Origin of the sequence: Burkholderia sp. WSM2230, from assembly GCF_000472445.1 — a bacterium.
Classification (GTDB): domain Bacteria; phylum Pseudomonadota; class Gammaproteobacteria; order Burkholderiales; family Burkholderiaceae; genus Paraburkholderia.
Genome location: NZ_AXAJ01000001.1, coordinates 1 through 57,671 on the forward strand (window position 1 = coordinate 1; position 57,671 = coordinate 57,671).

Genomic DNA, 57,671 nt, shown 5'->3' on the forward strand with positions numbered 1-57,671 from the left:
GGTGTCGCGGCCACGGCGAGCGGGGCGAGCAGCTTTGCGGGCGGCAATGGCGCTGCCGCGCTGGCGGACAACGCGGTTGCGCTGGGTGCTCTGTCAAGTGCATCGGTGGCGGGCGGTGTCGCGATTGGTTCGGGGTCCGTATCGGATCGCGCGGTGCTCTCGGGCGTCGGCTCGATTGCCAACGGCACGCATTCGATTCCGTTCAACACGGCCGACCAGACATTGCTCGGCGCGGTGTCCTTCGGTAGCGCGGGCGGCAACACCTATCGCCAGCTGACCAATGTCGCCGATGGCACGCAGGCGCATGATGCAGTCACGATCCGCCAGTTGGCCGGCGCGCTGTCGTCGTTNGCGGTGACCGGNCAGATGTACTTCCACGCGAATTCGACGGCTGCGGATTCNCTCGCGGTCGGCGCCGAGTCGATTGCCGTGGGGCCGACGACCGTGGTCAACGGCGACAACGGCGTGGGCGTCGGCAATGGCGCGATCGTCGATTCGACGGCGCCGGGCGGCGTCGCCATCGGGCAGGCTGCGAACTCGGCCCAGGCGGATGCGATTGCGGTAGGCAGCGGCTCGGTCGCGAGCGGCGCGCAATCCATCGCGCAGGGCGCGAATGCGAGCGCGGCCAACGCCGGGTCCATNGCCATCGGTTCAGGCGCGCACAGCACTGCAATCGACGCGCTTGCGTTGGGCGCCGGCGCGAGCGCCTCGTTCTCGAACAGCGTCGCGCTCGGCGCAGGCTCGGTGACGACGGTTGGCGCGTTGAGCAACTACATCGCGTATGGCCTGAGCAGTCCGCAATCGTCGATGGGCGAAGTGAACGTCGGCAACCGGCAGATCACCGGCCTCGCCGCCGGCAAGGCCGGCAGTGACGCCGTGAACGTATCGCAACTGGACGCGGTGGCAAGCCGGTTGACGACACTCATCAGCCAGCAGACGACCAACAACGGCGGCAGCTTCTCGTCGTCGCCCGGCACACCGACGCCGCCGGCGCCTTCGGGGTCGAACTCGTCGGCAGGCGGTCAGGGCGCCGTTGCGTCGGGCACGAACAGCTCGGCGGTGGGCAACGGCTCGACTGCGTCCGGCAGCGGTTCGACCGCGGTGGGCGCGGGGGCAACCTCGACCGGCGCCGGCTCGACGGCGCTAGGTGCGGACAGTAACGACGGCGGCCGCGCGAACGTAGTGGCAGTCGGCTCGAGCGGGACCAACCGGCAGGTGATCAATGTTGCAGCTGGCACGGCACCCACGGACGCCGTCAACGTGCAGCAGCTGAACGCCGCGCTTTCTCAAGCCAACGCCTACACCGATGCGCGCATGAACGAACTGCAGAACGGTATCAACTCGACCGCGCGCAATGCGTACTCAGGCATCGCGGCGGCAACCGCGCTCACGATGATTCCGGAAGTCGACAAGGACAAGACGCTGTCGCTCGGTATCGGCACGGCGGGTTTCCGCGGCTATCAGGCGGTGGCGATCGGCGGCACGGCACGCCTGACGGAGAACGTGAAAATGAAAGCGGGCGTGGGCATGAGCCCGGGAGGCACGACGGTCGGCGTCGGCGCGGCCATGCAATGGTAAGTCGTCAAAGCGGGGCCGCGGCCGCGTGCCCCGCATTCTTCGCCACACACAGTCTATGGAGTACCTGATGAATCGACTCTTTTTCGCAAGCCTTTTTTCCACCGCCGTGCTTGTCGTGACCGGATGCACGGCAGCGAGTGGTCCAACCTTCAACGCCCATTCGGTCGACTCCAGCAACGGCGCCAGAACCTACCGGGCCGAATGCCACGGATTGTTCGAAAGCGCATCGACGTGCATGGACGTCGCGCGACGCATCTGCGGCGACAAGACGGTGCAGCCAATCGACAAAATCGACATGGTTCGCGCTGCCGACGACAAGCGGAACGACCCGCGTGTCCTGCTCTTCAAATGCGCTGAGGAGGCAAGCGGTACAGCTGGCTAGGCTCTCGCAGCCTCGCCAGTTCGTTCGACCCGCGCATCCGCCGCTCTTTGCGTCGCCGTTTCGCACAGCAAACGCCGAACGCGACGCACGCTCAACAAATCGCGCAATCGTCTCAACCTGCACCCATGAGGATCGGCCCACGAATGAAACGCCCCGGCTCACTCCGCATGCGGCGAGGCGGCGGCAGGCGACAGTTCCGCCAGCAGCGACATCAGATACTCGATGTTCACCGGCTTGACCAGATGATGGTCGAACCCCGCGGCCTGCACACGCAGATGGTCGTCGGCCTGGCCGTAGCCCGTCACCGCGATCAGCACGGGCCGGGTTTCGCCCCTCTGGCGAATCAGTTTTGCGAGTTCATAGCCGTCGGTGTCCGGCAGGCCGATGTCGAGCAGCGCGGCATCCACAGGCTCGGCCTGCGCTTTCGCAAGTGCGTCCTGTGCGCCATACGCGACATCCACGTGATAGCCCTCGCTCTCGCAAAGCAGGGCGAGCGAGTCGGCGGCGTCCTTGTTGTCGTCGACGATCAGCACGTGCAGCGAAGCGCGCTCGGCATGCGAGGTTCCGCTCGCCGACGGTTCCTCGTGCAACGGCGCGGGCATTTCTGGCGCATGGGAGAGCGGCAGCCTGATCGACACGGTGGCGCCGCGGCCAGGTCCTGGACTTGCGATGTCGATAGCGCCGCCATGCAGTTCCACCAGCTTTTTCACCAGCGACAAACCGATGCCGAGACCGCCATGCGCCCGGTCCAGCGTGCGCTCGCCTTGCGCGAACAGATCGAAGATGTGCGGCAGCAGATCGGACGAAATGCCGCTGCCGTTGTCTTCGATGGTGACGGTAGCGAAGCGCTCGTCGGCGAGCGCGGTCACGCACACGCTGCCGCCCGGGTCCGTGTACTTGCACGCGTTGTTCAGTACGTTGACGAGAATCTGCGAGAGGCGCAAAGGGTCCGCGTGCAGCCAGACGGGCGCGGGCGGCAGCGTCACGGTGAGATGCTGGCTGCGCGAGGCCGCCATTGACGATACCGTTTCCAGCGCGCTATACACGGCCGTGCCGAGCAGCACCGGCTCCCGTCGGAGCACGATGCGCCCGTGCGTGATGCGCGACACTTCGAGCAGATCGTCGACGAGTTGCGCCATATGATCGACCTGCCGGCTCAGCATGCCGACCAGTTCGCACGATTTCATGCCGGCCTCTTTCTCGCGGCGCAGCAGCGCAATCGCGTTGCGCATCGGCGCGAGCGGATTGCGCAGTTCGTGCGCGAGCATCGCGAGAAATTCGTCCTTGCGGCGATCGGTTTCGCGCAAGGCCAGTTCGAGCGTCTTGCGCTGCGTGATGTCCACCGCGCTCGCGATGACGCGCCACGGCCTGCCGTCGGCGTCGCGCTGCAAGACGGCCTGGCTTTGAAGCCAGCTTTCGTGGCCGCCCATCATGATGCGGAACTCGAGCGGCTTGCCGAATTCGCCGGTAAGGGCGACGCGTCGCATCGCGGCGTCCACTGCGGCGCGGTCGTCGGCATGCACGCGATGCAGCGCCGCGTCGTACGCCAATCCGGTCGGCCCAGCGAGCACGCTGGGCGGGGTGCCGACGCTGTCCCAGCAGACCGTCCATGAATCGAGCGACAGGTATCCGATGGTCATTTTCGCCGCGCGCATGGCCACCTGCAGACGTAGATTGCGCTCTTCGAGCGCGGCGGCTGCGGCGCGCTCGTCGGTCACATCTGTTGCCATGCAAAACCATTCGCGCAGCGTGCCGTCATCATCGCGCAAAGGCGCGGCACGCGCGGACATGGTGCGCCAACTGCCGTCGCGCCGGCGCAGCCGGAAAGTCATCGAGCCCGGCATTTCGGATTTGACGATGGCCGACCAGTTCTCGCGCGCGCGCTCCTGGTCGTCGGGATGAACGAGCTCGAGCCATCCGCGGTGCGCGCTCAGGCCTTCTTGCCGAGCGAACGACTGCCAGTTGCCGAGCTGCTTCGTGTGGCCCGCCGCGTCCGCGATCCACGTCAGTTCCGAACTCGCTTCCACGAGCGCGCGATAGCGCTGCTCGCTGCGCTCGCGTTCGGTTTGCGCGTCGTGCTGTTCGGTGATGTCATACGTGACGCCGAATACGCGTTCGATAGCCATGCCATTACCGCAATCCGTTTCGCCGCGCGTGCGCAGCCATGAACGGCGGCCGTCCTCGAGTTCGATGGGAAAGTCGAGCTCGAAAGGAACGCACTCGTGCAAGCGGCCGGTCAACTCGCGCGCGAACCACGCGCGATGGCTTTCGGGGATTCTGTCGAAGAGCCATTGCAACGGCACTTCCGCTTCTTGGCGTTCGAGCCCGTAGATTTGCGCGAGCTGCGCGCTGATGCGCGCGGTGCGGCTGCCCATGTCCCATTCCCAGGCGCCGACGCGCGCTGCGTCGAGCGCGAAGCGCAGACGCCGTTCGCCGGCTTCGTACGCTTCGCCGGCCTGCACGAAGTCGTCGATGTCCATGGCGATGCCGCACGCGCCGGAGACCTCGCGCGCGTCGTCAAAAATGGGCTGGATACGCAGCTTGTGCCAGCGGTAGCGACCGTCGAAACGTTTCAGACGCGCATTCACCTTCGCGCTTTCACCGGCTGTCAGCGCGCTGCGCCACGCGTCGAGCACGTTCCTGACGTCGCGTTCCAGAACGAACTGATCCCAGTGCAGCGTGGTGTTCGGCGCGAACGGATTGCCGAGGTACTTGCGACAAGCGGTGTTGGCATAGGTGACGATTCCGCCTGCTTCAGCGGTCCACACGAGAGCCGGAACCTGGTCGGCAATTTCGTTATTGCTCATTGCGTTGTCAATCGCACTGTTCTTACCGCTTTAAAGGACGTCTGTTCAGATAGCAAGTGAGATTGGCACTGCGCTGCCGAGGCAGAGCGAAAGCGAATCGTCAGGTGCACGCCGCCTCACGGCTATTGGGGAAACCATGGGTTCGCTCCCCCATTGCAGCGCTTCGCCACTATGCTTTGGCCAATTCCGCAGACCTTTAGGCGCAATACGTCGATATACCACTTCTTCCCGCTCATTGTGCGCCCGAAACCGGCTGCAATAATACGGGCGTGCGCACAGTTGGACCGACGCGCGAGAGCCGCATGACATCTGAGCATACGGCGCGCCTTGCGCGGGAAAGGAGACGTGATGAACAGGATTCCGCCGGCAGCATACGACCAGAACAATTCACGTCGGCGGGAGGCGCGCAATGCGCTGCTGCCGCTTGCCGCGGCGCTATTGTGCTGCGTGAGTTCATTCGACGCGCGAGCCGCGGGCGCATTGCCCGCAGGCGGGCAATTCGTCGGCGGGACCGGGTCCATCAGCAGCAACGGCACAACGCTGACGATCGATCAGGGCTCGGGACGCGGCGTTGTGAACTGGAACAGTTTTTCCATCGGCAGCGGCAACCGTGTGGTGTTTGCCAACGGCAACGGCGCGACGCTCAACCGTGTGACCGGCGGCTCACCATCTGCGATTCTCGGCACGCTCACCGCAAGCGGCAGCGTCTATCTGATCAACCCGCAAGGCATCCTTGTCGGACGGGGAGGCGTAATTTCGACGAACGGACGCTTCGTCGCGTCCACGCTCGACGTTGCGGACACCGACGCCTTCATGAACGGCGGGCCGCTGACGCTATCGGGCAATTCGAGCGCGGGCGTGGTCAATCTCGGCACGATTGCATCCGGCGGCAGCGACGTATTTCTGATCGCACGGCAGCAGGTGGGCAACGCCGGCACCATTAGTGCGCCGAACGGCACGGTTGAACTGGCGGTCGGGCAGCAGGTGCTGCTGCAGGATTCGTCGTCGGGCCGACAGGTGTTCGTGCAGCCGGCGCAGCAGGGCGGGGGCGGGACCATCATGAACCGCGGCCTGATTCAGGCGGCGCAGATCAGCCTGCAAGCCGTGGACGGCAACATCTACGCGCTCGCCGGCAACCACGAGGCGATTCGCGCGACGGGCACGGCCACGCGCGACGGACACGTGTGGCTGGTCGCGGGGCACGGCACGTTGCAAGCGGGTGGCGCAATCGAGGCAAGCGGCGGCACTGTCGACATGAGCGCGGATACGCTCGCGTTCCCCATGGGCGGCACGACGGTCCGTGCAAATCAGTGGAACATCGCGACACCCAGCTTCACCGTCGACGACAACGCGGCGCGCGCGCTGTCGGCAAGTCTCGGCACTGGAACGTCGGTCAATCTGCAGACGACCGGCGCAAACGGCAGCACCGGCGACATTGGCGTGAACTCGGGCATCGCGTGGCAAGGCAATGGGTCGCTCACACTCGCGGCGTATCGCAACCTGAGCATCGCGCAAGGCGCAACCATTGCCAACCAGGGCAGCGGCAACCTCACATTGCGCGCGGATGCCGCCAGCCTCGATAACGGCGGCAGCATCGCGAATCGCGGCGTGATCGACTGGTCGGGCAGCACAGGGCTCGTCAATGCGCTTTACGATATGAACGGCACCTATAGCGCCGGCAGCCTGCTCGGCAATCCCGCGTGGAGTGCAGCGCCCGGCAGTGGGCAGCTCACGCAGATCACCGCGTACAAGCTGGTCAACAACGTGACGGACCTGCAGAACATTTCGCAGGATCTCGCGGGCAACTACGCGCTCGGCACGGACATCGACGCGAGCGGTTATACGTTGACGCCAATCGGCAATCACACGACGCCCTTCACCGGTCAATTCGACGGCATGTGGCACAGCGTGCGCAATGCACGCATCGAGGTCGCCGACTTCAGCAAGGACTATTCGTCGGGACTCTTCGGCGTAGTGGGGCTGGCAGGCGTTCTGCGCGACGTGGGCGTGGAAGACGGCCATGTCAGCACGAGTTCTGCCGGCAGCGGCCTTCTGGCGGGTTTGAATCAGGGCGTGATTGCTAACGCGCACTCGACTGGTGTGGCGATGGAGGTCTATCAGAACGGCACGATGTTCGGCGGACTGGTAGGTCGCAATGAAGGCACCGTCGAGCGCTCGTGGAGCAGCGCCGCGGTATCGGGCTCGGATGCGAACGGCGGGCTCGTCGGCTACAACCTGGGTTCGATTGCGCAGTCGTACGCGACTGGCAGCGTCAGCCCGGTTTTCTCGACCGGGTCCGGCGGCGGGCTGGTCGGTATCAACGATGGAAGCGTGAGCCAGTCGTTCGCAACAGGCGCGGTCGAAACGCGAAGGATGCCGACGCACGGCGTGGTTGCGTTCGGCTCCGGCACGCTCGCGCCGGACGTCTACTGGAACAGGGAGACGACAGGGCAGGCCGCGAGCGGCGGCAGCCTGCCGCCGTCTAACGGGCTCACCACCGCGCAGATGAGCGACCCCGCGAGCTTCGCGGGCTATGACTTCGGGGCCAACGGCGTATGGGCGATGCCGTCTGGCGCGACCCAGCCTGTGTTGCGCTGGCAGCTTGCGCATTAGGCGGCGGGCTTCATTCGCGGATGCGCCGGCGCGCGCGGTCCGCGCGCGTTGGGTGGTGGCGCCGTGCGCGATGTTTGCTCTGCACGCTTCTGCCGGTTTCGCGCAGGCCTGGCGCGACGTCGCCCCGCAACCCGCGCCGCCGACGCCGCGCAGTGCGCCGTCGCAACCTTCGGCGTCATCGGCAGAGAATGCCGCGCAGATTGCAGTGGGCCGGCTCGAAGGCCTTGTGTTCGAAGCCGCGGGCAGCAGCGCGCCCGCCTCCGCAATGCAGCCCGGCATTACCGCCGAACGCCTCCCCATTCTGGACGCAGCATTTCTCCACACGTTCGACAGCGATCTGGGCAAGCCGCTCACATTTGGACGCCTCGCCGAAATACGCCACGCCGTGATCGAGCGTTATCGTGCCGCGGGGAAACCGCTCGTGGATGTGTACGTGCCCGAGCAGGACGTGAGTTCCGGCGTCGTGCGTATCGCGGTTGCGGAGTTTCGCCTCGGTGAAGTGCGCACGAGCGGCAACCGCTACTTCTCCGACGCCCTGTTGAAACGCGAGATGCCGCTCAAGGCAGGCGACCCGATTCTGCAAGCGGACGTCTCGCTGGGCCTTGCGGTACTCAACGCGAATCCCTATCGACGCGTAGATGCGGTCTTCGCGCCAGGCGAAGCCGCGAATTCAACCGACGTCATCCTGCAGACCGACGACCGTCTGCCGTTGCGGGCAAACGCCGGCTACGACAACGCCGGTGTGCGCGATCTCGGCCGCGACCGCTTCTTCGCGGGCATCGACTATGGCAACCTGTTTGGTCTCGATCAGCACGTCGCGTATCAATTCACGGCGAGCAATGATTTCCTGAGCGGCAATCCCGACATCGAGGGACGTGCGAACCGCGCGCGCTTTCTGGCCCACGCGCTCAGCTACATTGCGCCGCTGCCGTGGCACGACAGCATCGAATTGTTCGGCGTCTATGCGCAGAGCACGCCACGTCTGCCCGACAGTTACGGGCAAACGGGCATTTCCGCGCAGATCAGCGCTCGCTACGACTGGCGTTTGCCGACGACAGGCGATACCGCGCAGCTCGTGCAGTTCGGCTATGACTTCAAGCGCAGCAACAACGATCTGGAATTCGGCGGGTTTCAGGTGTTCAACTCGAACACACACGTGCACCAGTTTCTGCTCACCTACGATCTGAGCAAGCCGGGCGATGCGGGCGCCGCGCATGCATCCGCGACGCTCGTGGCAAGTCCAGGCGGGCTGGACGGCTCCAACAACGACACCGCTTTCGGCACTGCGCGGCACGGCGCGACTGCCCGCTATGCTTATCTGCAGATCGCCGCGCAACGCGCGTTTGCACTCGGCGGTGGCTTCACGTTAAACACGCGAGGCACCTTCCAGTGGACGCCGAATACCTTATTGCCGAGCGAGGAGATGGGCCTCGGTGGAGAGTCCAGTGTGCGGGGCTACGAGCCGTACGTCGTGCTAGGCGATCGCGGCTGGAACGTGCAGACGGAATTGCGCGCGCCCGTTTTGCCGTTCGGCGCGAGCAGCGCGGCCGCGCAGCCTTTTGTGTTCGTCGACGCCGGCCATGCGTGGAACCGGATCGATCAGCCCGCGGAGCCCGGTAACGCATCGCTCGTCAGCGTCGGCGCGGGCGTGCGTTTTCAATGGTCGCGCTTCGTGGATTTTCGCTGCACGTATGGCGTGCCGCTGCGCGCGCCGGCTCCCGGCGCATCGAAGGCGCCGATGGTGCTTCTGTTCGTTTCCATCGGCACTTAAAGCGCGCGGGATACGCTAGACATGAGCCAGCACGCTGCTTGCGAGCTTGCGCAGTTCGTCGAACTGGGTAACCAGTTCAAGGCACAGCACGAAAGCCAACATCCCCGAAGGTCCCGGGTAGCGTTCGATCCATCGCAAGAGCACAGCTGCGGAACGCGCGCGAATGGCGTCGCGTGTCATGGCGTAGGTGATGACGATTCCAATTGCGGCGCCGACCAGCAGGTCCGTCGGATAGTGAAAGCCGAGATAGGCGCGCGGAACGCAGATGAACAACACCGTATACGCCAGCGCCAGAAGACCGATTCTTCTCCACACAAGAAAAATGCCGGTGGCGATAGCCATCCACAGCATTGCGTGGTCGCTTGGAAACGAGCTCCACGAGGTCAGCAATGCGTCTTTCGACACGCTTGTCACGAAGTGCAGATTCAGTTCGGAACTGTAGACCGGGCGCACCCTGAACGGTAGCCAGTGGGTCAGCGCTCTTCCGGCGAACAGCGCGAGAAGGCCGCTAAGTACTGTGGCGATGACCATCTCGCGACGCCATGTGCTGCGCTCACCTGCTTGAAACCAGATCCACCACAACAGGGGAATCAGCAGCAGACCTTTGAAGGTGTACAGATCTGCGATTGCCTCAATTGCGCGGGTGATGAAGAAGCCAAAATGGATGTGGGAAAGATACGTCTCAATGGTTGTATCGAAGCTATTCATTCTTCTATGGGTATTTAAAGACTTGTGGTGAACCGCTGAAACCGTCTCCCTGTGTTGCTGCTGCGGTGCGCACCATATTTTTAACAAAAGGGCTACTGGTTAGTGTACCTGATGACTAATGATCGACGATTTTTCACTAGATGCCTTGCCTATACTGGGCTTTACGCGCCGGAGGCCCGTCCTGCGCGTCCGGGTCCCCGGCAAGCAACGGGAAAGGGGAAACGTCATGGCGACTTATGTGGTTCTTGCGCAATTCACTGATCAGGGCATGCGCAACATAAAAAACAGCGCGCAGCGCGCCGGCCAGGCAGCGGACATGGCGAGGAGCTTCGGCTGCGAAATGAAGCAGATCTACTGGACGATGGGGCAATACGACATTGTCACCGTCATCGAAGCGCCGGATGAACAGAGCTTCATGTCATTCGGATTTGCTCTTGGCTCAGCGGGGAATGTCAGAACGCAGACGCTCCGTGCATTTTCGAAGGACGAGTTCAGCGCGTGTCTTGGCAAGCTGCCGTAAAACGTTCAAGAGCGCTGGGTTTTGACGCGTTGGCTGGGTAGTGATAACGATGCAAGACTATCCAGCCGTTCTTTGGGCAGGCCGCCAATTGCCCCATGTCGATTGATTCAATCCTGTCATCTCCGCAAAGTTGCACCGTTGATGCGTCAGGCGTAATGCCGTATACGGAAACGCGCTGACGTCCCATCTGTCACGCCGTTTGCTGCAGCCACCTGTTCATGGATCACGGCGCGCGCCTGCGCGTGCCTACGCATGCATCGCATGAAAGGAGAGGCAAATGCTTACGCAGAAAACGAAGGATGTTGTAAAAGCTACGGCGCCCGTGCTGGCGCAGCATGGATTGCCCATTATCAAGCGCTTTTACGAACGGCTGTTTAGTGCCCACCCGGAACTGAAGAACGTGTTCAACATGGCGCACCAGGATCAGGGGCAACAACAGCAGGCGCTCGCGCGTGCTGTCTACGCGTACGCCGAGAACATTGAGAATCCCGGCAGTCTCGCGGCCGTGCTGAAGAACATCGCCAATAAACATGCGAGCCTCGACGTGCGGCCCGAGCATTACCCGATTGTCGGTGAACATCTGCTCGGCGCGATCAAGGACGTGCTCGGCGAAGCCGCCAACGACGAGATCATCTCGGCCTGGGCGCAGGCTTACGGCAATCTGGCCGACCTGCTGATGGGAATGGAAAGCGAGTTGCGCGAGAACTCGACGCAACAGCTCGGCGGCTGGACTGGCTGGCGCAAGTTCGTGGTCAAGGAAAAGCGGCCCGAGAGCAGCGTCATTACATCGTTCGTGCTGGAGCCGTCGGATGCCCAGCCGGTGATCAACTTCGAGCCTGGTCAGTACGTCAGCATTGCGGTGAATGTGCCTTCGTTGCAGTTGCAACAGATTCGCCAGTACAGTCTGTCCGACATGCCGAATGGACGCAGCTACCGCATTTCCGTCAAACGCGAGGATGGCGACGCTTCACGGCCGCCGGGCTATGTGTCGTCGCTTCTGCATGAGCATGTGAACGTTGGCGACGAAGTCAAACTCGCCGCGCCGTACGGCACTTTCTATATCGACGTCAATGCGAAAACGCCGATCGTCCTGATCAGCGGCGGAGTTGGTTTGACACCGATGGTCAGCATGCTCAAGCGGGCGATTCAGGACCCGCAGCGCCAGGTGGTGTTCGTGCATGGCGCACGAAATGGCGCGGTCCATGCGATGCGCGACAAGCTCCGGCAAACCGCGGCCAGTTACGCGAACTTCAAGGCGGTGGTCTACTACGAAAGCCCACTGCCGGGCGATATAGCGGGGCAGGACTACGACCGCGCCGGCTTTATCAATCTCGCTGAACTGCGCGAGCTGATTCTGCTACCGGAGGCGGATTACTACATCTGCGGCCCTATTCCGTTCATGCGCTTGCAGCATGACTCCTTGCGCGCGATGGATATTCCAGAGACGAGAATTCATTACGAGGTGTTCGGTCCTGATCTGTTCGAGGAGTGAGGGCCGCGGTTCGTCGGCTGTTTTTTGTCGAGCGCGCGTATCTCGACCGATCAGGCGACGAGCTGCTTGTGAAAGAAGGTCGTGCCGCAAAACCTGCCGTCCGGCATCAGCGCATAGTTCGGCACTTCTCCGACACGTTGCCAGCCGGCACGCTCGTAAAGCCGCTCGGCATCTCCGCCGGTGACGGTGTCGAGTACGAGTACGGATTTGCCGGCGCGTCGGGCTTCTTCGTCGACAGCCGCCAGGAGCCGTGCGGCAATGCCTCGGCGCCTCGCTTCACGGTGCACGAGCATCTTGGCGACATCCGCGCGATGCGGCTGATTCTCGGGCTGCGCCGTGACCAGTTGCACGGTGCCGACGAGCTTGCCGTCAGGATATTCGGCAACCAGCAATATGCGCTCGTCGCGGGCCACGCCATCGGCGACGTGTCGCCAGAATTGCAGCGCGGTTTGCTTCGAGATCGGCAACATGAAGCTGACCGACGCGCCGCCTTCCACGCAGTCGATCAGCAGATCGGCGAGAGAATCGACATAGCTCAATGCTTCGTCCGCATGGATGCGCCGAACGGTTAGCGTGTCTGTCATGTTTGACTCCGTGAGTCGAAAGGCAAGCTCAACAGTGCTGCGAGGCGACCAGCGCGCCGGCGTGACGTGTGATGCGAAACCATCAATCGCTCGTCGTCTTGCGTTGTTTGCCGGGCGCTTTCGCGGACGCAAAATACGTTTGCAACGCGGGTGCCGAACGGTCGCTCAATGAACAGATACGCGCAAGCCAGTCTGCTTCCGCAGGCCATTCGCCGTCCACGACGCGCGGATAGATCTGGCGCACGAACTGATGCAGCGCTTTTGCGCCGATATTGCCGCTTACGCCGAGCAGCATGTGCAAGGCCTCACGTGTCGAATCGAAGTCGCGTGCCGCGACGCTCGTCGCGAGGTTTGCCACCGTCGTGCGAATCTGTTCGATGCCATTCAGGAAAGTCTGGTCGAGCAAGTCGAGCGCGACCAGTTCCTGCAGATGTTTGTCATCGAGCAATGGACCTTCGTTTCGCGGCTCAAGCTTGCCGGCAGGCAACCCCTCTTCATGCGACGACGCTGCCTCTGCCGGCGCATCATGGAGTCGCTGGCGCGCGAACTGCCGTGCCAGCGCCGCATACAGCGCGCCGACTTGCGCGGGCTTGGTCATCACCTCGTTCATGCCGGCGGCGAGACACTTTTCTACGGCCTCCATGTCGGATTGGCTGGTCAACGCAATGATCGGCAAGCTCGCGTAAGCGTCGGTACGCGCGCGGATCAGCTCGGTGGTCTCCACGCCGCCCATACCCGGCATGTTCATATCCATCACGATGGCGTCGATGGCCGCGCCTTCCTGCAGGCGGGCCAGCACCGCGGGGCCGTGCTCGGCTTCGACGACCGTCGCGCCGAAGCGCTCCAGGTATCCCTTCGCGACGAGTCGGCTGTACGTGTCGTCGTCAGCCAGCAGAATCGTTTTGCCGGCGAAGCCGTCAAAACGCTGGCTGCGACCATGCCGATGACCGCTCTCGAACAGCTTGTGCAGAACACCGATCAACTCGACGATGGTCGCCGACTTGCTGACGTATTCGTCCATGCCGGCACGGCGTGCGAGCACACGCGCCACGCTGCCGGGCTCCGCCGTGTAGGCGACGACCATCACGTTGCAATTCGGATTGCGACGGTCCGCGCGAATCCGCTCGGTGGCCGTGTAGCCGTCCAGGGCCGGCATGTTGATGTCCATCAGCACCAGGTCCCACGGCGACGGCTCGCTGAGCGCGGCGAGGGCCGCCTCGCCGTCGGCTGCCTCGCCAGGTTGCGCGCCTGTCTTCAAGAGCGCTCGCCGCACGCGCGTGCGCTGATCCGCGTCGTTGTCGACAATCAGGATGCGTTTGCCGTCAAGGAGCAGGGCGGCGCGCGCGAACACTTCCTGCTCGTGCCGCGCGACCTCGCTTTCGGAAACAGGCGGAAACTCGAGTGTGAACTGCGTGAACTGGCCGACTTCGGAGCGGCAACGGATGGTGCCGCCGAACGCGCGCATCGCGCGCTGACAGTAAGCGAGCCCGAGCCCGGTGCCCGCCGAATTGCCGGCGGTGCGGAAGGGTTCGAAAAGATGCGGCAGGATCTCGGGAGCAATGCCGGGCCCGGTGTCATGAACGATCACTGTTTGCCGGTCCACCGTCAGCGTGAGCGTTGCGGCAGGATGCGCGGCAATATGATGAAGCGCGTTCTTGATCAGATTGAACAGCGTGAACAGATAGACCGTTTCGTCGATCTTGAACGTGAAGTCCTCGAGCACCGCGAGCCTGACTCGCGCTCGCTCGTTATGGTCGCTAAAGCCGTATTCCTCCAGCGCCTTGCGCGTGGCAGCCGCCGCGCTGACATACGTGAACTGATCGGAGCGGATGGCTTTTGCGCTCACTTCGTCGAGTGTCATCGCGATGATGCGCAAGCCGCGCTCAATGGAAAGCTGGCCGTGGGCCAGATGGCGATACAGCAGCGCGGTCCGGCGCTGCGTTGCAGCCGGCGACGCGCGGTGATCCATCGCTGCCGGCAGCACTTCTTCCACTCTGTCCAGAACATGCTTGAGCTGGCTGAGCGGATTACGCATTTCATGAGCGATTGAGCCGGCCAGCGCGCGAAGCGCTCCTGTGCGCGCCTGCGCGACGATTCCTTTGAGATTGCTGTATGAGAACGTGATGCCGGCGAAGATGCCGAAGGTGAAAACCGGCAGATAGGTGTAGAGAAACAGATGCGCATCCACATGAACGGCTTGCGGAACGACGATTCTCGCGCACAGCACAGCAGCGCCGATGCCGAGCGCCAGGTTCAGTGACAACGCAACGAACGACGGAAAGATGGCGATCAGGAAGAAGACCATGCCCAGCTCGGCCATCGACCAGAGCATCGAGTAATGCCCTACCAGCAGGTAGTAAGTGAAGAAAAACGGCAGCGTGTAAGCCACCGTTACGAAGTAATACCAAGGCAGGAGGCGCGCTACCGAAGCGGGCCAGAAGCGGCGCAGAAGCAGCAACGCGCAACTGGCGGTGCCGAAAACGCGCATCAGCAGGTTCTCGTTCGGCTGAGGATCGACGAACGTCCACCAGAACCAGTACACCGGATGCCCGATGGTGCCGATCAGGCCCACAGCCAGTACGCTGTAGTCGGAGACCTTTGCGGCTTCGGACACCACCCGGTTGAGGTAGCGGATGCCCCCTGAAATGGCTTTCATGTTGCGCTTTGAATTTATCGCTTTGAATTTATATACGTGAGCCTAGAACCTGAAGCTGCTGACGTTGAATGACATGCCGGCACTGCCCACCCAGCACAGCACCCTGTCTCCGCGCTTCAGTTCTCCGCTGTCTTTCGCCATTGCAATCGCGGCGGGAATAGAGGCTGACACGAGGTTCCCGGTCTCCGGATAGATGTGATACATCTTCTCGTGAATTCCCGCCTTTTCTCCATACCCGTGCCATGCCGCCTTGGAAGAGGCATGAGTAAAGACAATGTCGATATCTTTCTTCGGAACCGGCAGTTTAGCCAGAACTGCGGATAGTTCGTCGGAATTCTTGTGAAGCTCGTGGCCAAATGATGTAAAACGCATGTCGCCGTTTTTCCCAATTCGCTCAGACGGATGGCAAAACCCTTCATAGCCGGGAATCGGGATTGTGCACAGGTCGGACACCTCCGGTTTTCCGCGAAATGCAAAACTGAAGTTGTCCGGCTCCTTCGCAACGAGCAGCGTGGCGGTGGCTGCCTCGCCGATGGTGAACGACGGCAGCGTGTATTCGATTTGCGCCTGATTCTTCAACGCAAAATTCCCCGGAAAGAGTGGACCGCCGGCCAGCATATTGAACTCGGCATTCACGATCATAGCGTTTCTGTACTGACCGCACTTGAACAAACTGTCGATAATCGACATGGCTCTTGTCCAGCTCATGCATGCGTCCACCACGTCGAAGCATTCCGCATTGGTGAAACCGAGCGTGCTCGCCATCATATGGCTATTGCCGGGCTCCAGAAAGCCTCTGCCGATTCCGACATAGATAAACAGCTCGATATGCTCGGGGCGCAAATAGGTTTCCGCCAAAGCCTTGCGAGTGGCCATGGCGACGTGATCGATGGGTGACTCGTGGCTGTCGCACCAGCGCCGGTTCACCAGCCCGCTCCTGTCGAGCAGCGTCTTGATGGTGCGTATGCCTCTGTCGATGTCACCGTCATAGCCGGTTGAATGGAACCGGATCATGTCGGTGACTTCGTCATTCGTCACGATTCTGGAAGGCAGGCTGACCGCCACATTCTTGATAAGCATAAACAATCCATGAGAGAGGTTTGTTGGTGGATGAAGTCTCGTTCGCGCGCGTAGCGCGCGCCTTACTGCGGCGTTCGCTTTACGGCGCTCGTACATTAACGCGTCCACCGCGACTGGCGAAATACCGTCGCTCCTGGCTGGATCATCTGGTCGGCGGGAAGGGCTGCGGCTTGCGCGCATTGGGTAGCGGCCGCCGGGCTTGCGTGATGGCCGATTGTATTTGCAGAAAAAAGACCTGTCGCAGCCGATCAAGCAAGCCGCTTTAATCGAAGAAATATTGTTTTGTCAATGCTAAAGATCTTTCTTTTGCTGCCGTTTACTCCGGTGCGCAATTTTGCGCGGACCTTTCGAGAGTTGAAAAATCCGTTTACGGATTAAATCGTCCGCATACTCAAACTACCGGCACGTGGACGCAAAGCACCACGTCGCTCACTGTGGATGACGCGGGCGGCTTTACCGGCAGCATTCTCGGCTGCAGGGTCACCGGCACGCTGGCTTTGGGTATGACGTACAGCGGCAATGCGCCGATTACGTTCGTGCCTGTCAGCGGCAGCCCGACGTTGTACCAACGGACCATCATCTATCTGATCAAGGCGACGGATAACCCGGTGATCGCTTACGGGCAATTGACCAGGCGGTAAGGTGTTGGCGGGCCACGGGGGTGTGGGTTTGCCGTGGCCTGTCAACAATCCTCGCGCAACCGCCCCGCAATCAGAGCCCGCTCACCGTCTTGACCGTTACCCACTGACCATTCTTCACCTGATACAGCGTGGACGAGCCGTTCTTCAGCGAGCCGTTCGTATTGAACTCGATATGCCCGGTGATGCCGTCAAAGCTGATGCTTTGCAGCTTTGCACGATAGTCGTCGGGCTTGGTCGAATTGGCTGCCTGCATTGCCTTGATGGCGGTCCACGCCGCGTCGTAGCCGAACGGTGCATACGACAGCACGTCCTGGCCGAACTTCTGCTTGAAGCGCTCGGCGAACGTTGCGCCTACGGGCGTGCTGTCAAGCGGACGGCCGTATTCCCATGCCATCGCGCCTTCCGATACGCTGCCCGCGAGCTTGATGAAGTCGATGTCCTTCACGCCGCCGCCGCCCACATACTGCGCCTTGAGGCCGAGCTGGTTCATCTGCTTGATGATGCCGGCGGCCTGCGGATTCAAGGCGCCGACGAAAATCAGATCCGGGTTCTTGCTCTTGAGGTTCGTCAGCTGTGTCTTGAAGTCAGTCGCCTGATTTGTCGTGTATTCGCGGTCTATGATGTCGCCGCCGTGCGCCTTCACCGCCTTCACGAACTCATCGGCCTCGCCCTGGCCAAACGCGGTGCGGTCGTCAATCACGGCGATGCGCTTGGCCTTCGTCGTGGTGACTGCATAGGCACCTGCGGTGCCGGCGTTTTGCGCGTCGCTCGAAATGACCATGAAGACGTTTTTGTAACCGCGGCCGCTAATGACCGGATTAGTGGCCGCGGGGTCTATAACGGGCAGGCCCGCTTTTTCGTAGAGGTCGGACGCGGGAATAGTCGTTCCGGAGTTGAAGTGGCCGACCACGACCGACACGCCTTCGTCCACCAGTTTTTGCGCGACTTGCACGCCGACGCGCGGGTCCGCCTGATCGTCTTCGGCGACGAGTTTGAACGACACCGGCTCGCCGTTGATCTTGATGCCTTGCGCCTTGGCGTCGTCGAGCGCCATCTTGACGCCGTTTTGGAGGTCTTTGCCGTAACTGGCGTTGGGTCCGGTGAGCGGAGCGGCAAAGCCGATTTTTACGACTGTTTCCGCACGAGAGGCGAGCGGTGCAACTGCGAGAAGTGCTCCAACTGCAACCGCGATAGGGGTGAACGTCTTGGCAAAACGCATGTTGTTTCCTTTGTCGGCAGGCATCAGGTCACTACTATGGCGCGCATGCCGGCCATGCTCGCCCGCTGCTTGTGCTTCCAGCTATGAGCGGTGGAGCGGCGGCCGGTGCACGGCTCTTGTTCGCATCAACTACGTGTTGGGGCTCCTCATTAGTAGGCGTGGTATTGAAAGAACGTCTCGCGAGGAGAACCGCCGGGAGCGGCCGCAGGAAGCCGGCAACACTCCTTCCTCGTCCCCTCGGGGATCGTCTCCGCATTACGGCACAGCAGGGTAAACCGAAGCAATCAGGACAAACACCGCCTGCAGCATACGGCGGAACAGCGGGTTCAATTGCGTTCATCGCGTCGATCGTCTTGTGCGAGCCAGACTGCGCGGCGGCAGCAAACCGACAGCTACGTGTTGCGATTCCTCATTCATCAAGACGCGGGTTTTCGTGTAACGAGGCAGCGCCCGTCGAGCCGCCGCAGTATCATGAAAGAGCGCGTTTCAGCATGACTTCGTCTACCGGCGGGCGCTGCGCGCGCGGGCCCAAAAATGCGTTGTTGGACCCAGTAGCGTCACGCGAGGCGCCTCACGGTTTCCACTCGCAGGGAGACGTTCATGACTACGAGAATCCGATCACTAGCGAAGGTTGGCCTGGTTTGCGCAAGCTGCCTCGCGGGTATGAGCAATGCGGAGGCGAGCGATCGCCTTCTGAAGCTGTTGCAGTTACAGACCGTGAATCGTATGGCGCCAGCCGCCGCACCCACGAAAAAGAATCAGGCGGACGACAACAGCCGACGCCAGGAGCCAGGCGCAGACAGACGGTCCGCTCAACCGCAGCCGGACAATCGCCGCGCTCCGGGCAGCAGCGCGCCGGGCCGCCAGCCTTAGAAGTTTGCCGGCGTTTCTCAGGCCGCGGCGTCCGGACGGTCACGCTTTTCATAACGACGCGTCCACGCCAAAGACTTCCGCGGCCTTGCGCTGATAACCGCCTGTCGCGAGCAATAACTTGCGTGAGTATTCGCTGTCCACCTGCTGAGCGCGTACCTTTTCAATCGGCAGCTCTTCAACGATCTCGCCGTTACGCATGATCGCCACGCGCGAGCACAGAAAGCCGACCACTGCAAGGTTGTGGCTGACGAGAATCATCGTCAGATTCCGCTCGCGATGCAGGCGCTTGAGCAGATTCAGAATTTCGGCCTGCACCGAGACGTCGAGCGCGGAGGTCGGTTCGTCCAGCAGCAGAACGCGCGGCTCGACGATCAACGCACGCGCGATTGCAACCCGTTGTCTTTGTCCGCCCGAAAGCTGATGCGGATAGCGAAAGCGATACGAGGGATCGAGGCCCACTTCGCGCAGCGCATTCACAATGCGCTGTTCCTCGTCGCCCATTGCGTTGATATGCAGCGGTTCGCGCAGCGTCTCGTCGACCGTGAAGCGCGGATGCAGCGAGCCATAGGGGTCCTGAAAGACCATCTGAACATGGCGCCCGCGCGCGTTGCGATCCGCTCCGGCGATATGCACGGACCCCTCGGCAACAGGCGCGAGTCCGCTTAACGCGCGAAGAATCGTCGACTTCCCGGAGCCCGATTCGCCGACCAGACCGAACACCTCGCCGGTCGCCACATCAAAGCTGGCGGCGCGCACCGCATCGACGATTCCCGCCGCCGTCCTGAAGCGCACAGTCAGTGCGTCGATGCGGATCATGACGGTGCTCCTTGCCGCTCGCCCAGGTCGTTAAGCCACGCGGAATCGCGCGACAGCACGGGCAATTCCGCGGGCGGGTCCAGCAGCGGCGGATTGGCGGCAAGCAGCCCACGCGTGTACGGGTGCTGCGCGTTGACCAGATCGCGCGCGGCGCAGGTTTCGACGACGCGGCCGGCATACATCACAAGCACGCGGTCGCAGAACGACATGACGAGCGGCAGGTCGTGACTGATGAAAATGAGGCCGGTCTGATGTTTCCCAATCAGTTCATCGAGCACAGCCAGCACTTGCATGGAGACGAGCACGTCGAGCGCGCTCGTCGGTTCGTCGGCGATCAGCAGGCGCGGACCCGTCGAGACCATCATCGCGATCATCACGCGTTGCCCCATGCCGCCCGACAACTCATGCGGATACGAGCGGGCAACCCGTTCAGGATTGCGAATATGCACGGACTCGAGGGCCGTCACGACCTTGGCCCGCAGTGCGCGACGGCCGAGCTTCGGCTCATGCAGTGCGAACGCCTCGCGCATCTGCTGCTCGACGGTCATGACCGGATTGAGCGAATACTTGGGGTCCTGCAGGACCATCCCCATCTGCGAGCCGCAGAAGCGCCGGCGGCGTCCGGCGGGCATCGCCAGCAGATCGTGGCCGTGAAAGCGCAGCGCTTTCGCCGTGCAATGCGCAGCAGGCGGCAACAGGCCGAGCAGCGCGCGGCCCGTGAGCGATTTGCCTGAACCCGATTCGCCGACTATGCCAAGCCGCTCGCCTTTCCTCAAGGTCAGCGACAAGCCTCGCACCGCTTCGTTCAGCGTGCCGTCATGCGCGCGAAAGGCAATACGCAGGTCGTCGATTTCGCACAGCGGAGTGTTCGCTTCGTCGTTGCGCATGTCAGTCTCCATGACGCGGATCGAACACGTCGCGCAGTCCGTCACCCAGCAGGTTGAACGCGAGGCTCACGAGCAGGATCGCGAGGCCTGGGAGCGTGGCGACCCACCACGAATCGAGCAGCACGTTGCGGCCCGAAGCGACCATGAAGCCCCATTCGGGACTCGGCGGTTGCGCACCGAGCCCGAGAAAGCCGAGACCCGCCACGGTCAGAATGATGCCGGCCATGTCGAGAGTTGCCCGCACGATCACCGACGACATACATAGCGGCATCACATAGCGCAGCAGGATGCGCAGATTCGACGCGCCTTGCAGACGCGCAACCTGAATGAAGTCGGCCTGCACGAGCCGCAAGGTTTCCGCGCGCGCGAGCCGCGCATACGCGGGCCACGCGGTGATGGAAATGGCTATCACGGCATTGATCACGCCGGGTCCGAGCGCCGCAGCGAAGGCGAGCGCGAGCACGATCTTCGGAAATGCCAGCGCAATATCCGTGATGCGCATCAGCACGTTATCGACCCACCCGCCGAAGAAGCCCGCCGTGGTGCCTATCATGAGTCCGATGGGCACCACGACGACCACGACCAGTATCGCTATCGACAAAGTGAGTCGCGAGCCATAGATGATGCGCGAGAGAATGTCGCGTCCAAGCTGGTCGGTGCCGAGCCAATGCGACGCCGAACCGGGCGGCAGCAGCCGATCCGACAGTACCTGACGCAACGGATCATGCGGCGCGATCCACGGTCCGATGACCGCGACGATCACGAGCACCATCAGGATCGCAAAGCCGAATACGGAAAGCGGGTTCCCCACGAAACGCCGCCAGCGGCGATAAGCGAGACCTAACGCGGCCTGTTGGCGCGACGCGGGAGTTTCCGTGAGCAGCCATTGCTTCCACGTGAGGCGTGGGGCATTCATCGGCCAGTCCCGCGTCGAATGTTCAAGAGGATGACGCACGTGGATAGTCTCCGTTGCATCAGCGGGCGCGAGGATCGAACACGCGATAGAGCGCGTCGGTGAGCAGATTCAACGCGATGAAAGTGGCGCCTATCACGAGCGTGCTGCCAAGCACGGCGTTCATGTCGGCATTGAGCAGCGCACCCGTCAGATACGAGCCGATGCCAGGCCACGCGAATACGATCTCGGTCAGCACCGAGCCTTCCAGCAGGAAGCTGTATGACAGCGCAATCACCGTGAGCAGCGGCACCGCGATATTCCCAAAAGCATGCACCCACACGACGCGCCGCTCGGGAACGCCCTTCGCGCGCGCCGTCGTGATGTACTCCTGGTTCAACTGATCGAGCATGAACGAGCGCGTCATTCGACTCAGATACGCAACCGAGTAATAGCCGAGTATCGCGGCAGGCAGCGCGACATGCGAGAGCGCATTGAAGAACACGTCCCATTCGCCGGCGATCAATGAATCGATGAGCAGGCTGCCTGTGCGCGAGTCCACCATGCCGTCGAACACAGGGTCCAGTCGCCCGGGCCCTGACACCCAGTGCAGCTTCGCATAGAACAGCAGCAGCCCCATCAGACCGAGCCAGAACACCGGCACCGAACTGCCGATCAGTCCCACGAAACGCGCAACGTGATCGATCCAGCGGTTATGACGCGTCGCGGCCACGACCCCGAGCGGCACGCCGACCAATACTCCCGCGATGGTGGCGAGAGTAGCGAGTTCGAGCGTGGCGGGAAACACGCGCCGGATGTCGTCCAGAACCGGATTGGCGGTCAGCAGCGAGACGCCCAGGTTGCCGTGCAATACCGCATTCACATAGATCAGAAACTGTTCGGCAAGCGGCTTGTCGAGACCGAGCTGGATTCGCGCAGCCGCGTACGCGCTTGCCGATGCGCGATCGCCGAGTATCGCGAGCACAGGGTCGATGGGTACCTTGCGGCCGATCACGAACGTCACGGCAAGCAGGCCCGTGAATGTGACGGCAAGCGTGAGCACCCAGCGCAGCATGCGCAACGTCCAGCGCACGCCAGGGCGGCGTGCGGACGCGGCGCGAATGCGGTCGATAGGAGTGAAGGTTGTCGACATGGTCCGGGCGTCGCGAGGCGCTTACTGTTTTTTCACGTGCAGGTATGAAACCAGGTCGTTGATCGGCCCGACTTCGAGTCCGGACACGCCCGGCCGCATGGCTACCTGCGAAACCTGCTGGAACATGATGACGAACGGCGAGTGCGCGAGCATCTCTTTTTGCATGGTCTGATAAAGCTCTGCGCGTTTCGTGGTGGACGACTCGGCCAACGCGGCGTTGGTCTCTTTCGTCAGATTGGGAATGTCCCACGAATTACGCCATGCGAGCATCTTGTACGAGGACTTGTCGGTGTTGTCCGGATTCCACGCAAAGCCCTGCGCGTTGCTGTGCGGGTCGATATAGTCGGCGGACCATTCGCCGATATAGATGTCATGCTGGCGCGCGCGATACTTTGCGAGCGTCTGCTTGTTATCGCCGGGAATGATCTCAACCTTGATTCCGCCTTGCGCCAGATTGGCTTGCACCGCCTGTGCGATTTCGTTGTATGGATACGCGCTGCGCACGTCCATCGTCACGTTGAAGCCGTTCGGCAATCCCGCCTTCGCGAGCAGCGCCTTCGCCTTCGCGACATCCTGGTGATACGGGTTGCTGTTGAGCGCGCCGAGAAAGCCTTCCGGCAAGAACGTCTGATGAACCTGATAGGTGGTCTTGACGACGTTCGTCTGAATGCCCTTGTAATCGATCAGCCACTTCATTGCTTCCTGCACTTCGGGCTTGGCGAGATTCGGATTCTTTACGCTCAGCCCCAGATACAGCAATGTGGCTTGCGGCACGGCCATGACGTGAGCCTTGTTCGACTTCGTCAATGCAGCGAGATCGTCGGGACTCAGATTGCGCGCCACGTCCGCATCGCCGTTTTCAAGCAGGAGGCGCTGGCTCGACGCCTCGGGTACGTGGCGCAGCACGATGCGCTTCATCGCAAGCGGCATGCGGTAATCGTCGTACTTCTGCAGAATGATGCTGTCGTTAGCGGTCCATTTGACGAGCTTGTACGCGCCCGAGCCTGCCTCGCTGGTGCGCAGCCATTCGTTGCCGAAGTCATTGCCTTTCTGGTGCGACATCAACAGTGTTTTGTCGAGCACCGATGCGGGCCACGCACCGAGAACATTCAGCACGAACGTGGGCGCGTATTTCTGATCGGTGGTGATGCTGACTGTGGAGTCGTCGATCTTGCGGACTTTCTGCAGTGCATTGTCCCTGGTGAGGCCGATTCCCTGCAGCACCGCAGCGGCGCCTTTGTCGAGCAGCACACAGCGCTGTATCGACCATGCGACATCGTCGGCTGTCAGAGGGTTGCCGGAATGGAACTTGAGACCGGGGCGGATCTTGAAGGTGAACGTGAGTCCGTCGGGGCTCACCGTCCAGGATTGCGCGACGTCGCCGTTGAATTTCGACGGGTCTTTCAGGTCTACGCGTACGAGGCGGTCATAGGTGTTCGCGACGTATTCTTCGGGCACCAGTTCGTACACTTCGCCGGGATCGAGTGTCGAGAATTCGTCGAGCGTCGTGGCAATGACAAGCATGTCTTTCGGCGTCGCGGCGAGCGCGCTGCCTGTCATCGTGACGGAAAATGTCAGCGCGGAGGCCACCGCGACTGCTGCCAGCGCATTGCGCAAAACCAGATTCATACTCGCTCCGTATGTAAAGAAAGAGAACCTGCAAATGGACAGCCGGAAACCTGTCGGGTTACATCAACTTCAACGGACCGCTTTCGCTGTTGTCGATCACGGGCAGCGCGCGCGAGCCGGGTAGTTCGTAATGCCACCATTCGCTTGCAATGTGCGTAAACCCGGCTGCATGCATGATGCCGAGCAACAGCAGGCGATTGCGCTGCACATGTTGCGGCAGGCCCTGGTGAAAGTGCTCGGAGGCTTTCACCATCTCGTCGAAACCGGTGCCCATGTTCAGTTCTTCGCCATTGCCGTCTACCAGCGTGAGATCGATGGCCGTGCCCCGGCTATGGTTCGAGCCGCGGCCGAGTTCGGCTATGTAGGTCGGGTCGGGCAGAAAGTCCCATAGCACCTTTTGCGCTTGCGGCGGCCGGTAGGCGTCGAAAATGCGCAGGCGCATGCCGATGCTGTCCGCAAGCTCGACCGCTTTGCGCAATGCGGCTTCGGCGGGTTCGAGCAGCAGGCAATGCGCTTCGCGGTAGATTGGCTTGCCGGTGAAGTTGCGCGACGTTGCATAAACGAGGTCGATGTCCACGCGATGCGTGTCGCGCGTAATGTGTATCAGGCGAGGGGTGTCGGTCATGGTCAGAATTCGAATTGATCGAGTTCGTGCTGCAGTTCGCGATTACGTGCAACGCGCTCGTCGATGGCGGGGCCGAGGCGCTCGACTATCGAGGTCAGCAGAAGATTGAAGAGACAGGTCAGCGGCGCAAGCGAGTCCCAGAACTGGCCGACATCCGTTTTCACCTGCAACAGATCGCAGTTGAAGTCGCGCGCCCATGGGCAATAGATGTCGGTGACCAGCGCAAAGGCGATGCTGCGCTGCTCCGCGGCATTGCAATAGCGGCGAGCCATGCGCGAATAGGCGCGCGTGTCGGTCACGACAAGATAGGGCGAAGCAAACTCGGAGTTCAGCGAATCCACATACGAACCCGACATGCCGTCGGAATAGAACACGCGTGGCCGCAGATATTCGAGGTAGCTGAAGAACGCGTTCGATATGCCGCGAGTCGATTGAATGCCGACGATATAAACGGCGTCGGCAGTCGCCACGCGGTCTGCCACACGGCCAAATACTTCGCTTTCCGCGAGGCCGTACACATAGCGCACCGCATCTATTTCCAGGTCTAAAGATCGCGCGAGTGCCGCGCGTTGCCGGCTTATGCCTTGCGAGCCGTCACGATGACGCTCGCTGCGATATTCATCGAGACGGTCGGTAATGAACCATGGGCGCGTTTGCGTACCGCGTAGCTCGCGTTTCAGATCGTCCAGATTGCGATAGCCGACGCTGCGCAGAAAGCGTCCAACGGAAATGCCGCTCGTTCCTGTTTGCTGCGCGATCTGGTCGGCCGTTTCAAGACCGAGCCGGTCGAGATTCGCCAGCATGTAGGTGGCAATGCGCTTGGCTGTCGGCGTGAGCGTCGTGAAGCTCTGCTGGACCGTATCGGTAAACGCAGTGCGCATCGGGGGCGGCTCGTTATTTATCTGTCAATAAAGCGTGCTCTGATATCTATCTGACAAGGACAATAAAGCGAGCGCTACATTAATTTTTTTATCGATGACTGCGAGTCGATAGTCACGAGGTGCCGCTGCAACGAATAGGGCTTGGGCAAGGTGAGCGGTCGAGTGTGGGGTTCTTCGACGCAAGAGAGCAGTCCTGGCCACACAACGCGCACAACACGCCCACCCTCTCAACGAACCGCCAAACGCCGCGCGAAACCAAGCGTCAACGCGGCGATCTCGTCGCTCGCTTCTTCCAGCGCGAAGTGGCCTGCCTCCAACACATGTACTTCGGCATCCGGAACATCACGCTGATAGGCATGAGCGCCCGGCACCGCAAACGACGGATCGTACTTGCCCCAGGTCACGAGCATAGGCGGCCGATGCTCGCGCAGCCAGGCCTGCCAGCGCGGATACGATTGCAGATTCGTGCGGTAGTCGTAGAAGAGATCGGTCTGTATGGCTGCCTGTCCGGGGCGTGCGAGAAACTGCTCTTCGTCGCGCCAGTTGTCCGGATCATAGCGGTGCTGATTGGGACTCGTGCCTACGTGCCGCAGCTTTAACGCATCCGGCGAGGCAAGATTGGCCCACAAGCTCGCCTCGTGCCGTGCGCGATCCTTCCAGAATGCCTTGCGCGTTTCCCACAACGGCCCCAATCCTTCTTCATGCGCAACCGCGTTCTGGATCACGATGCCCATCACTCTGTCGGGCCGGGCCATCGCAAGCCGGAAGCCTACCGGGCCGCCGTAGTCCGCCATGAACAGCACGTAGCGCTCGAGCTTCAGCGCGTCGGTGAACTGCTCGATGGAACGCGCCAGATTGTCGAACGTGTACGCATAACGTTCGGGCGCGGGCGCCTCGCTGTTGCCGAAGCCGGGATAGTCGGGCGCGACGAGGTGCAACTCGGGCGCGAGAAACGGCATCAGCGGTTCGTACATTCGCGAAGACGACGGAAAGCCATGCAGCAGCAGAACGGTTAGCGCGTCTTTGGGCCCGGCCTCGCGATAGAAGATGTCGACGCCGTCCACTTTGACGGTCTGGTAGCGGAAGCTAGAACGGGTTGCGTCCATGGTCGGTTTTCCTGGAGTCGGAAGATGCGGTTTCAGCAACGTGGGTCCGCAGCGGATGAAGTAGCTTGCGACGAGCGCGCCGGTGCCGCGGTCTGCAAGATATGCAATACGTTGGCCGCCAGTGCAAACGCAGCCGCGGCGATGCAGATGCCCATCCAGTGGCCGAGCGCCCACGCCGGCCCGGCAAGCAGTGCACCGATTGCACTGCCGACGAAAAATAGTCCGGTGAAAAGGCCGTTCACGCGGCCGCGCGCGTGCGGGCTGAGCAGATTGACCGCGCGCCGCCCCATCGCCTGATCGCCGATTACGCCCAGATCGAGCAGCAGCGCTGCCACCACCAGCAGCGCGAGCGAGACCGCGGGCGGCAGGCTGTTGCTGCCGCCCAGCAGCGCGATGCCGGTCGCGAGCACAACGATCGTGTGGAAGGCGATCGTGGCTTGCCGGTCGAGGCCACGGTCGCCGAGACGTCCCGCGACCGGTGCGATGATCGTGCTGCCCGCGCTGGCCAGCGCGAAGAGGCCGATGCCGGGATGGCCGAGCCGCAGCGGTGCGCTCGCGAGTTTCACCGCGACGCTGGTCCAGAACAGGTTGAACGACACCATCAGCAGGCCTTGATAGAGCGCGCGGCGTCGCAGCACCGGTTCGTCGCGGATCAGATGCAGCAGCGAGCCGATCAGCGCGCCATACGAGCTTTGATGAAGCGGCCGCCGTTCCGGAAGATGCGTCCAGAGCCACGCCGACATCGCGGCGAGCGCGGCGGCGTCGATCGCATAGTAGCTGCGCCAGCCGAACGCGCCGGCGATCAGACTCGCCGCCGGACGCGACAGCAATACGCCGACCATCAGCCCACTCATCACGTCTCCGACCACCCGACCGCGCTCCGCCTCCGCCGCTTGAGATGTGACGACCGGCACGAGCATCTGGATCGCACTGGAGGTCAGACCGACGAAAAACGATGCGGCGAGAAAGGCCACCGGCTCGCGCGCAGCCGCAAGCACAGCGAGCGACAGCACCTGCGCGCCGAGCGTCGCGATAATGAGCCGCCGGTTCGGCAACAGGTCGACGAGCGGCACGAGAAGCAACAGTCCGGCGGCATAGCCGGTCAGCGTCAGCGTCGTCACCATGTTGGCCCACGCGCCGAGTCCGACCGATGTGGCGAGATCGTTCACCAGCGCTTGCGACGCGTACAACCCGAGTACCGCGATGCCGACGGCAATCGCGTAAGGGCGCGTCGCGACCGACGTGGGCGCATGAGTGGCGGCAGGGCTCGGATCGTTCGGGGACATGCGCAGGGCTCCTTGAAGTCGATGCTCCGTATGCTACCCGCGCTGATCTGATAGATAATCGGGGCGAAAAATGACTCTTTCTCCCGCCAAAATGGATAATGGATCGCTGCGCGACCTGGAAGTTTTTGTCGCGATTGCCGAGGAAGGCAATCTGACCGGCGCGGCGCGACGGCTCGACCGGTCGTTGCAGGCAGTGAGCCGCTCGCTGCAGGTGCTCGAGCGCGAGGCGGGGACGTTGCTGGTCGCGCGCACCACGCGCCAGTGCCGGCTGACCACGGCAGGCGAGCAGTTCTACACACGCGTCAAGCAGGTGCTCGCCGATCTGGCAATGGCGCGCGCCGAACTCGCCGAATACGCAACGACAGTGTCGGGGCGCTTGCGCATCTGCGGTCCGACGCTGTTCGGCCCGCGCTATATCGCGCCGCTGCTTGCGGCATTCCTCGCGCGTTATCCGCAGCTCACGGCGTCGCTGGATTTGTCGGAGGAGTACGACGACCCGGCAACAAGCGGTGCCGACATCACGATCCGCATTGGCGAGACGCCCGACTCCAATCTGATTGCGCGGCGGCTCGGCACGATCCGGCGAGTGACGTTCGCGTCGCCCGCTTATCTTGAAGCGCGCGGGCGTCCGCTGCGGCCTGCAGATCTTAAGCAGCACGATTGCGTGGTCCGGTCTGCGCTGCCGGAGGCATCGCTGTGGCGTTACCGCAGCAAACGCGGCTTGGAGGAAGCGGTGCAGGTGCGCGGCCGCTTCGAAAGCAACAGCACGGCGGCCATCAACGATGCAGTTGCCAGCGGTCTTGGCATCGGCCGGGCGGCGTACTGGCAGATCGGCGAGCTGGTGCAGCAGCGTCGCGTGGAATTGATTCTGACCGACTATGAACTGTCGCCGCTGCCGTTGCAGGCGCTGTGGCTGCCCACGCGGCGCTTGCCGGCGCGCACGCGTCTTTTCGTGGAATTTCTCGCGGCGCGGCTCGAAAGCGTCGCGCTGTAGCGCGGCGGATTGAGTAGCGCCAGTGCGCCTGGTGCGTCGAGTAACGTCGTCGTTTGAACCGCGAGAAATCTTTACGCGCTCTTCGCATTGTCTCTTCTCATGGGCGCGCGTCGCGTCGCACGGTGTCGCTTCAGCATCGCGGGCATAGTCGTTGCGCATCAACGTCCACACTATTAAACGTGGAGGACATCATGAGCACATTGGACCCGCAAGGCAGTGCATCGGGCGCGGGCGGTGCGGACATTGTCGGCAGTGGCGTTGGTGAAGGTCCGGGGCCGGAAGTCATGGCCGCGGCGACGCTCGACGACACGCAGGTCATTTCATCGGACGGAGAAGACGTCGGCAAGATTTCCGACATCATGCTCGACGTGCGCAGCGGCAGAATTGCCTATGCGGTGCTGTCCGAAGGCGGTTTTCTCGGCATGGGCGCCAACCTGCATGCGATACCCTGGAATGCACTCACGCTCGATACCGACGCGAAGTGCTTCCGCGTCAGCATCGACGCCCAACGCATCAAGGACGACCCGGGCTTCGACAAGGACCACTGGCCTTCAATGGCGGACGCGACGTGGGGCACCACGATCCATCAGTACTACAACCGCGAGCCGTACTGGTCATCCACGCGCAGCGTGCAGGACCTGCCGCCGGGCAATATCTGAAATCACATCATGAACGCCGGCCAGGTCAGAGGCTGGCCGGCGCTCGTTCTATCGAGGGAGGCAGTCATGAAGACGGTAAAGAAAGCAGTGTTTTGCTCAGCATGTGTGCTGGCATTGGTCGGCACGGCGTTCGCACAGGGCGCGGGTGGCGGCGGTGGTGGTAGCGGCAGCGGCGGCACCAGTGTAGGGGCCGGTGGGGCCGGCGTTAATGGAGCGAATGGAGCGGGCCAGGGCGGTGCAGGAATGAATCCGCCCAACACGGGTGGCGCGGGTGGGTCGACATCCATGTCAAAGGGCAGCAAGTCGACGACTGCACCCACACGAATGCCGCAACAGGGAGCGCACGCGAAGGGGGCGTCGGATACGGCTGCCTCGACTGCACAGTGAGTAGTCACCGACCGCCTGAACAATAGCGTAGCGTCCCAGCCATCACGCAACACACCGCGCGAAATAAGCCCTTGTTCGCCGGAATAAACTCCCCGCGCCCCTCGTTCATTGACCGTTAAGTCCCGTGGACAGAACGAGGAGTGCGGTCATGAAGTCTCTACTCGGTGTATTGGGCGTCGCAGCATGCGGCGCGGCCGTCGCGACGCTGGTGTCGTGCGGCGGCGGTTCAGGTTCAAGCATTGAAGCGCCGCCAGCGCAGTCGTCGTTCACTGCGACGGCCCTCGTGTCGGATGGCGCGGTGCCCGCTGCGCACATCGACGCGAAGCTTAAAAATGCGTGGGGCGTCGCCTTTAATCCAAAAGGTTTCGTCTGGGTCGCGGACAACGGCACCAACGTCGCGACGCTCTACGATGGTAATGGCGTGCCGCAATCTCTCGTCGTGACCATACCGGACGGCAAGAACGGTTCGGCATCGCCCACCGGCATCGTCTTCAACGGAACGCAAAGCTTTGTCGTCACGGAAAACGGCAAGTCAGGCGTGGCCGCGTTCATCTTCGCGGGCGAAGGCGGCACGATCACCGCATGGGCTCCCGCAGTCGGGCCGACCAATGCGTTTGTCATGTATGACGATGGAACGGGCGGCGCCGTATACAAGGGTCTCGCGCTTGCCGCCATGAACAACAACAACTTCCTCTACGCGACGGATTTCCATAACAACAAGATCGACGTCTTCGATACTTCCTTTACCAGGGTCGCAATGCCCGGCGCCTTCACAGACCCGGCAATTCCTGCCGGCTTCGCGCCATTCGGCATTCAGGCGATCGGCTCGAATCTGTTCGTCACTTACGCGAAGCAGGACGCGGATAAACACGACGACGTCGCGGGCGCGGGACTTGGCATGGTCGATGTCTACGACACCGCCGGCAACCTGAAGCAACGCTTTGCAACGGGCGGCCCACTCAACGCGCCGTGGGGCATTGCACAAGCGCCCGCAAACTTTGGCTCAATGAGCGGTGCAGTACTGATCGGCAATTTCGGCGATGGCACGATCAACGCGTTCAATGCGTCGAGCGGCCAGTCGATGGGACGAATCAATGGATCCAACGGCAGCCCGATTGTGGAACACGGCCTATGGGGCATTGCGTTCGGCAATGATCTCAACAATCAGCCTTCCAGGACGCTGTTTTTCGCGGCAGGGCCGAATGACGAAGCCAATGGCGTCTATGGAAGAATCGATCTGGATACGACATCCAGTTCAGGTACGAGCACGGGTTCGAGTACGGGCACGAGCGCGGGCGGAGGGTCGAGCATCGGCATGTAGCGCTGTCCGATAAACCGCGTCGCGCCGCGTGCGAGAGCGGCACCGCCTGATCGCTGTCGAGCAGTAGCGGATGACACGACGATGCGTCGATAGCGGTGTACTATCAGATGCGCAGGATCCACCTGCGCGCGGCATCTGGGTACATCGTCAACGGCGGTCATCCAACCCCGACGAGGCCCTAGGGGAACAGCATGAGGGGCTGGCTTCTGGCGTTGGAGTGCGCGTGTCTGCTGTCGGTTGCTGCGGCGCAGGGTATGCCGACTGCCGCCGCGCCTGCCGCCACGGTCGGCGCGACTGACTACCTCGCGGAGGCAAAGCGCGTCGTCAATGCCGCGGCGCAACCTGGCGCACCCTGGAACGGACCGCGCGACGGGCCGCGCGCTCAGGCGGGCAAGCACGTTGCCATTGTCGCCGAAGATTTGCGCAACGGCGGCATTGTCGGCGTGGTCGACGGTGTGCTGGAGGCGGCGAAGGTCATCGGCTGGAGCGTGAAAATTTTCGACTCCGGCGGCACGCCGGACCTGCGGCTCAAGATGCTGGCGAATGCACTGGCAAGCCGTCCGGACGGACTCATCCTCGTAGGCGGCGACGCGCGTGCGCTATTGCCCGGACTGCGGCCGTTTGCCGAGCGGAGCATTCCTGTGGTGGGCTGGCATGTCGCGGCCCAGGCGGGACCTGTGCCCGGCACGCCGCTCGCCATGAACGTGGCGACCGATCCACTCCAGGTGGCGCGCGTGACTGCGCTGGCGGCTATCGTTCAATCGGGCGGACGTGCGGGAGTCGTCATTTTCACCGACTCCAATTTCCGGATCGCCCAGGCCAAGGCGGACCAAATGGCTGCAGTGGTGCGCGAATGCAGCGGCTGTACCTTGCTCGAAATGCGCGACGTGCCGATTTCACGCAGCCAGCAACTGATGCCGGGCACGACACGCGCCTTGCTCGCGCAGTATGGCAGGCGCTGGACCTATGCGCTGGCCGTCAACGACATTTACTTCGATTACGCTGCCCCGGTCCTGACCCAGGCTGGAATGCCGAACGCCGCGATGGCCATGCTGTCGGCTGGCGACGGCAGCGAGTCTGCCTTTCTGCGTATCCGCACGGGCACGTTTCAGACGGGCACCGTGGCGGAGCCGCTGAATCTGCATGGCTGGCAGTTGGTCGACGAGATCAACCGGCTCTTTGCCGGGGGAGACGTAACGGGCTATGTGGTCCCGGTGCATCTCGTGACGGCGGACAACATTGCCGCGGACGGCGGCGATCGTCTGCTTTACGACCCCGCTAACGGCTATCGCGACATCTACCGCCATATCTGGCAACGCCCGTGAAACTTCCGCTTCCCCAGTCGCTTACCGCGCAATTCGCGCTGGTGGTGTCCTGTCTCGCTGCCCTGGTGGTCGCGGTCGGCGCCACCACTATTTACTCGTTGGCCGGGTCGGCTCACGCGATCCGCCAGTTAGCCGAGGAGCGGCTCACGCGCCAGGAGGATGCGCATAATCTGGCGCAGCTTACGTTGATGATCGAACGTCAGGCGTTGCAGTTGTCGAGCGGCAATACGGTGGACGCGGTGCGCGAGACGCATCGGCACGTGATAGAAGAACTCGCGACGTTCGACCGCCTGGTAGACCGCCTTGCTTCCGCAACGACGAGCGAGGGAGTGAGTGTCGACGCGCTGGCGTTGCATCGCTCCAGCCAGCGCTTTCGCAATACGGTCAACGTCGAAGCGCAAATGCGCGAGACCGCGCTGCGCGCCGGAACCGCACCGGCAACCGCGCCGGCATCGGGCGCGTCACCGGGCAGCCTCGACGACGATCTGCGCCGCCAGGCCGACGCGCTCGCCGCCGCGGCGCGTCAACAGGCGGATTACTTTACGCGCGATTATCGTCAAGCAGTCCAGGACCTGGCCGGCGACGCGGACCGCACGCGCCGGTGGGTAGGCGGCGAGGTTGCGGTGAGTCTGCTGCTTGCCTGGCTGATCGCGCATGCCTTCCTCGGTCGCCGCGTGATGGGACGACTGCGCCGGGTCAGTCACTACCTGCGGCACGGCGATGTCGACAGCACACGAGCCGGCGTGCCGGTTCGCGGTGGCGACGAGATTGCCGATATGGCGCGCGCAGTCGAGCAGTTTCTTGAAGACCGCCGCCAGCGCCGCCAGGCCGAAGACGCGCTGAAGGAACTCAACGCCCAGCTCGAGGCGCGCGTGGCCCAGCGCACGGCCGAACTCAGCACGGCGCTTGCGGGCCGCACCGCGGAGATCGCCGAACGCCAGCACGCCGAAGAGGCCGCGCGAGCGAGCGAACACTTTCTCGACAGCATCGTCGAGAACATTCCCGACATGATTTTCGTCAAGGATGCGGCGACGCTGCGCTTCGTCCGCTTCAACAGGGCGGGAGAGCAACTGCTCGGTTACCGGCGCGAGGAACTCATAGGCAAGTCGGTTCACGACCTGTTCCCGCCAGAGGAGGCGCGCTTTTTTGCGCTGAAGGACCGCGACGTACTGGAGTCGCAACAACTGGTCGACGTGCCGGAGGAGCCGGTTCACACGCGTCACGGGCAGCGCCTTGTGCACACCATGAAGATTCCGATCGTCGACGTGCGCGGCGAGCCGCAATTCCTGCTGGGCATCTCACGCGACATCACCGAACAAAGGCGGGCTGAAGAGGAGCTGCGGCGCTATCGCGAGCACCTTGAAGACATGATCCGCGAGCGCACGGCCGAACTCGCCGTGGCGAAGGAGCACGCCGATGCGGCCAACCAGGCCAAGAGCGACTTTCTTGCGCACATGAGCCACGAGTTGCGCACGCCGTTGAACGGCATACTAGGGTACGCGCAGATCCTGAAGCGCGATAAGAGCCTTGCTCCACACCAGGCCGACGGCATCGCGGTAATCCAGCGCAGCGGCGAACACCTGCTGGCGATCATCAACGACATTCTGGATATGGCGAAAATCGAGGCAGGGAAGGTGGAGATCAATCTCTCCGACGTTGTGCTCGAGCGCTTTATCCATTTCATTGCCGAGACGATGCAGGTGAAGGCAACCGAAAAGGGTCTGGCCTTTTCTTGCGAGCTGGCTCCCGGTCTGCCGGCAGCCGTGCGGGCAGACGAGAAACGGCTCCGCCAGGTGCTGCTCAACCTGCTCTCCAACGCAGTCAAATTCACTGAGCAAGGCAGCGTGTGCCTGCGCGTCGGTTGGGCGCCGCCCAGGCGGCTGCGTTTCGATGTGCAGGACACCGGCATCGGCATAGACGAGGCGCATCTGGAGGCGATTTTCCGGCCTTTCGAGCAGGTGAGCGATGCCCGGCACCGGATCGGCGGCACGGGGCTGGGCCTCGCCATCAGCCGGCAGTTCGTGCGCCTGATGGGCGGCGAGATTCACGTCGAGAGCCGCTGCGGCGCGGGCAGCACCTTCTCGTTCGAGCTGGATGTCCAGGTGGTGGCGCCCGAGGCCGCAGTCGTGCCGCCCGAGTGGACGGCAAGCGGCTACATGGGACCGCGCAAGACCGTTCTTGTCGTGGATGACGTTGCGGCGAACCGTGCCGTCGTGGTCGACATGCTCGGCCCGCTCGGCTTCGAGATGGCGGAGGCCGGCAATGGACTTGAAGCGTTGGAAACAGCCAAAGCGCTACGCCCGGCGCTTATTCTCATGGACGTGGTAATGCCCGGAATGGACGGGCTCGAAGCCACGCGACGCCTGCGAGCCATGCCGGAGTTCGACAGCCTGCCGATTGTCGCGGTGTCCGCCGGCGCGTCAGGAAGCGATGCGGCGAAAAGTCTGGCGGCGGGCGCGAACGCCGTTCTTTCGAAACCGGTCGACCTGACGGTTCTGTTGTCGCATATCGCGGCCTTGCTGGACATCGAGTGGAGCGACGTCGCGGCTCCGCACACGCAGGCCGCAGCCGCGGATGGATCGGCTCTACATGTTGCCGATTCCGCCGCGAGGGCCTTGATCGCGCCGCCGCATGAAGAGATGGAGGCATTGCACTACCTGGCGCGACTCGGCGACATGCGCGCTATCGTTCAACACGCCGCGCGCCTGACCGAGCTCGACGAGCGCTACCGTCCTTTCGCCGACAACCTCTGCCAACTGGCGAGGCATTACCAGACCAAAGCGCTTCTCGGCTTCGTCGAGCAATATCGGGGAAGGCAGCCACTACCGGAGATCGGGCCGGACAACCTGCGTCCTGACGAATGACAGAAGTCGCTCAAGCGGGCGGCTTTGATAGCGCGGCGGCGGTCGCAGTGTGCGCCGATTGATAACCACAGAACATCAATCGTTCAAAAGATTGCACTTATCGTTTTACTGGCGACAGGCCAATATTCCTGAAACGGCAAAGTGCGGACCACCGCATGTTGCAGGATCTCAGGAGACACATCGATGCACCCCTCGCCTTCCACCCTTGCGCCGGGACATTCCAAGGCTGCGGCGGTTTTCCGCGTAACTGCCGGCAATTTCCTCGAGCAGTTCGACTTCTTTCTGTTTGGTTTCTACGCGACGCAGATTGCCGGCGTCTTCTTCCCGGCCGGCAGCGAATTTGCCTCGTTGATGATGACCTTCGCGGTGTTCGGCGCCGGTTTTCTGATGCGGCCGCTGGGCGCGATCGTGCTCGGCGCATACATCGACGATGTGGGTCGCCGCAAAGGCCTGATCGTCACGCTCTCCATCATGGCGAGCGGCACGATTCTCATTGCGTTCGTACCGGGCTATTCGACAATCGGCCTTCTCGCGCCCGCGCTGGTGCTGGTTGGCCGGCTGCTGCAAGGCTTCTCCGCAGGCGCCGAGCTGGGCGGCGTGTCGGTGTATCTCGCCGAGATGGCGACGCCGGGCCGCAAGGGCTTCTTCACGAGCTGGCAGTCCGCGAGCCAGCAGGTAGCGATTGTCATCGCCGCGGGCCTCGGCTTCGCGCTCAACCAGGGGCTAAACGCGACCGCCATTGCGGCTTGGGGATGGCGCGTTCCGTTTTTCGTCGGCTGCCTGATCGTGCCGTTCATCTTCATGCTGCGCCGCAATCTGGAGGAAACCCAGGAGTTCAAGGCTCGCCGGCATCGCCCGAGCATGAGCGAAGTGTTCCGCACGCTGGGCCAGAACTGGGCTGTCGTGGTCGCCGGCATGATGCTGGTCGCCATGACCACCGCAAGCTTCTATCTCATCACGGTGTACGCGCCGACTTTCGGCAGGACCGTCCTGCACTTGAGCACCGCGGACAGTCTGCTCGTCACGCTGTGTGTCGCCGTGTCGAACTTCGTGTGGCTTCCCATCGGCGGGGCGCTTTCTGACAGGATCGGCCGCCGGCCGCTGCTCGTCGGCATGACGATGCTCGCCATTGCCACGGCGTACCCGGCGCTGTCGCTGCTCGCTCACGCGCCGAGCTTCATCAATATGCTGCTGGTCCTGCTTTGGCTTTCGTTCATGTACGGCATTTACAACGGCGCGATGATCGTCGCACTGACGGAAGTGATGCCGGTGCAGGTGCGGGTCGCGGGCTTCTCGCTTGCCTATAGCCTTGCGACGGCGGTGTTCGGCGGCTTCACGCCGGCCATCTCCACAGCGCTGATTCACATGACCGGCGACAAGGCCGCGCCCGGCTACTGGATGAGCTTCGCCGCGGCCTGCGCGCTCCTTGCGACGTTCGCGCTCTATCGCCGCCGCGCACCGACGCTGACTCCGGCGCACTGATTCGCGCGCCGTTCATTCGCGTGCGGTTGCGCCGTTGCGCATTCCGCATGTATCCGAACACACACAATCCGACACGATTCTGTTCATGAGAAACCTGCTTCTGAAACTCTGCGCCGCGGCACTGCTCGCGTCGACGGCCGCCACGGCGAGCGTACAGGCCGCCGACCTGCACGTCATGAGCTCGGGCGGCTTTACCGCGGCATACAAGGCGCTTGGTCCGAAGTTCGCGTCCGAAACGGGCAACACGCTCGACACTGCGCTGGGCCCGTCGATGGGTAAATCACCTGAAGCGATCCCGAACCGGCTCGAACGTGGCGAGCCCGCGGACGCCGTCATCATGGTCGGCTATGCATTGGACGAGCTGATCCAGAAGGGGAAGGTCATCCCCGGGTCGCGTGTCGAACTGGCCGATTCGCGCATCGGCATGGTCGTGCGCGAGGGAGCGGTAAAGCCTGACATCAGCTCGCCCGAAGGGCTTCGGCAGGCGCTGCTTCATGCGAAGTCCATTGCCTACTCGGACAGTGCGAGCGGTGTCTATATCGAGCGCGAGCTGTTCAGCAAGCTCGGCATTGAAGACCAGGTCAAGGCGAAGGCGAAGATGATTCCGCGGATTCCGGTAGCCTCTGTAGTGGCGAACGGCGACTACGAGATCGGCTTCCAGCAGGTGAGCGAATTGCTGCCTGTTAAGGGCGTGACCTTCGCCGGCAAGATTCCCGAGTCGCTGCAGTCGGTCACGCGTTTCGCCGCCGGCATTCCCGTCGGCGCGCAGCATCCGAAGGAAGCGAAAGCGCTGCTCGACTATCTCGCTTCGCCCGGCGTGCAAGCTGAAGTGAAATCGACGGGGCTCGATACCGTTTCCGCCCATTGACGGAACAGTTGAAGGAAGGCTTGCCGCCGGCATCGTGCATCGTGCATCAGGCATCGGGCAACCTTCCTGTTACAACCCCGGGGTATTGCCTGCCGGGTCCTCCGCAGCGTCTACGCCGCTTCGCGTCGTCGACCCGAGCGTCTGAGCGAGACGCGTACGGTCGCAAGCGCTTTCCCACATCGACACGAAGATCACCGCACACGCATTGCTGATCACGCTCGTCAGCGCGCGCGCCTCTGACATGAAGCGGTCGATGCCCACCAGCAGCGCCACCCCGGCCACCGGCAGATCGGGAATCACAGTGAGCGTCGCGACCAGCGCCACGAGTCCACTGCCCGACACGCCCGCTGCTCCCTTCGAGGTGATCAGCATGACCGCGAGCATCGTCGCGATCTGCACCGCGGAAAGCGGCACGTCGCACGCCTGCGCAATGAACACGGACGCGAGCGTCAAATAGATCGCGGTCCCGTCGAGGTTGAACGAATAGCCGGCGGGCAGCACCAGTCCCACGACGCCCTTGTCGCAGCCGAGCGCTTGCAGCTTCGCGATCAGGCGCGGCAGCACCGGCTCCGTCGACGATGTCGCGAGAACAATCAGCAATTCCTCGCGCATGTAGCGCAACAGCCGCCAAAGCGCGAAGCCATGCAGCCGTGCGAGCGGAGCGAGCACCAGCGCAATGAACAGCAGGCACGCCACGTAAAAGGACACCACCAGCATGCCGAGCGAGCCGACACAACGGATGCCGAAGCGGCCCACCGTGAACGCCATTGCGCCGAATGCGCCAAGCGGAGCGAGCCGCATGATCATCGCGAGGATGCGGAACAACGTCTGCGCGATGCCGTCGATCAGCACGAGCACCGGCCTGCCCGCCTGCGGATAGGCATTGAGCGAGAACCCGAAGAGCAGCGAGAGCAGCAGCACCGGCAGCACTTCGCCCTTGTCGAAAGCGCCCGTCATCGTCTCGGGAACGACGCCGAGCGCGAATGCGACAAGGCCGTGCGGCTGCGCGTGCTTCGCGTATTGCGCGAGGATGCTCGCGTCCAGATGATGCACGTCGATATGCATGCCCGCGCCCGGCCGCAGCACGAAGGCGGTGACGAGTCCGAGCGCGAGCGCCGCAGCAGTGAGCGAATAGAACAGCGCCAGCGCCTGAAAGATGGTGCGCCCTATCGCCTTCCCGCTTGCGAGCGACGTGATGCCCGAGACGATGGTGCAGAAGACGATTGGCGCGATCATCATTCTCACGAGGCCGACGAACCCGTCGCTCAGCGGCTTGAGCAACGCGCGCGCGTGCGGCAGGAAGTGACCGAGCGCCACGCCGGCCAGCATGCCCAGCAGAACCTGCAGATAAAGCGAACGAAGCGGTCTTGCCAACCTCACGGTGCGGTCTTCCTGGCGGACTGTCTTTTCGCAGACGCGTGATCGCCCGACGCATCGCTCTTCGCGACGCCGCCGCGCTTCATCGCGACGACCGTTTTATGAAACTCCTGCGCCGCCGGTGTCAGAGGACGTCCGCGGCGCCTGACGATTCCCACGCGCCGCTTCACCACTGGTTCGACGAGCGGCACACTCGTGAGGATGGGGTGATCGCGCCCGGGCATGGCCATCGACGGCACCGCGGCGACACCGAGCCCCGCTTCGATCAGGCCGAGCATGGTCGTGACATGGCGCGTTTCGCAGACGCTCGGCGCGCGCGGCGCCACGGCCGAGAGCGCCCGGTCGAGCAGCAGGCGGTTGCCCGAAGTTTTGTCCACTGAGACGTATTCGTGCTCGTAAAGCTCGTTCCATGTCACGCGCTTTCTGCCCGCGAGCGGGTGATCGCGGCGGCAAGCTGCAACAAAGCGCTCTTCCAGCAGCATCTTGAACTCGACCTCGGGCTCCTGGCTGCCCATGAAGCCCACGCCGAAATCGGCCTCACCGCTGATAACGGCGCCAAGCACTTCGTTCGCGCTCGAATCCAGCAGCTTGATCCTGATGCGCGGAAAGCGGCGATGGTAGCTCTCGACCGCGACCGGCAAAAAATAGTAGGCCACCGACGGCACGCAGGCGATGGTCACATGCCCGAGGCGGCTCGATGAAACATCGCGGATGCCGAGCAACGCGACGTCGAGATCGTCGAGCAGCTGTTCCGCGCTCGGGGCGAACACGCGGCCGACGGTAGTGAGCGTGACACTGCGCGTGGTGCGATCGAAGAGGCGCACGCCGAGTGCTTCCTCGAGTTTTTCGATGCGGCGGCTCAGGGCAGGCTGCGAAATGCTGACTGCCTCGGCGGCCTTGCGAAAGCTCCCCAGTTCCACCACCGCGCGAAACGCCTGCAAGTCATTCAAATCGAAGTTCACACCCACGGGCCACCCTCCACATCCTGGATGCGGACATTTTGCATGACGCAGTGAAAAGCGGCCATTATGAAGTACCCGCGCGATCTTCGAGCGGCGGCCGTAAAGCGCATAATATGCGGACCCAAATAGACGGACCCTTGGCGTAGCGACGAAAATCGCACGACCATGGGTTAGCGGCCATAATGTGCCGCTGCAATCGACTTCAGAGGCGAAAAACGATGGACAAGCAAGGTTTCACCACGAGCATCGTACATGGCGACAGGATCTCGGGCACCGCATACGGTGACGTGCGCCAACCGATTCATACGTCCGTGCAATATGGTTTTGAGCGCGTCGAAGATCTGATCGGCGTGTTCCAGGGCACCCGCAAGGGCGGCTTCAACTACGCGCGCCAGGGCACGCCCACGACCGCCGCGCTCGAGCGCAAGATCACGAGCCTGGAAGAGGGCGTCGGCACGATCTGCTTCAGCACGGGCATGGCTGCGATCACGGCGACGTTCCTAACGCTCCTGCGCGCGGGCGACCACCTCGTATCGAGCCGTTACGTATTTGGCAACACCAACAGCCTGTTCGGCACATTGCGGACGCTGGGCGTTGAAGTTACAACCGTCGATGCGTGCGACGTGGAGAATGTGAAGGACGCGCTACGACCGAATACGCGCATGGTGTTCGTCGAAAGCATCGCGAATCCGGGAACACAGATTCCAGACTTGCAGCGCATCGGCGATCTCTGCCGCGAGCGCGCAATCGCCTATGTGGTCGATAACACGATTACGTCGCCGGCATTGTTCAGGCCGAAAGCGGTCGGCGCCAGTCTCGTCATCAACTCGCTAACGAAGACGATTGCGGGCCATGGCGCCGCACTCGGTGGAGCGGTTACCGATACGGGCCTGTTCGACTGGAGCGCGTATCCGAACATTGCGCACGACTATCGGCGTGCCGCGCCGAAGGAGCAGGGTCTGTTGCAGATCCGCAAGAAGGGCTTGCGTGACATGGGTGCGTCGTTGTCGTCGGAGCAGGCGCACTCGATCGCGATGGGCGCGGAAACGCTGGCGCTGCGCGTGAAGCAAAGCAGCGACAACGCGCTGGCACTCGCGCGTTTTCTGGAGAAACACCAAGCCGTCGGCAAGGTGTTCTATCCGGGGCTGGAAAGTCATCCACAGTACGGCATCGCGCAAGCCCTGTTCAAGGGCGCCTCGTGGCTGCTGTCGTTCGAATTGCGCGACGTCGGGCGCATGGTGGAGGTCGTCAACGCACTGAAGTTGCCGATCAAGGCGACCGGTCTCGGCGACACGCGCACACTCATTATTCCTGTAGCACCGACTATTTTCTTTGAGGCCGGAGCGGAAACGCGCAAGGCTATGGGGATATCGGACGGCATGCTGCGGCTGTCTGTCGGCATCGAGGATATTGACGATCTGATCGCGGATTTCTCGCAGGCGCTGAAGGTGGCGGGGTGATTTGCGATTCGTCGCGCACGGACCAGAGACGTCAGCTTAGTGCCTGATTTGCCGCGGCCGCCCGCGCCCTCAACCAGTTGATGCTGGCAAACAGCAGCACCGCAAAGACGATCAGCATGGTCGCGACGGCGAGGATGGAAGGATCGATGGAGTCGCGAATGCCGCTCCACATCTGGCGCGGCACGGTTTTCTGATCCGGCCCGCCGATGAACAGGATCACGATGACTTCATCGAACGACGTTGCGAATGCAAACACGCTGCCTGTCGCAACAGCGGGCGTGATGAGCGGCAAGGTCACGCGACGAAACGCGGTCCACGGTTTGGCGCCGAGACCCGACGCGGCACGCAACAGACTCTGATCGAACGACAACAACGACGCCGTCACCGTAATGACCACAAACGGCGTACCGAGCGCCGCATGCGCGAGCACGACGCCGGGATACGAGTTCACGAGCCCGAGCGGCGCAAAAATCAGGTAAAAGCCAGCTGCCACGACGACAATCGGCACGATCATCGGCGAAATGATGATGGGCATGACGACCGAGCGCAGCGGGAAATGCGAGCGCGACAGCCCCAATGCGGCGAGCGTGCCGAGACAGGTCGCAATCAAGGTGGATGCCGCGCCAATGCCGATGCTGTTCAACAACGCGCGCTGCCAGTCGGCGCTCGTCAATGCCTGTTCGTACCATCGGAAGGAAAAGCCCTGCATCGGATACGAGAAATACGAGCCCGAATTGAACGAGAGCGGGATGATGGCGAGGATGGGCGCGACCAGAAAGAACAGCACGAGCGCGGTATGCAAGCGCACCCAGCGCGCGGCGATGCGTTCCGTCAGCACCGTGTTGCGTTTGTCTTGCATGAGCGTGTCCTACGAGGAAGGTGAATCAACCGAAACGCAGCCGGTCGATGCCGACGACGCGGTTGAACAGGAAGTAAAAGATCGCCGTGAAGATCACGAGATACGCCGACAGCGCGCCCGCGAGTCCCCAATTCAGTTGTGTGTTCGTCTGAATCGCAATGAGTTGACTGATCATCTCGTCGCCCGCGCCGCCGAGCAGCGCGGGCGTAATGTAGTAGCCAAGCGCAAGCACGAACACGAGGAAACACCCGGCGCCGACGCCGGGCAGCGTTTGAGGCATATAGATTCGGACGAATGCCGTGAACGGATGCGCGCCGAGTGACTTCGCCGCACGCACATAGACGGGCGAAACACTCTTCATCACCGAATAGATTGCCAGGATCATGTACGGCAGGAGCACATGCGTCATGCCGATGAGCACGCCCGTGCGATTGAAAATGAGCGGTACAGGATGCGTGGCAAGACCAAGTCCGGACAACACGCTGTTGACGACGCCGCCCGGTTGCAGCAGCACATACCATGCGGTCGTGCGCACCAGCAGCGAGGTCCAGAACGGCACGATCACGAAGAGCATCAGACGGCTACTGCTCTTTGCAGGCAGATTCGCAAGCAGCCATGCGACCGGATAGCCAAGCACAAGACACAGCAGCGTGACGGTCGCGCTGATGGAGATCGTGCGAATGAACGCTTCGCGATAGACCGATGCATTCGCCGGCATCGAAGCGAGGGCGCCTTGCGGCGTGACTTGCGCATCGACGGCGGCGAGCAGATAGTCGGGCGTCGGCGACTCGGCAGCGCGCTTGAGCAAGCGCCAGACTTCAGGCGAATTCCATCGTTCGTCGATATCGATCAACGCTGGCTTCCACGCTCTGGGCGCGTCGTCGTGGACGCTGCGTGCGGTGCGCATCAACAGACTGCGAAACTCCGGCTGCGCGAAGTTGAGTCGGCGCGCGACCGTGCCGAGCTGCCCGTTTTCATGCGCCTGCTTCAGGCCTGATGCAAGCAGCGCAAAGGTGTGTTCGTCCGGTACGCCGTGGCCGTCCCATGAATTCAACGCCTGCGTGAGCGCGGGCATGCTGTCCGGGACTTCGTGATTCTGCACGCTGCGTGCGAGCAGCATCGCGATGGGCGCGATGAATGTCGACAGCAGAAAGAGTATGAGCGGTAACGCGAGCAGAAGCGCCCGCACCGACGCGCGCCGTTGCGCCTTGTTATACGATGCGCGGCCATCGGTTCTCGCGGGAGCACCTGTGGACGCTGCATGGATCGATGCGGGCATGTTCGTCATCTCGTTTCTGCGTGAACCTGGTTACTGCGTGAGCCACACCTGAAAGCGCTTGTTGATGGCATCGGCGTTATCGGCCCAGAAGTTCGCGTTGATCTGCACAGCGCGCTTGAAGTTGGCCGGCGCGGTCGGCATGTCGGCAAGACGCTGTTTGTCGACGAGCGCTACGGCATCCTTGCGCGGCGGCGCATAGGCGATGTACTTCGCCAGATCCGCCGATGCCTTGGGCTGCGCTTGCGACACGATGAACCTGGAGGCCAGATCGGCATGCTTTGCGCCGCTCGGAACGCCCCACCATTCGAAGTCATAGACCTGCGCATCCCACACGGTCTTGAACGGCTTGTGGTCTTTCCTGATTGCATCGTCGATGCGGCCGTTGTAGGCCTGCACCATCACGACTGCGCCGTCCGCCAGCAGTTGCGGCGCCTGCGCGCCGGATTCCCACCACACGATGTTTTTCTTGATCGTGTCGAGTTTCCTGAACGCGCGGTCAACGCCCGCGGGCGTGCCGAGCACTTTATAGACATCCTTGGGATCGACGCCGTCTGCGATCAAGGCCCATTCCATTGCCACTTTCGGCGACTTGCGCAGGCCGCGCTTGCCGGGAAATTTCTGTACATCGAAGAAATCATTGACAGTGGTCGGCGCGCTCTTCAGCTTGCTCGAATCGTAGGCATAGACCGTCGACCAGACCATGCTCGCGACCGCGCACTCGCTGATAGAACCGGGAATGAAGTCGCTCGTGTTGCCGAGTGATTTCTTGTCGAACTTCTTGAGCAGGCCTTCATCGCATGCGGTGATCGCATCGTTCGTTTCGAGGTCGATCAGGTCCCACGTCGTGTTTTTGGCCTGTTCCATCGCCGCGAGCTTGGCGAGGCCGCCGTCATACGATTCGAGCGAGAACTGCGTGCCGTTCGCCTGCGTGAACGGATCCATCCAGGCCTTCTTGGCCGCGGCTTCGAATGCGCCGCCGAACGTGACGACGTTCAGGGTTTCCGCTGCCTGCGTGGTCACGCCGGCAAAAGCGAGTAAGGCGAGTGCGGCGCATTGTGCTTTAAGTTGAGTGCGCATGTCAGTTGGCTCCTGCGGGTGCGGTCGTAATGAGTGAAGGTGAGGGCGTGGCGGGGGTATTGATCTCGAGTGCGCGGGGCGGCGCGCTCATCGCGAGGATCTTGCAGTCGTCGTGACGCCAGGCGACCTGGATCGTGTCGCCGGATGAGGGGAGCGCATGACGCTGCGTATTCGGCACTTTGACGACGAGGGAATCGCGCGAACCAAACCTCAGATGCACGCGATGATGATCGCCGCAATAGACGAGTTCTTCCACGCGCGCGCGCACGACGTTATGGTGCTGGTCGAGTTGCAGTCCTTCTGCGCCTGGAATGTGCGCACGCTCGGGGCGCAGCGCCAACATGGCTTCGTCACCTGTACGCAAACCCTGCTCGTATCGTCCGCGAATGATGCTGCCGTCCGATAGCGCGAGCGTCGCCCATTTGTCGTCGCAACTCACTACGCGTCCCGTCAGGCCATTGTTCTCGCCGACGAAGTTCGCAACGAAGGCGTTCTGCGCGTTTTCATAGAGTTCGCTTGGCGTGGCCGCCTGCTGTATGCGGCCGTCGGAGAAGACTGCGACGCGATCGGACATGGTCAACGCTTCGGCCTGATCGTGCGTCACATACACGATTGTCAAACCCAACTCGCGATGCAGCCGCATGATTTCGTATTGCATCGTTTCGCGCAGACGCTTGTCGAGCGCGCCAAGCGGTTCGTCCATCAATACGACACTCGGTTCGAACACGAGTGCGCGCGCAAGCGCGACGCGTTGCTGCTGACCGCCCGAGAGCTGCGCGGGGCGGCGATTCGCCAGATGCGGCAGTTCGATCATGTCGAGCGCACGCTTAACGCGCGTCTTCTGCTCCGCGCGACTCACGCGTCTCACAGAAAGTGGAAACGCCACGTTCTCGGCAACCGTCAGATGCGGAAACAATGCATAGTTCTGAAACACCATGCCGATGTCGCGCTGATGCGGTGGCTTGTCGTCGAGCCGCTTGCCACCAAGGCGAATCTCGCCTTGCGTCGGCGATTCAAAGCCCGCGAGCATCATCAGCGTGGTCGTCTTGCCCGATCCCGAAGGGCCCAGCAACGACAGGAATTCTCCCTTGCGCACATCGAGGTTCAGATCGTCGACGACATAGTTCACACCGTCGTACGACTTGCTCACGCCCGAGAACGAGATGAAGGAAGGGTTTGACATCGTGATTGCGTCCTGTCGTTCTTAATGCGATTTCAGCTTGCTCGCGAGATAGCGCGCAAAGTCATAGTTCGGCCGTTCGAGATAACTCAGATGCCCAGGCTTCGCAAGCGGCGCATGCACGCCGCGAAAGACCGCTTCCACGCCGCGCCTGTCTTCGGCATTCACCTCATCGAGCAACTTCTTAAGCGTAGCCATATGCGCGTTCGCTTGCGGATCGGCGATGAATTCCGGCGCGAGGCCGCCGCCAAAGCGGATATGCACGCGGCCGACGCCTTGCGGTTGCAGCACGAGATACCAGAAATAGCCCGGCGTGAGCGTAATCAGATGCGTTGGATAGACGGCTAGCAAAGCGGTGGTCTTGCGCCAGTGGCCCGTCAAACGGGCGTTGTCGGGATGCGCGTTGCCAATCGGTAAAGACGCTTCCTTGGTGATCCAGTGATAGTTGAATGCCGCATGACCCGGCGGACACTCCATCTCTTCGAGACGCGAGTGCGGACCTACTGTCGCGCGATGAAGCATCGGCAGGTGATAACTCTCCATGAAGTTTTCGGCGAGGATCTTCCAGTTGGTGTCCCACACATGCTCTTCATAGAAAGTTTCGATGTAGTCTTTCATACCGTACGCATCGATCAGCATGCTCAATTCGGCAAGCTGCTGGTGGACCGGCTGCGCGCCCTGATCGAGCGTGACGTAAATCCAGCCTTGCCATTCCTCGCAACGCACGGCGGGCAGCGCGTATCTTTCCTTGCAGAAGCCCTCCTGGCGGTCCATCAGTGGCGCGCCCTTCAATGCGCCATCGAGCGAGTAATTCCACGCGTGATAGGGACACACGATGCGCCGGACGTTGCCGCGTCCTTCCAGCAGCACCGACATGCGATGCAGGCATACATTAGAGAATGCCGTGAGCTGCATCTGTTCGTCACGCAACACGACCACCGGCTGTGCGCCGATGCGTGCCGTCAGGTAATCGCCAGGCGCTTTCAGCGCGCTTGCCCGGCCGACGCACTGCCATTCATGTTCGAAGATATCGCGCTCTTCGAGCGCCAGGAAATCCGGTGATGTATAGACGCCGGGCGGCATCGCGTGGGCATCGCTGAACGGCCGATCGCAGCCATTACGCAATGCGTTGACCAGTTCGCTCAATGTGGCGTTGTCCATGGCGGCGATCCTTGCGTCCGTTAAGCAAAAGCGCTTGCGGCAATGCGCTCGACATGGACTCAATCTATCAAGCCAATATGCCAGTCAAAATATAGTTTTCGGATACAAGGCAAAGGTTTTGCCTATGCAGCGACGTTCAGGCGTCGATATGCAGCCGCCGTATGTAGTTCTCGCAGAACGACGCGAAGCGATGCACGACCTGTCGCGGCTTCATCGTGCGCGATTGCGCTATGCCGAGCATCGTTGCATTGACATTGTCTTTAAAGCGCTTAATGACGAACTCTTCGCCATCCACAGTCCGGTTCGATTTGAGCGGGAAATTCAGCAGGCTATAGCCGAGACCGTTCGCCACCATGCCGCGCACGACTTCAGGTTGCGACGAGCGAAAGGCGGGCACGGGCCGGCTGCCGACTGCATCGAACAGCGCGGCAAAGTACTCGCGGCTGTGAGGCAGATCGAGCATTACGTAAGGCTCGGGCAACAAATCCGCGAGCGAGATTTTGCGCGCGCGGGCAAGACGGTGCGTACGCGGAAGAATGGCGTACGGCGGCAAAGAGAGTAGCGGAGTAAAGGCGATGTCCTCGGTGAGATCGAGGCTATATGTCAGTGCGATATCGAGCGAGCCGTCGTGCAATCCGCGCAGCAAGGCGTCCTGATGCGCTTCGACGGTGCGAAACGAAATGCCTGCGTGGTTCTCGGTAAAGCGGGCGATAAGCCCCGGCATCAGCGGAGGCGCGAGCGATACAAGACAGCCCAATGCGATCGAGCCTGTCATGCCGCCATCCATTTCTTTAGCCGCCATCTGCAGTTCTTCAGCAATCTTCAGCAGATTGCGTGCTTGGCCCAGCAAATCGCGCCCTGCTTGCGTCAGTGACAGACCGCTTGCGTGATGTCGAATGAAGAGCTGCACGCCAAAGGACACTTCGAGATCCGCCAGCGCCGTGGAAATGGAGGGCTGCGAAATGTGCAGCTTCCTCGCCGCCGCGGTGAAGGACAGCGCTTCCGCCGTGACCACGAAGTAGCGCAACTGGCGCAGCGAATACCGTAAGGGATGGCTTTCCATCGCGACGTTTCTTTCCTGGAGAGACGGGATGCGTCGCATTGTGAAGCGGACAAAAAACGCTGCATAGGCATTTCCGATGCATTGCATTTTTTGAAAATATTTTATCGATCCTGCTCTGGCGCGTAGATTCTCACGACGCAATAACGCCTCTCGGAAGGATACAGCCATGACAGTGGGAACAACGTCAATCGACACGCTCGTAGTGGGCGCAGGCCAGGCCGGCATCGCGATGAGCGAACATTTGAGCCGACACGGCGTGCCGCATCTGGTGCTGGAGCGCGCACGCATAGCAGAGCGCTGGCGCACCGGACGCTGGGATTCGCTCGTCGCGAACGGCCCCGCATGGCACGATCGTTTTCCGGGCCTCGAATTTGCGGAAACCGAGCCTGATGCCTTTGCGCCCAAGGAAGAAGTCGCGGAATACTTCGTGGCTTACGCGAAAAAGTTCGATGCGCCCATTCGGACCGGCGTCGAAGTGAGAAAGGTGGTGCGCAATACGGGGCGCGAAGGTTTTACCGTCGAAACGTCGGATGGCGTGATCGAAGCAAAGCGTGTGGTCGTGGCGACCGGTCCGTTTCAAAAGCCCGTGATTCCGACAATCGCGCCGCAGAATGCATCGCTTACGCAGATTCATTCAGCCGATTATCGCAACCCGCAGCAATTGCCCCCGGGCGGCGTGCTGGTCGTCGGCGCGGGATCGTCGGGCGTTCAGATTGCCGATGAACTGAACCGCGCGGGGCGCCGCGTCTACCTGTCGGTGGGCGCGCACGACCGTCCGCCGCGTGCGTACCGCGGACGTGATTTCTGCTGGTGGCTGGGGGTACTCGGCGAGTGGGATGCCGAGGTCATGAAGCCGGGCCGCGAACATGTAACCATCGCGGTGAGCGGTGCCCGGGGCGGCCACACCGTGGACTTCCGGCGTCTGGCACATGAGGGGGTCACGCTCGTCGGTCTGACCCGGTCGTTCGATGACAACGTGGTCCACTTCAACGCCGATCTTGCAGAAAACATTGCACGTGGCGATGAAAACTATCTGTCCCTGCTCGATGCGGCCGACACGTATGCCGCTCGAAACGGCCTCGATCTTCCTCCCGAACCCGAAGCGCGCGTTATTCCGTCCGATCCCGATTGCCTGACCAATCCGCTGCTCGATCTCGATCTGGCGCAAGCGGGCGTCACGTCGATCGTCTGGGCGACGGGCTATGCGACCGATTTCAAATGGCTGCAAGTCGATACGTTCGACGAGAAGGGCAAGCCCATGCATCAGCGTGGTGTATCGAAAGAACCGGGCGTGTATTTCCTTGGGCTTCCCTGGTTGTCGCGACGCGGCTCCGCATTCATCTGGGGCGTGTGGCATGACGCAAAGCACGTCGCCGATCACATCGTTACGCAACGCAAATATCAGGCGTATTACGACGCGCCTGAAAAGCACACGCGAGAGCAGCGGCGCGAAGAAAGCGTTCAAGCCAATTAAAGCATTCGAGGTCAACACATGAGCCAACCTACACATACCCGTATCCGCATGTTCAACACGAAGGATACCTATCCGAACCAGACGCTAGACAACGATCTTTGCCAGGCCGTGCGCGCCGGCAATACGGTGTATGTGCGCGGACAGATCGGCACGGACTTCGAGGGCAATCTCGTCGGTCTGGGCGATCCGCGCGCGCAAGCCGAACAGGCGATGAAGAACGTGAAGCAGTTGCTCGAAGAAGCGGGCAGCGATCTCTCGCACATCGTCAAGACGACGACCTACCTCACTGACGTGCGTTTTCGTGAACCGGTCTATCGTGAAGTCGGCAAGTGGCTCAAGGGCGTATTTCCGATTTCCACGGGCCTTACCGTGGTCGCGCTGGGGCAGCCCGAATGGTTGATGGAGATCGATGTGATCGCCGTCATTCCGGACGGATGGACGCCGCCGGCCAAGGCTTGAGGAGCGACGCATGACTTTCTCTATCGTCGGTCGTTGTGAGAGGACGGGGCAGCTCGGCATTGCAATCAGTTCGTCGAGCATTGCCGTCGGCGCGCGCTGTCCGTGGCTTCGGGCAGGCGTGGGCGCGGTTGCAACGCAGAACGTTACGTTGCCTGCACTCGGGCCGCAGATTCTCGATCTTCTCGCTGACAGGCAACTCCATCCTTCCGAGGCCTTGAAACAGGCGCTCGATGCAAACGAATGGAGTGAGTTCCGGCAAGTGACGGTGATCGATGCGCAAGGCCGCACGGCATTCTTCAGCGGCAAGGAAGCATTAGGCACCTATCACGCCGTCGCGGGCAATCAATGCGTCGCCGCTGGCAACATGCTATCCGGCAAGCATGTGGTCGAAGCGATGCCGGCCGCATTTGCAAATGCCGGAGGTCTGCTCGCAGACAGGCTGCTTGCAGCGATGCGTGCAGCTATTGATGCAGGCGGCGAAGCAGGCCCGGTGCATTCGGCGGCGCTGAAGGTCGTGAGTGATCTGAGCTGGCCGCTCGTCGATCTGCGTGTCGATTGGGCCGACGATGATCCCATCGGCAAGCTCGCAAATCTGTGGGCCGCCTACCAGCCGCAGATGAACGACTACGTAACCCGCGCCTTGAATCCCACCGCTGCGCCCAGCTACGGAGTGCCGGGCGATGAATGAGATGTCGAGCCGTGCGCTGCTCGAAAAGCTGATCGGCTTCGCGACGGTCAGCCGCGACTCGAATCTCGCGATGATCGAGTTCGTCCGCCATTACCTCGCGGCACATGACGTCGAATGCGAGTTGTTCTATAACGACGAGCGCACGAAGGCGAATTTATTCGCGACGATCGGCCCGCGCGATCGTGGTGGCATTGCGCTGTCCGGTCATACCGATGTGGTGCCCGTTGACGGTCAGGCATGGACCATCGATCCGTTCCGTCTGGTCGAGAAAGACGGGCGCCTGTTTGGACGCGGCACGGCCGACATGAAAGGCTTTCTTGCTTCGGTATTGGCGGCGGTGCCGAAGTTCGTCAAACGCGATCTGAAGATGCCCGTGCATCTCGCGTTCTCGTACGACGAAGAAGTCGGATGCCTGGGCGTCCGCCCCATGCTCGAGCAACTCGCGCACCGCAAGCACAAGCCGGTTTTGTGCCTCATCGGCGAGCCGACCATGCTGAAGCCTGTTCTTGGTCACAAAGGCAAGCTCGCCATGCGCTGCTGCGTGAAGGGCGCAGCCTGCCACTCGGCCTACGCGCCCTATGGCGTGAATGCGATTCAGTATGCGGCGCGTCTTATCAATTACCTCGATGAGATTGGCGAGGAACTCGCGCAACCAGGGCATCGCGACGAACGATTCGATCCACCGTACTCAACGGTGCAGACGGGCATCATCAAAGGCGGTCGCGCGCTCAATATTGTGCCCGCCGAATGCGAATTCGACTTCGAAGTGCGTGCGTTGCCGGGCTTCGATGCCAACCAGGTGGCGGACCGCTTGCAGAGCTATGCCGAGGCCGAGTTGCTGCCGAAGATGCGCGCCGTGAAGGCGGATACGGACATCAGCATGCAACCGCTGTCGGCCTATCCGGGCCTGGCGACATCGCCTGACAGCGAAGCGGCTCGTCTGCTTACGCTGCTGTCGGGCTCGACGGAATTCGGCACGGTGGCATTCGGCACCGAAGGCGGTCTGTTCGAACAGGCGGGCATTCCGACCGTCGTGTGCGGACCGGGCAGCATGGACCAGGGGCACAAGCCCGACGAATACATCACGTGCGAGCAATTGCGCGACTGCGACGCGATGCTGCTTCGCCTGGCCGATCACCTCTCAACCTGAATAACGCCGATGCCTCATGCTGGCATCGGCAGGAGACGCAACTTGAACACTGCGCAAAGCAACAACGCACCGTTGATCGAAAAACATACCATTGGCTATGTGCCGCCTGAAGACCGGCACGGCAAGGTGCGCGATCTGTTCACGCTCTGGTTCGGCGGCAATATTGCGCCGCTGCCGATCGTGACCGGCGCACTCGGCGTGCAGATCTTCCATCTGAACCTGCTATGGGGCATTGTCGCGATCGTGGTCGGCCAGTTGGTCGGCGGTGTGCTGATGGCACTGCATTCGGCGCAAGGTCCGCAAATGGGAATCCCGCAGATGATTCAGAGCCGCGCACAGTTCGGCTCGTGGGGTGCGCTGCTTGTAACTGTCATTGCCGGTGTGATGTATGTCGGCTTCTTTGCATCCAATATCGTGCTGGCGGGCAAGTCGCTGCATGGGATCGAGAATGGTGTGTCGGTGCCAGCAGGCATCGTGATCGGCGCACTCGGGTCCGGACTCATCGGCATCATTGGATACAGGTTCATTCACATTCTGAACCGTATCGGAACCTGGGTGCTGGGCATCGGCATTTTCATTGGATTCGTTTATATCTTCACCCATATTGCCACCGATGACTTCCTCACCCGCGGCGGCTTCAATATCGCAGGCTGGCTCGCCACGGTGTCACTCTCTGCGTTGTGGCAGATCGCATTCGCGCCGTACGTGTCCGACTATTCGCGTTACCTGCCGGAGAACGTGCGCGTGTCGTCGACGTTCTGGGCGACGTACCTCGGCTGTACGATCGGCTCGACGCTCGCGTTCGTATTCGGTGCGGTGGCGGTGCTTGCTGTTCCGCCTGGCGTTGATGCGATGGATGCCGTCAAGACCGCAACAGGTCCGCTCGGCTCGCTAATGCTCGTGCTCTTCCTCTTGAGCGTGATCAGTCATAACGCGTTGAACCTGTATGGCGCGGTGCTCGCAGTGATCACGTCATTGCAGACGTTCGCGTATCGCTGGATTCCGACGGCGAGAGCACGCGCTGTGTTGTCCATCGTGATTCTGCTTGTGTGCTGCTATTTCGCGATCGGTGCGTCGACGAACTTTGTCGTCAATCTGGTCGATCTGGTGCTTGCCTTGCTCGTGGTGCTCGTGCCGTGGACCGCGATCAACCTGATCGATTTCTATGTGATCCACAAGGGCCACTATGACATCGGCTCCATCTTCAAGGTGGATGGCGGCATCTACGGCCGCTTCAATCCTCAGGCACTGATTGCTTACGCGATCGGCATCCTCGTGCAGATTCCGTTCATGAATACGCCCATGTATGCGGGCCCTGTGCCGAAGTACCTCGATGGTGCGGACTTGTCGTGGGTCATTGGGCTCGTGTTGACGTCGCCGCTGTATTACTGGCTCGCGACGCGCGACACGCAGTATCGTCGCAAGACGATGAGTGCGGCGATCGCGCGTCAGCCTTGAAATCAGCCACTGGGCCGACTTGCGGACGAATTTTCTGGGTACGGACTCTGCGCCCCACGCGGCCCGGTTCAAGGAGTCCGCTTGCGGATGCGCGGGCATTCGCGCATTGCTATGAGCGCGCGAAGTCCAATTTGCGAGGCAACTCAGGATTTCGTGGGGCGCCCCGTTTTTACCTGCTCAACTGCTGAGACTGCGGCGAGCAGACGCTTTTCCGCCGCCGATTCCAGCAACAGCAGGCCCGCGCGCAGAAGCTCGCTTTTCTTGACAGAGACACCCGCTGCCAGGCATTTCTGTTTGAGCGCCGCGATCTTCTCATAGTCCGACTTCGGCATCGTGAAGCTATCGCGTACCACCTTTTCCTTTTTAGCGCGCCGGGATTTCGTACCCGCCGCCGCTTTGACCGGCGCTGGCTCGACCTTGGCAGGTGCCGCCTTGACTTCGGCCGTGGCCTTCAACGCCCTCTTTGTCGGTGCCTTTTTCTTGCGCGCATCCGCGTTCGACGCTACCGCCTGCGCTTCGCCGTCAGCGGCGTTCACGCGTTCGGCTGCTTTGGGAAAATGAAATGCCTTGCTGGTTGCTTTTTTCGTGGTTGTCTGAGTCATCATGGTTCTCGTCGCTATAACGGTATAAACAGTATATACGGTTTTGCGTCGAGCCCGGCGGCAGCCGTCTTCCGGCTTACTGGGCCACGTCCCTTCAGGACATCAATGCGGCGGTGACAGGCGCCGGAAGCGCTTCCATAACACTTGCAGTGCGTCATGGTCGGCCGCGACGCGGGAGGCGAGGTAACCCCGTGCATACCCGACGCCGGTCGCCGTTGCCTGGCGTTCCGACGCCAGTGTTTTAAGCAGGCCGTCTGCAACGACGACATCGTTGCGCCAGCCCAGGTCGTCCTGAAGCTTGCTGAGCGACGCCACATAGTGGCGCACGACCTGCTTTGGATAGAGAGACGCAAAGAACTCGGTGGCGTATCGCAGCTTCTTTGCGGCAATGCGCGCGCGATGACGCCGATGAGGATCAAGGTCCGGCAGGTTACGGCCACGCTTGAGCAGCCTTTCATGTCGCCTGGATAGCGTCTTGCCTGCGAATTTGACGATGGACCTATTCAATGTGGCGCGTTTGTCGTCGTTCAGACTTGCCCGCCAGCTTGCCTGATGGAGCCAGCGCGTAAGCTCGAGAATGAGCCGCGTGTAGCGCACGGAGTCGACCGCCGCTGCGGCGCGGCTCCGGTTTTCTTTGGCAATTTCTCTCGCCGCCTGTGTGACTGCGGCCGCGTGTGTGTCATCCGGTGCGCCGTCGAACGCAGTCGGCAGCGTCGCGTTGGCTATGACCTCCCAGTCGCGTGCCGCGCCGAGTTCGCCCGCGATCCAGCGCAGTTCTTCCTGAAAGAAGGGCGGCGCTGTTATCACGCCTTCGAAAAGATCAAGCGCGGAACGCAGCCGCCGCAGGCCGACACGCATCTGGTGAACGCATGAAGGATCGTGGCCGGACACGACGCCCCTCTCGTTGCCATGTATCTGGGCAAGGCAATTTTCGGCAACACGCCGGAATGCCTGCTCGACGGTATCGGCCTTTTTCAGCTTTAGAGGCTCGGCACGGACCGGCTCGCTATGCTGCTGCACGACCAGCTCGTAGCCCCGGCTTCCCTTGCTGGCATAGCCAATACTCAAAGGCACGGTTTCAAGCAGATCGAGCGCGAACTGGTAGAGGTGATCGGGCTCACCATGCTTGAGCTCCATCTCGACTTCACGAATCGGAGCGGCCGCCTCGCCGGCCTTGACGGCCCCTTCGTCCAGCGCGAGTTCGATTTCGTCGCCTTCCGGCAGACGCAGCAGCGAAACAGACCGTTCGACCTCCGTGACGAAAACCGGCTTCAGGCGATTCACCAGGTCGGCGTCGCGCAAGAGCTTGCCGATATTGGAATCTTTCAGGTTGTCGACCGGGAGCGCCGCGGGATCAGGCGCCTTGCCGTTCAGCGTGCACTCGATTTCCTCACGCTCGTAAAGGCCTGCGCGGGGCGATCCGTTGGTTTTCAGTGTCTGCACATGATGGTCGCCCGCCGTGCGAACACGCAGCGACGCTCCGCACCGGTATAGCGCGAGGTCGTCGGTATCGAAGTAAGTGCTGAACAGACGTTCAGTGTGAGGTGCCTCGGTCAGTAGAGATGCGAGGAAAGGCGATTCGCGCAACTTCTTCGCCTGTCCTGCTGGAAACTGCATTTTCAGCTCGCGTTCCATGACTGTCTCCCTGAAGCTGCGCCGGAAGTCGAGGGCGCAGCGTTCCGCCGTCAGGGTAGTGTAGTCCATCCGGCGGCGCGCTCTAAGCGCCGACGCGCGCGACGCGTCAAGCAGGCCGAAGGCTCACGCGCACTCGTACCAGTTCTTCGAACGGTTGACGATTCGGACAACGAGCAGCATGACCGGCACCTCGATAAGCACGCCCACGACGGTCGCGAGTGCAGCGCCGGAGTCGAAACCGAACAGGCCGATCGCAGTGGCAACGGCCAGTTCGAAGAAGTTAGATGCGCCGATCAGGGCCGACGGGCAGGCAATGTTGTGCTTTTCGCCGACCGCCCGGTTAAGCCAGTACGCCAGCGCCGAATTGAAGAACACCTGGATCAGGATCGGCACGGCGAGCAGGACGATGACGAGCGGCTGCTTGAGGATAGCCTCGCCCTGAAAGGCGAACAGCAGCACCAATGTAGCGAGCAGCGCCGTGATCGACCAGGGACCGATCTTCGCCATTGCGGCTTCGAACGCGGACTCCCCCCTGGCCAGCAGCAGCTTGCGCAGGATCTGCGCGAGGAGCACCGGAATGACGATGTAGAGCGCGACCGACGTGAGCAGCGTTGCCCACGGCACCGTAATGGCGGAAATACCGAGCAGCAGGCCAACGAGGGGCGCAAACGCGACCACCATGATGCTGTCGTTGAGCGCCACCTGCGAGAGCGTGAAAAGCGGATCGCCGCCGGTAAGACGACTCCAGACAAACACCATTGCCGTGCAGGGCGCTGCGGCAAGCAGGATCAGTCCGGCCACATAGCTGTCGAGCTGCGCAGCGGGCAGCATTGGTGCGAACAGATTCTTGATGAACAACCAGGCGAGGAACGCCATCGTAAAAGGCTTGACTAGCCAGTTCACGACGAGCGTGACGCCGATTCCACGCATATGTTGCCGCACTTCATGCAGCGAGCCGAAGTCGACCTTGACTAGCATCGGGATGATCATCACCCAGATCAGCAGTCCTACCGGGAGGTTGATCTGGGCGTACTGCATCCGGCCAACTGCCTGAAACACGCCGGGCAAAACCTGGCCAAGCAGGATGCCTGCGACAATGCACAATGCGACCCAGACGGTCAGGTATCGTTCGAAAAAGCCGATGGCTGGTGTGGAAGCGGTGCTGCACGAAGCGGCGACGTTGGGGGCGTTCATGAAAACAATTCGATCGGGAAAGTTCAGCTTTGCAGAATGTCGTCGAGTGCGCGTTGAAGCTCGGCATCGTTCAAACGGTCTATGGGAAGTTCAAGCAACTGCAGCATGCGATAGCCGATGGCCTGGCGCGTGAGCTCGAACGCCTGACGCTTGCCTTCATCGCCGCCGAGCGCGTTCGACGGATCGGCATAGCCCCAATGCACTTTAACCGGACTACCCGGCCATAACGGACATGCCTCGGCGGCCGCGCTGTCGCATACGGTAATGACAATGCGCATATGCGGGGCATCGTCGCGCGCGAATTCATCCCAGCTCTTGCTGCGATATCCGCTGACGTCGATACCCGCCCGCGTGAGCGTTTCGATAGCGAATGGATTTACCCGGCCGCCTGGCGAGCTGCCCGCGCTGAATGCGCGCACATTCTTGCTTCGTTTCGAAGCAAGGTGATTCAGCATGGCTTCGCCGAGTACGCTGCGCGCGGAGTTGTGCGTGCA

General features: G+C 62.0%; 48 protein-coding genes (1 of these 48 running past the window's edge). 20 read left to right on the plus strand and 28 right to left on the minus strand.

Annotated elements, in window-relative coordinates; genetic code table 11:
- Together A3AC_RS0100005 and A3AC_RS28900 are read left to right on the plus strand one after the other, a co-directional pair.
- Positions 1-1,578, plus strand: a 1,578-nt coding sequence (locus A3AC_RS0100005) for a YadA family autotransporter adhesin (protein ID WP_025596415.1), incomplete at its 5' end; no start/stop codon positions are given.
- 67 nt (positions 1,579-1,645) lie between these two features.
- Positions 1,646-1,960 carry a hypothetical protein gene (locus A3AC_RS28900; protein ID WP_232231862.1) on the plus strand — a complete coding sequence of 105 codons (315 nt, stop codon included), beginning with the start codon at positions 1,646-1,648 and terminating at the stop codon, positions 1,958-1,960.
- Positions 1,961-2,118: 158 nt separating this feature from the next.
- Here the strand turns inward: A3AC_RS28900 and A3AC_RS0100015 are convergent, their stop codons facing one another.
- The gene (locus A3AC_RS0100015; protein WP_025596416.1) at positions 2,119-4,767 is read right to left on the minus strand and encodes a PAS domain-containing hybrid sensor histidine kinase/response regulator; all 2,649 of its coding nucleotides are present in this window, start codon (positions 4,765-4,767) and stop codon (positions 2,119-2,121) included.
- Positions 4,768-5,115: 348 nt separating this feature from the next.
- Here A3AC_RS0100015 and A3AC_RS0100020 point away from each other — a divergent pair, with 348 nt between their 5' ends.
- Positions 5,116-7,380: a two-partner secretion domain-containing protein gene (locus tag A3AC_RS0100020; RefSeq protein ID WP_025596417.1), complete on the plus strand. Its 2,265-nt coding sequence runs from the start codon at positions 5,116-5,118 to the stop codon at positions 7,378-7,380.
- Between the two features lie 70 nt (positions 7,381-7,450).
- Positions 7,451-9,151 carry a ShlB/FhaC/HecB family hemolysin secretion/activation protein gene (locus A3AC_RS0100025; RefSeq protein ID WP_035474594.1) on the plus strand — a complete coding sequence of 567 codons (1,701 nt, stop codon included), beginning with the start codon at positions 7,451-7,453 and terminating at the stop codon, positions 9,149-9,151.
- A gap of 15 nt (positions 9,152-9,166) precedes the next feature.
- Here the strand turns inward: A3AC_RS0100025 and A3AC_RS0100030 are convergent, their stop codons facing one another.
- Positions 9,167-9,859: a phosphatase PAP2 family protein gene (locus A3AC_RS0100030; RefSeq protein WP_025596419.1), complete on the minus strand. Its 693-nt coding sequence runs from the start codon at positions 9,857-9,859 to the stop codon at positions 9,167-9,169.
- Between the two features lie 226 nt (positions 9,860-10,085).
- On the opposite strand from A3AC_RS0100030, the gene A3AC_RS0100035 reads away from it, so the two are divergent.
- Both A3AC_RS0100035 and hmpA read left to right on the plus strand, forming a co-directional pair.
- Entirely contained in the window at positions 10,086-10,379 is a 294-nt protein-coding gene (locus A3AC_RS0100035; RefSeq protein ID WP_025596420.1) for a GYD domain-containing protein, read from the plus strand.
- Positions 10,380-10,656: 277 nt separating this feature from the next.
- Positions 10,657-11,871 (plus strand): NO-inducible flavohemoprotein, encoded by a 1,215-nt coding sequence (gene hmpA, locus A3AC_RS0100040; RefSeq protein WP_025596421.1) that lies wholly within the window; start codon positions 10,657-10,659, stop codon positions 11,869-11,871.
- Positions 11,872-11,921: 50 nt separating this feature from the next.
- Here the strand turns inward: hmpA and A3AC_RS0100045 are convergent, their stop codons facing one another.
- The 3 genes from A3AC_RS0100045 to A3AC_RS0100055 form a co-directional block, all read right to left on the minus strand.
- Positions 11,922-12,455 carry a GNAT family N-acetyltransferase gene (locus A3AC_RS0100045; RefSeq protein WP_025596422.1) on the minus strand — a complete coding sequence of 178 codons (534 nt, stop codon included), beginning with the start codon at positions 12,453-12,455 and terminating at the stop codon, positions 11,922-11,924.
- Positions 12,456-12,537: 82 nt separating this feature from the next.
- Complete coding sequence (locus tag A3AC_RS0100050; protein WP_025596423.1) at positions 12,538-15,111, minus strand: ATP-binding response regulator; 2,574 nt, start codon at positions 15,109-15,111, stop codon at positions 12,538-12,540.
- Between the two features lie 42 nt (positions 15,112-15,153).
- The gene (locus A3AC_RS0100055) at positions 15,154-16,191 is read right to left on the minus strand and encodes a 3-oxoacyl-[acyl-carrier-protein] synthase III C-terminal domain-containing protein (protein WP_025596424.1); all 1,038 of its coding nucleotides are present in this window, start codon (positions 16,189-16,191) and stop codon (positions 15,154-15,156) included.
- Positions 16,192-16,625: 434 nt separating this feature from the next.
- Between A3AC_RS0100055 and A3AC_RS29740 the strand changes: the two genes are divergently transcribed.
- A complete protein-coding gene (locus tag A3AC_RS29740; protein ID WP_232231863.1) occupies positions 16,626-16,832 on the plus strand; it encodes a hypothetical protein in 207 nt (68 codons plus the stop codon).
- 70 nt (positions 16,833-16,902) lie between these two features.
- On the opposite strand, the gene A3AC_RS0100065 is transcribed toward A3AC_RS29740, so the two are convergent.
- The 10 genes from A3AC_RS0100065 to A3AC_RS0100115 all read right to left on the minus strand — a co-directional run bounded on the left by A3AC_RS0100065 (position 16,903) and on the right by A3AC_RS0100115 (position 28,199).
- Complete coding sequence (locus A3AC_RS0100065) at positions 16,903-18,051, minus strand: branched-chain amino acid ABC transporter substrate-binding protein (RefSeq protein WP_025596425.1); 1,149 nt, start codon at positions 18,049-18,051, stop codon at positions 16,903-16,905.
- A gap of 921 nt (positions 18,052-18,972) precedes the next feature.
- A complete protein-coding gene (locus A3AC_RS0100075) occupies positions 18,973-19,740 on the minus strand; it encodes an ABC transporter ATP-binding protein (protein WP_025596427.1) in 768 nt (255 codons plus the stop codon).
- Positions 19,737-20,627: an ABC transporter ATP-binding protein gene (locus A3AC_RS0100080; RefSeq protein WP_025596428.1), complete on the minus strand. Its 891-nt coding sequence runs from the start codon at positions 20,625-20,627 to the stop codon at positions 19,737-19,739. The genes A3AC_RS0100075 and A3AC_RS0100080 overlap by 4 nt, the downstream gene beginning before the upstream one ends.
- A 1-nt stretch (position 20,628) precedes the next feature.
- On the minus strand, positions 20,629-21,543 hold the full coding sequence (gene nikC, locus A3AC_RS0100085; protein WP_025596429.1) for a nickel transporter permease: 915 nt from the start codon (positions 21,541-21,543) through the stop codon (positions 20,629-20,631).
- Between the two features lie 58 nt (positions 21,544-21,601).
- Positions 21,602-22,672: an ABC transporter permease gene (locus A3AC_RS0100090; protein WP_025596430.1), complete on the minus strand. Its 1,071-nt coding sequence runs from the start codon at positions 22,670-22,672 to the stop codon at positions 21,602-21,604.
- A gap of 21 nt (positions 22,673-22,693) precedes the next feature.
- Positions 22,694-24,301 (minus strand): ABC transporter substrate-binding protein, encoded by a 1,608-nt coding sequence (locus A3AC_RS0100095; RefSeq protein WP_025596431.1) that lies wholly within the window; start codon positions 24,299-24,301, stop codon positions 22,694-22,696.
- 58 nt (positions 24,302-24,359) lie between these two features.
- Positions 24,360-24,926, minus strand: a complete 567-nt coding sequence (gene ddpX / locus A3AC_RS0100100) for a D-alanyl-D-alanine dipeptidase (protein ID WP_025596432.1) — start codon at positions 24,924-24,926, stop codon at positions 24,360-24,362.
- Positions 24,927-24,928: 2 nt separating this feature from the next.
- Positions 24,929-25,807, minus strand: a complete 879-nt coding sequence (gene sapR, locus A3AC_RS0100105; RefSeq protein WP_025596433.1) for a sap1 transcriptional regulator SapR — start codon at positions 25,805-25,807, stop codon at positions 24,929-24,931.
- Positions 25,808-26,034: 227 nt separating this feature from the next.
- Complete coding sequence (locus A3AC_RS0100110; protein WP_025596434.1) at positions 26,035-26,913, minus strand: alpha/beta fold hydrolase; 879 nt, start codon at positions 26,911-26,913, stop codon at positions 26,035-26,037.
- Positions 26,914-26,945: 32 nt separating this feature from the next.
- The gene (locus tag A3AC_RS0100115; protein WP_025596435.1) at positions 26,946-28,199 is read right to left on the minus strand and encodes an MFS transporter; all 1,254 of its coding nucleotides are present in this window, start codon (positions 28,197-28,199) and stop codon (positions 26,946-26,948) included.
- Positions 28,200-28,269: 70 nt separating this feature from the next.
- On the opposite strand from A3AC_RS0100115, the gene A3AC_RS0100120 reads away from it, so the two are divergent.
- The 4 genes from A3AC_RS0100120 (at position 28,270) to A3AC_RS0100135 (ending at position 32,885) form a co-directional block, all read left to right on the plus strand.
- Entirely contained in the window at positions 28,270-29,193 is a 924-nt protein-coding gene (locus tag A3AC_RS0100120; RefSeq protein ID WP_232231864.1) for a LysR family transcriptional regulator, read from the plus strand.
- Positions 29,194-29,384: 191 nt separating this feature from the next.
- Positions 29,385-29,852, plus strand: coding sequence for a PRC-barrel domain-containing protein (locus tag A3AC_RS0100125; protein ID WP_025596437.1), 468 nt, complete (start codon positions 29,385-29,387; stop codon positions 29,850-29,852).
- Between the two features lie 535 nt (positions 29,853-30,387).
- A complete protein-coding gene (locus tag A3AC_RS0100130; RefSeq protein ID WP_025596438.1) occupies positions 30,388-31,560 on the plus strand; it encodes a TIGR03118 family protein in 1,173 nt (390 codons plus the stop codon).
- A 191-nt stretch (positions 31,561-31,751) separates the two neighbouring features.
- Positions 31,752-32,885, plus strand: coding sequence for a substrate-binding domain-containing protein (locus tag A3AC_RS0100135; protein ID WP_025596439.1), 1,134 nt, complete (start codon positions 31,752-31,754; stop codon positions 32,883-32,885).
- 128 nt (positions 32,886-33,013) lie between these two features.
- Here A3AC_RS0100135 and A3AC_RS30825 read toward each other — a convergent pair whose 3' ends face one another.
- Positions 33,014-33,286 carry a hypothetical protein gene (locus tag A3AC_RS30825; protein WP_232231865.1) on the minus strand — a complete coding sequence of 91 codons (273 nt, stop codon included), beginning with the start codon at positions 33,284-33,286 and terminating at the stop codon, positions 33,014-33,016.
- Between A3AC_RS30825 and A3AC_RS0100140 the strand changes: the two genes are divergently transcribed.
- From A3AC_RS0100140 to A3AC_RS0100150, 3 genes are all read left to right on the plus strand, one after another.
- Positions 33,287-35,749 carry a PAS domain-containing hybrid sensor histidine kinase/response regulator gene (locus A3AC_RS0100140; protein WP_232231866.1) on the plus strand — a complete coding sequence of 821 codons (2,463 nt, stop codon included), beginning with the start codon at positions 33,287-33,289 and terminating at the stop codon, positions 35,747-35,749.
- Positions 35,750-35,932: 183 nt separating this feature from the next.
- Positions 35,933-37,231 carry an MFS transporter gene (locus A3AC_RS0100145; RefSeq protein ID WP_025596441.1) on the plus strand — a complete coding sequence of 433 codons (1,299 nt, stop codon included), beginning with the start codon at positions 35,933-35,935 and terminating at the stop codon, positions 37,229-37,231.
- A gap of 85 nt (positions 37,232-37,316) precedes the next feature.
- Positions 37,317-38,099 carry a substrate-binding domain-containing protein gene (locus tag A3AC_RS0100150; RefSeq protein WP_025596442.1) on the plus strand — a complete coding sequence of 261 codons (783 nt, stop codon included), beginning with the start codon at positions 37,317-37,319 and terminating at the stop codon, positions 38,097-38,099.
- 69 nt (positions 38,100-38,168) lie between these two features.
- Here A3AC_RS0100150 and dctA read toward each other — a convergent pair whose 3' ends face one another.
- Positions 38,169-39,479, minus strand: a complete 1,311-nt coding sequence (gene dctA / locus A3AC_RS0100155) for a C4-dicarboxylate transporter DctA (protein WP_025596443.1) — start codon at positions 39,477-39,479, stop codon at positions 38,169-38,171.
- The gene (locus A3AC_RS0100160; protein WP_025596444.1) at positions 39,476-40,444 is read right to left on the minus strand and encodes a LysR family transcriptional regulator; all 969 of its coding nucleotides are present in this window, start codon (positions 40,442-40,444) and stop codon (positions 39,476-39,478) included. The genes dctA and A3AC_RS0100160 overlap by 4 nt, the downstream gene beginning before the upstream one ends.
- A gap of 212 nt (positions 40,445-40,656) precedes the next feature.
- Here A3AC_RS0100160 and A3AC_RS0100165 point away from each other — a divergent pair, with 212 nt between their 5' ends.
- Positions 40,657-41,898, plus strand: a complete 1,242-nt coding sequence (locus A3AC_RS0100165) for a cystathionine gamma-synthase family protein (RefSeq protein WP_025596445.1) — start codon at positions 40,657-40,659, stop codon at positions 41,896-41,898.
- A gap of 31 nt (positions 41,899-41,929) precedes the next feature.
- On the opposite strand, the gene A3AC_RS0100170 is transcribed toward A3AC_RS0100165, so the two are convergent.
- The 6 genes from A3AC_RS0100170 to A3AC_RS0100195 form a co-directional block, all read right to left on the minus strand.
- Complete coding sequence (locus A3AC_RS0100170; protein ID WP_025596446.1) at positions 41,930-42,757, minus strand: ABC transporter permease; 828 nt, start codon at positions 42,755-42,757, stop codon at positions 41,930-41,932.
- A 25-nt stretch (positions 42,758-42,782) separates the two neighbouring features.
- The gene (locus A3AC_RS0100175) at positions 42,783-44,036 is read right to left on the minus strand and encodes an ABC transporter permease (protein WP_025596447.1); all 1,254 of its coding nucleotides are present in this window, start codon (positions 44,034-44,036) and stop codon (positions 42,783-42,785) included.
- Positions 44,037-44,066: 30 nt separating this feature from the next.
- Positions 44,067-45,113 carry an ABC transporter substrate-binding protein gene (locus A3AC_RS0100180; protein WP_025596448.1) on the minus strand — a complete coding sequence of 349 codons (1,047 nt, stop codon included), beginning with the start codon at positions 45,111-45,113 and terminating at the stop codon, positions 44,067-44,069.
- 1 nt (position 45,114) lies between these two features.
- Positions 45,115-46,296: an ABC transporter ATP-binding protein gene (locus A3AC_RS0100185; RefSeq protein WP_025596449.1), complete on the minus strand. Its 1,182-nt coding sequence runs from the start codon at positions 46,294-46,296 to the stop codon at positions 45,115-45,117.
- Positions 46,297-46,317: 21 nt separating this feature from the next.
- Positions 46,318-47,454: an SRPBCC family protein gene (locus A3AC_RS0100190; RefSeq protein ID WP_025596450.1), complete on the minus strand. Its 1,137-nt coding sequence runs from the start codon at positions 47,452-47,454 to the stop codon at positions 46,318-46,320.
- Between the two features lie 136 nt (positions 47,455-47,590).
- Positions 47,591-48,517 (minus strand): LysR family transcriptional regulator, encoded by a 927-nt coding sequence (locus A3AC_RS0100195; RefSeq protein ID WP_025596451.1) that lies wholly within the window; start codon positions 48,515-48,517, stop codon positions 47,591-47,593.
- Between the two features lie 166 nt (positions 48,518-48,683).
- On the opposite strand from A3AC_RS0100195, the gene A3AC_RS0100200 reads away from it, so the two are divergent.
- The 5 genes from A3AC_RS0100200 to A3AC_RS0100220 are packed head-to-tail and all read left to right on the plus strand — an operon-like array spanning position 48,684 to position 53,746.
- Positions 48,684-49,991: a flavin-containing monooxygenase gene (locus A3AC_RS0100200; RefSeq protein ID WP_025596452.1), complete on the plus strand. Its 1,308-nt coding sequence runs from the start codon at positions 48,684-48,686 to the stop codon at positions 49,989-49,991.
- Positions 49,992-50,009: 18 nt separating this feature from the next.
- Entirely contained in the window at positions 50,010-50,450 is a 441-nt protein-coding gene (locus A3AC_RS0100205; RefSeq protein WP_025596453.1) for a RidA family protein, read from the plus strand.
- A 10-nt stretch (positions 50,451-50,460) separates the two neighbouring features.
- A complete protein-coding gene (locus A3AC_RS0100210) occupies positions 50,461-51,138 on the plus strand; it encodes a DUF1028 domain-containing protein (RefSeq protein WP_025596454.1) in 678 nt (225 codons plus the stop codon).
- Positions 51,131-52,288 carry an acetylornithine deacetylase gene (gene argE, locus A3AC_RS0100215; protein WP_025596455.1) on the plus strand — a complete coding sequence of 386 codons (1,158 nt, stop codon included), beginning with the start codon at positions 51,131-51,133 and terminating at the stop codon, positions 52,286-52,288. Before A3AC_RS0100210 ends, argE begins: the two co-directional genes overlap by 8 nt.
- 42 nt (positions 52,289-52,330) lie before the next feature.
- Entirely contained in the window at positions 52,331-53,746 is a 1,416-nt protein-coding gene (locus A3AC_RS0100220; RefSeq protein ID WP_025596456.1) for a purine-cytosine permease family protein, read from the plus strand.
- A 143-nt stretch (positions 53,747-53,889) separates the two neighbouring features.
- On the opposite strand, the gene A3AC_RS0100225 is transcribed toward A3AC_RS0100220, so the two are convergent.
- From A3AC_RS0100225 to A3AC_RS0100240, 4 genes are all read right to left on the minus strand, one after another.
- Complete coding sequence (locus A3AC_RS0100225; RefSeq protein ID WP_025596457.1) at positions 53,890-54,348, minus strand: hypothetical protein; 459 nt, start codon at positions 54,346-54,348, stop codon at positions 53,890-53,892.
- 102 nt (positions 54,349-54,450) lie between these two features.
- Complete coding sequence (locus tag A3AC_RS0100230; protein ID WP_232231867.1) at positions 54,451-56,052, minus strand: CYTH and CHAD domain-containing protein; 1,602 nt, start codon at positions 56,050-56,052, stop codon at positions 54,451-54,453.
- A gap of 54 nt (positions 56,053-56,106) precedes the next feature.
- On the minus strand, positions 56,107-57,177 hold the full coding sequence (gene arsB, locus A3AC_RS0100235) for an ACR3 family arsenite efflux transporter (protein ID WP_025596459.1): 1,071 nt from the start codon (positions 57,175-57,177) through the stop codon (positions 56,107-56,109).
- A 23-nt stretch (positions 57,178-57,200) separates the two neighbouring features.
- A protein-coding gene (locus A3AC_RS0100240; RefSeq protein WP_035474391.1) for an arsenate reductase ArsC crosses the window boundary here: on the minus strand, positions 57,201-57,671 show its 3' portion. It continues 45 nt past the right edge of the window; only the last 471 of its 516 coding nucleotides appear in the window; its start codon lies off the right edge, out of view; it ends in the stop codon at positions 57,201-57,203.

Coding starts and splice junctions, on each gene's coding strand:
- A3AC_RS0100205 (WP_025596453.1), top strand. CDS start 50,010: ATGAGCCAACCTACACATACCCGTATCCGCATGTTCAACACGAAGGAT.
- A3AC_RS0100090 (WP_025596430.1), bottom strand. CDS start 22,672: ATGTCGACAACCTTCACTCCTATCGACCGCATTCGCGCCGCGTCCGCA.
- ddpX (WP_025596432.1), bottom strand. CDS start 24,926: ATGACCGACACCCCTCGCCTGATACACATTACGCGCGACACGCATCGC.
- A3AC_RS0100225 (WP_025596457.1), bottom strand. CDS start 54,348: ATGACTCAGACAACCACGAAAAAAGCAACCAGCAAGGCATTTCATTTT.
- A3AC_RS0100050 (WP_025596423.1), bottom strand. CDS start 15,111: ATGAAAGCCATTTCAGGGGGCATCCGCTACCTCAACCGGGTGGTGTCC.
- A3AC_RS0100185 (WP_025596449.1), bottom strand. CDS start 46,296: ATGTCAAACCCTTCCTTCATCTCGTTCTCGGGCGTGAGCAAGTCGTAC.
- nikC (WP_025596429.1), bottom strand. CDS start 21,543: ATGAATGCCCCACGCCTCACGTGGAAGCAATGGCTGCTCACGGAAACT.
- A3AC_RS0100095 (WP_025596431.1), bottom strand. CDS start 24,301: ATGAATCTGGTTTTGCGCAATGCGCTGGCAGCAGTCGCGGTGGCCTCC.
- A3AC_RS0100120 (WP_232231864.1), top strand. CDS start 28,270: ATGACTCTTTCTCCCGCCAAAATGGATAATGGATCGCTGCGCGACCTG.
- hmpA (WP_025596421.1), top strand. CDS start 10,657: ATGCTTACGCAGAAAACGAAGGATGTTGTAAAAGCTACGGCGCCCGTG.
- A3AC_RS0100045 (WP_025596422.1), bottom strand. CDS start 12,455: ATGACAGACACGCTAACCGTTCGGCGCATCCATGCGGACGAAGCATTG.
- A3AC_RS0100170 (WP_025596446.1), bottom strand. CDS start 42,757: ATGCAAGACAAACGCAACACGGTGCTGACGGAACGCATCGCCGCGCGC.
- A3AC_RS0100025 (WP_035474594.1), top strand. CDS start 7,451: ATGTTTGCTCTGCACGCTTCTGCCGGTTTCGCGCAGGCCTGGCGCGAC.
- A3AC_RS0100015 (WP_025596416.1), bottom strand. CDS start 4,767: ATGAGCAATAACGAAATTGCCGACCAGGTTCCGGCTCTCGTGTGGACC.
- A3AC_RS0100135 (WP_025596439.1), top strand. CDS start 31,752: ATGAGGGGCTGGCTTCTGGCGTTGGAGTGCGCGTGTCTGCTGTCGGTT.
- sapR (WP_025596433.1), bottom strand. CDS start 25,807: ATGCGCACTGCGTTTACCGATACGGTCCAGCAGAGCTTCACGACGCTC.
- A3AC_RS0100145 (WP_025596441.1), top strand. CDS start 35,933: ATGCACCCCTCGCCTTCCACCCTTGCGCCGGGACATTCCAAGGCTGCG.
- A3AC_RS0100130 (WP_025596438.1), top strand. CDS start 30,388: ATGAAGTCTCTACTCGGTGTATTGGGCGTCGCAGCATGCGGCGCGGCC.
- A3AC_RS0100210 (WP_025596454.1), top strand. CDS start 50,461: ATGACTTTCTCTATCGTCGGTCGTTGTGAGAGGACGGGGCAGCTCGGC.
- A3AC_RS28900 (WP_232231862.1), top strand. CDS start 1,646: ATGAATCGACTCTTTTTCGCAAGCCTTTTTTCCACCGCCGTGCTTGTC.
- A3AC_RS0100065 (WP_025596425.1), bottom strand. CDS start 18,051: ATGCGTTTTGCCAAGACGTTCACCCCTATCGCGGTTGCAGTTGGAGCA.
- A3AC_RS0100115 (WP_025596435.1), bottom strand. CDS start 28,199: ATGTCCCCGAACGATCCGAGCCCTGCCGCCACTCATGCGCCCACGTCG.
- A3AC_RS0100035 (WP_025596420.1), top strand. CDS start 10,086: ATGGCGACTTATGTGGTTCTTGCGCAATTCACTGATCAGGGCATGCGC.
- A3AC_RS0100165 (WP_025596445.1), top strand. CDS start 40,657: ATGGACAAGCAAGGTTTCACCACGAGCATCGTACATGGCGACAGGATC.
- A3AC_RS0100110 (WP_025596434.1), bottom strand. CDS start 26,913: ATGGACGCAACCCGTTCTAGCTTCCGCTACCAGACCGTCAAAGTGGAC.
- A3AC_RS0100030 (WP_025596419.1), bottom strand. CDS start 9,859: ATGAATAGCTTCGATACAACCATTGAGACGTATCTTTCCCACATCCAT.
- A3AC_RS0100195 (WP_025596451.1), bottom strand. CDS start 48,517: ATGGAAAGCCATCCCTTACGGTATTCGCTGCGCCAGTTGCGCTACTTC.
- A3AC_RS0100055 (WP_025596424.1), bottom strand. CDS start 16,191: ATGCTTATCAAGAATGTGGCGGTCAGCCTGCCTTCCAGAATCGTGACG.
- A3AC_RS0100020 (WP_025596417.1), top strand. CDS start 5,116: ATGAACAGGATTCCGCCGGCAGCATACGACCAGAACAATTCACGTCGG.
- A3AC_RS0100190 (WP_025596450.1), bottom strand. CDS start 47,454: ATGGACAACGCCACATTGAGCGAACTGGTCAACGCATTGCGTAATGGC.
- A3AC_RS0100200 (WP_025596452.1), top strand. CDS start 48,684: ATGACAGTGGGAACAACGTCAATCGACACGCTCGTAGTGGGCGCAGGC.
- A3AC_RS0100125 (WP_025596437.1), top strand. CDS start 29,385: ATGAGCACATTGGACCCGCAAGGCAGTGCATCGGGCGCGGGCGGTGCG.
- A3AC_RS0100140 (WP_232231866.1), top strand. CDS start 33,287: ATGCGCGAGACCGCGCTGCGCGCCGGAACCGCACCGGCAACCGCGCCG.
- arsB (WP_025596459.1), bottom strand. CDS start 57,177: ATGAACGCCCCCAACGTCGCCGCTTCGTGCAGCACCGCTTCCACACCA.
- A3AC_RS0100230 (WP_232231867.1), bottom strand. CDS start 56,052: ATGGACTACACTACCCTGACGGCGGAACGCTGCGCCCTCGACTTCCGG.
- A3AC_RS0100175 (WP_025596447.1), bottom strand. CDS start 44,036: ATGCCCGCATCGATCCATGCAGCGTCCACAGGTGCTCCCGCGAGAACC.
- A3AC_RS0100150 (WP_025596442.1), top strand. CDS start 37,317: ATGAGAAACCTGCTTCTGAAACTCTGCGCCGCGGCACTGCTCGCGTCG.
- A3AC_RS0100080 (WP_025596428.1), bottom strand. CDS start 20,627: ATGCGCAACGACGAAGCGAACACTCCGCTGTGCGAAATCGACGACCTG.
- A3AC_RS0100180 (WP_025596448.1), bottom strand. CDS start 45,113: ATGCGCACTCAACTTAAAGCACAATGCGCCGCACTCGCCTTACTCGCT.
- A3AC_RS0100075 (WP_025596427.1), bottom strand. CDS start 19,740: ATGATCCGCATCGACGCACTGACTGTGCGCTTCAGGACGGCGGCGGGA.
- argE (WP_025596455.1), top strand. CDS start 51,131: ATGAATGAGATGTCGAGCCGTGCGCTGCTCGAAAAGCTGATCGGCTTC.